This is a genomic window from Candidatus Cryosericum septentrionale (genome assembly GCF_003570995.1).
Classification (GTDB): Bacteria; Caldisericota; Caldisericia; order Cryosericales; family Cryosericaceae; genus Cryosericum; species Cryosericum septentrionale.
In genome coordinates this window covers 1-57,671 of sequence record NZ_QXIY01000008.1, presented here as the reverse complement: position 1 = coordinate 57,671, position 57,671 = coordinate 1, and the positions used below count along the sequence as shown (strand labels likewise).

Below are 57,671 nucleotides of genomic sequence, written 5' to 3'. Positions count from 1 at the left end.
AGGGCTTCCTGCGGGAGCCGTTTCAGTTGGATGTTGCTCGGTTGACGATCGTGTCTCCGTGGTTGCCGGCCGGCTTCGACGGCCTGAAGATCGTGCAGTTGTCGGACCTGCATCTCCACCACATTTCGCGGGCTTATCGCAGGGCAATCGACGTTGTCAGGAGAGAGCACCCCTCGCTTGTTGTCATCACGGGTGACCTGGTGGACCGCCCAGAACAGGCAGCGGCATGCCTCGCATTCCTGAGCCAGCTACGGGGCGCCGCTGGAGTTCCGGTGGTTGTCGTACCCGGGAACTGGGACCATCGGGCTTTTCCGACAAAACAGAGCATTGCGGCGTGGCACAAGCGCATCCAGGCGGAGATCGGTGTTCGAGTCCTCGCAAATCAAAATGTTGTACTGCATCGGCATGGTGACCGCATGTGGCTTGTCGGCACGGACGACCCGTACTTTGGGCATGCCGATCTGGATGCCAGCTTCAAGGGAGTCCCGGACACCGCATTCGCGCTGGTGCTGACACATGCTCCTGAGGCGTTCGAGGAGCTGGCACAGCGTCCTGCCGCCCGACTGGTGCTGGCTGGCCACACCCATGGAGGTCAGGTCCGTCTTCCATTTATCGGTGCTGTGCGTGTTCCTTCGCGATACGGCACGCGTTTCGCGCGCGGGTTGTTCAAGTTGGGCAATACGCTCTTCTATGTCAACGCCGGGATGGGTATGAGCCATCTTCCTATACGGTTCCTGTGCCAGCCAGAACTGACATTCATCACGCTCACGTCATGCAGGCTGGACGAATCGACTGCTGGGTGACCGCTCACGTGCGCAGGCGCAGGCGACTGCTTTGGACCCTGGTTCTGGTTGCCGCCCTGTTTCTGGAGACTGCAGTCGTCGAGCCGCATATCCTTCTTGTACGTCGGATCGACGTGAGGGTTGCCGGGTTGCCAGAAGAGTGGACCGGGGGAACCGTCATCCAGCTGAGCGACCCCCACCTGGGCTACCCGTCGCCGGCCGCATGGCGCGCCATCGATACCATTCGCACGGAACGTCCGGACCTCGTTGTCGTTACTGGAGACGTCGCCGACAGACGTTCCAGCATCCCTGTGGTCCTTGCGTGGGCCAAGCAGCTCTGTGAGGCGGCGGGCGTTCCGGTCGTCTACGTTCCGGGGAATCATGAACACTGGCGCTTCGGTGATGGGGAGGCCATGGCGCAGTTCCTGGAGCAGCTGCGTGGAGCAGGCTTTGTTGTCCTGGAGAACGAGTTGACGCGGATTAGCCGACGGTCAGGTGGGAGTCCACTCGTTATCGTAGGTCTAGATGATTCGTACAGCCACCACATGGATGTCGAGGCGGGGTTCTCCGGGCTGGCAGCGGGCGAGCGGGCGATCGTGCTGGAACACTGTCCAGACGACGTGACCAGCATTGTGGTATCGGGGCATGCCTCGCTGGTCCTGACCGGTCATACGCATGGGGGCCAGGTGAGACTTCCTGTGTGGGGTGACCGCCTGACCGCCGCCCTGGAGGGGTCTCCGTTCGTGCGCGGCCTGTACCAGGTCGACGGCGTCCCTCTCTATGTCAGTCAGGGACTTGGCATGAGCGTCCTGCCCGTCCGGTTCTTCTGTCCTCCCGAGGTCACGGTCTTCACGCTCAGCAGACCGTAGGAGAACCAGCTTCAACGCTGAATGCAAGAGTACCCAGGCCACTTGCCCGTTCGCTGTCACTCTTCCCAGTACTGAGTGCCCTTGGTGTCGATGTAACCCAGAGTGTCGTAGTCGTCACCTGGAGGACCGGAGTAAACCAATCGATAGACAGGCGCAATACCGTGTTCAAAATCCTCCACCTTGTCATAGGTCAGGTCTATGACTGCCTTTCCATTCTTGTCAACGAAGCCGTACTTCCCATTGAGGCCGACAGCAAGAAGACCATCTCGAAAATCGCTCATCGAAGTGTAGACGGGTTCTACTACCCTTTTCCCATTCTTTCCTATGAAACCCCATTTATGGTTAACCAGAATTGCCGCGAAGCCTTCGCTAAAGGGTCGTGCATACTCTTCAAGATGAAACCAGCGCGCATAATCATATTCATAAGTTAATGGTATCACAACGTTTCCATTCTTGTCGATATAACCAAACTTACCGCTGAGTCCAACTGCTGCAAAACCTTCGTGAAAGTCTTCTGCTTCATCATAAAGAGGTTGTATTACCGTGTTTCCTTTTGTATCAACAAAACCCCAGTTATTGTTGACCTTGACAGCTGCAAAGCCTTCATGAAAGTCTCTTGCATCTTCATAAGTCATTGGTACTACGATTTTCCCTTTTGTATTTTCGAAACCATATTTGGATCCAACATAAAAACTTGCAAGACCTTCGTGGAAAGTTCTCACATAATCATAAATAGGTTGGACTACGATACTTGCATTTTTGTCGATCAAGAAAGATTTACCATTAAGTTCAACAGAGGCAAGGTCTTCACTAAACTCCGATGCCCCGTCATAAATTGCCTGTATCACCATCTTTCCTTTTGTATCGACAAAACCCCACCTATTATTGAATTTGACAGCTGCAAAGTTCTCGTTGAAATCCTGTACATCGTCATAAATTGCCTGTATCACCATCTTTCCTTTTGTATCGACAAAACCCCATCTCTTACTGATCCTAACAGCTACAAGGTCTTCATGAAAGTCGTTCGCATATTCATAGATGGGTTGTATTACCATATTCCCTTTTTTATCGATGAAACCACTTTTACCTCGAATACGAACCTGCGCGAGACCTTCGTGAAAACTCCTTGCAAAAACATAAGCAGCCTTTATCGCTACATTTCCTTTCTTGTCGATATAGCCAACCTTACCGTTGAGTCCAACTGCTGCAAGACCCTCGCTGAAATTTCCTGGACCAAAGACGGGGTATATTACCATATTGCCCTTAGTATCGATATAGCCCCACTCTCCGTTTTGCTCTACGGACACAAGTCCATCGCTAAAGCCCCGTAAGGCTGGATTATCTTGACTGATATCATCATAGAGAGATTTTATTACCAGATTTCCCTTTGTATCAACAAAGCCCCATTTATTATTAACTTTGACCGCTGCAAGTCCCTCCTGAAAATCTAGTGCATCTTCATAGACGGGTTGAATTGCCATAGTCCCTTCAGCGTCGATAAAGCCATACTTACCGTCGAGGCAAACAGCTGCAAGGCTTTCGCTAAAATCTCTTACAAGATCATAAACAGCTGGGATCACTATCTTCCCTTTTGCGTCAATAAAGCCAGACTTAGAACGAGTCTCCACCCGTACAAAACCTTCACTAACTTCTCTACTCAAACCAGGATAAGCCATTGTTATTACTATATTCCCTTGTGTGTCTATGAAACTATCGGTGTTGCCAACCATAACATTGGCAAGTCCCCCTTTAAAGTCTTTCGCAAGATCATAAACAGGTTTTATTACAATGCTTCCATTTTTATCTATGAAGCCGTATTTACTGTTGATTGCGAACCATGCAACGTTTTCGATAAAATCTCCCGCAAGATCATAGGCAGGTTGCACTACTACATTTCCATTTGCATTAACGAAGCCATATTTCCCATTGACCATAACCCGCGCAAGGCCTTCACTAAAAGGATATGTTTCATCATAAATGATCGGTATTGCGATGTCTCTATTTCTGTCGCAGAATCCCCATTTGTTGCCTTTTCTGTAAGGGATAAGCGTTGCAACCTTCTGGTCCATGCCGGCATGTGCCCTGATCACTTGATACACGGCAAGAGATGCGGCCAGCAGCACCAGGACAAGGACGACCGGCAGGATGATTCTGAGCTTGGGTCTGCGTTCCTTCTTCCCGCCTGCCAGCTTCGCCCCACATGCAGGACAGAAGGTAGAATCGTCAGGGATTTCCTTTCCACACGTTGGACAGTACATTGAACGCCTCCTTCGACGCCAGCCATTGAAGCGATGACGCCGCTGCTCTTGAATACTAGTGTAGCATCATCAACGAATATGTAGTCATGGGAAGAGGCCAAACAAGAGAAGCGAAGACGGCGTGACACCTGAGAGCATTTCTGATCGAGTGTGCCGCCATTACGGCAGACGCCGATGCAATCCGCTATGGAGCGAAACACTAGAACTCTCTTGTACCAAGTACCAGCACTCTCTTGTACCAAGTACCAGCACTCTTTTGTCTCGTTCCAGCTGTTCTCGGTCAACTCTTGACAGCTCTACATATTGTACTATCGTAATAGTACAATAAGAGGTGATGATGGAATTCTACGTGAACCCGTATGATGGTGTGCCCGTGTACCTCCAGATCATCCAGCTGGTCAGGAATGGTGTAGCTCTCGGCACTCTGCACCCGGGCGACCAGCTGCCGACAGTACGCGAACTTGCCGTCAAGCTGGCTGTCAACCCGAACACAGTCGCCAAGGCATACAGGGACCTGGAGCGCGAGGGTATGGTCGAGACCGTCAGCGGCAAGGGAACGTTTGTGCAGGAAGGCAGGATCGGCGTGGAGACAGAACGCTTGGAACACATGGTGGAAATGCTGGTCATCGAGGCTCGCAACGCTGGCCTCACGATCGATGACCTCATTAAACGACTGGAGAAACGCAAACAACGTTCTACGAAAGAGCGTGATCAAGGAGGGAGTTCATGAATGCAATAGAAATGGTTGACGTCAGCAAGTCGTATGGACAGGTACAGGCGCTGGAGGACATGTGCCTGACCGTGCCGACGGGCAGCATCTTCGGCCTGATGGGACCAAATGGCGCGGGAAAGACGACCAGCATCAAGCTGATGCTCGGCCTGATGGAGCCTACGGCTGGGTCACTCACGGTTCTTGGTGCCATCCCGTCAGGAGATGGAACGGTCCTCCGGCGGCGTATCGGATTCGTACCCGAGGACTTCTCGCTCTATCCACACATGACGGGCTTTGAGATTCTGGAGTTCAACGCGCGACTGTACGGCTGCTCCGTAGACGAGAATGTGCGGAGACTGCAGACTATCTTCGAACTGCCGCTCGCACGCAAGATTGCTACGTATTCCAAGGGCATGCGCAAGCTGCTTGGGCTCTATATCGCCCTCTCGACGGAACCGGAGTTGCTCATCCTCGACGAGCCCACCGATGGTCTGGACCCCGTGGTTCGGTCGCATTTCCTGGGCGTGCTGGCAGACGAGACGGCCCGGCGCAATCTGACGGTCTTCTTCTCATCGCACATTCTGAGCGAGGTCGAGAAGATCTGTGATACGGTGGCGTTCATGCGCCACGGTCACACGGTCCTCCAGGACGAGGTGGAATCCATCAAGACACGGTATCGGGTCTACACAGTCCGGTTTATGGTGGGGCACAGCCCGCGCGACGTGAAGAGCATTGCTGTTCAACGGGAACGGGATCTCGGCCAGGATGCCTGGGACATCGAGGTGCTCGCCGACCAGGAACAAGCCCGCACAGCGTTTGTCGATGCTGGGGGCACTGTACTGAATGTGCAATCTTTGCCATTCGACGAGATATTCATGCGGTTTGTGGAGGCGTGACGTGAAAGCATTGATGTGGAAAGAGTTGCGGGAAAACCGCATGAAGATGATCATAGGATGCGTGCTGCTATCTGTGATAGGAGCCGCCGTGTCCATTGCGTATCGTTTCCTCGAGGGGGGCATTCCCGGCATGGGACAGATTCCACCGGAGTATGCGGATCTGATCAAGAAGCTGTTGCCGGACTTCAGTAATGTGAATGCGTATCTGTATTCCCAGTGGTTCAGCAAGAACCTGCAACAGGTGGGGGCCATCCTCGCAGTCGTGCTGCTGGGTAGTGCGGTCGCCGGTGAGCGGGAACTGCACACTGCCATCTTCCTATTCTCGCGGCCTGTCAGCCGGGGCATGATCCTGGCAGCCAAGGTTATCGTCCTGTTTGGAGGACTTGTGCTGGCAGTGCTGGTTTCTACAGGAGGAGCAGTCTTGGGCGCTCTCATCGTCGGCAAGGCGCCCCAGCTTGCATTCGTGCTGGCTGCGACGCTGCACAGCGTTGTCGCGCTTATCGCATTTGCGTCACTTGCGACACTTCTCTCAGTGCTCGTGCCGGACCGCGTGAAAGCAATGCTCTTCTCAGGGGGTATCCTTATCGTTCTGTCAGTAGCGGGCCAGTTCAAGCCTCTTCATTGGCTCAACCCGCTGGCGTTGTTCGGAAGCCCAAACCTCATCGTACGCCCCGTACCACAGCTCGTGCCCATTGTCGTCGGCATGGTTCTGAGTGGGTGCATGCTATGGATCTCGTACCGCATGCTGCAGCGGCAGGAGTTCTAGCTCGGCTCTGATTCGTGTCCAGGAGGCCCCGGTGCTGCGTGCCGGGGCTTTTTTCGGTTTCCGCTATACCTGAACTTCGTTTTGCCTACAATGGACATGGAACCACGGGGCTGGAACGGGTGCGCATGCACCCCCGCCACTGACACGGAAACGATGGAGGAAATCATGACACAACCAAAGCAATCACTGCGTTCCATCACGGCGCAGGATCTCTATGCGCTTCAGCTTCTCACGGATGCCCGCCTCTCGCCGGATGGCAGGCAAGTCGTCTATGGCGTTCAGCGGCTGGACAAGAAGACACAGAAGAAGTACGCGAATCTGTGGATGGCACCCACAGACGGTTCTGGCGAACGCCAGTTCACGCAGGGAGACCAGACAGATGCATCGCCAAGGTGGTCGCCCGACGGACGGAGCCTTGCATTCCTGTCGTCGCGCAAGGAAGGGGAGAGCGCGCAGGTTTATGTCATCAATGCTGACGGCGGGGAGGCGCGTCGCCTTACGGATCTCAAGGGCGACATCGCCAACCTGACATGGTCGCCTGATGGCAGGAGCCTCCTGTTGGAGTTCACACAGAAGGATCAGGAAGTCATAGATCGCGAGGCGGACGAGAAGAAGAAGAAGCTGGGCGTCGTATCGCGTCACTACACGCGCCTGTTCTACCGCGGAGACGGCCAGGGCTGGCTCGGCCATGAACGGACTCACCTGTGGGTCGTCGATATTGCCAAAGGCCGGATGAAGCAGCTCACCTCGGGCAGTGTGTACGACGAATACGGCGCATCCTGGTCTCCGGACGGCAGGTCGATCGTTTTCTGCAGCAATCGTAGGGAAAACCCCGACCTCGAGCCCGACCTGATCGACCTCTACGTCATGCCGGCCGCAGGAGGAGAGATGAAGCTGGTCAAGACCCCTCGAGGCCCCAAGGGCACACCGGTGTTCTCTCCTGACAGGAGCCGGATTTGCTACGTTGGGGCAAGAGATCCCAACGAATGGTGGCAGAACGTCGAACTGTGGGTCGTTCCCGCCGACGGGAAGGGAATCGCACACAGCGTGACCCGACCGTATGACATCTCACTCACATGCTCGACCTTGGACGACGTAGGGGCAGGGTTCCAGATGCCTCCCGTGTGGTCCGCTGATGGGAAGGTTTTGTATTTTCAGATCTCGGAACGCGGAAGCGAGAAGTTGATGGCGATCGCGGTTGACGAGGGGACACTTTACACCGTCATCGACCCTGCTGGCTGCGTCGGCACATTCACTGTGGACGACCGGCAGACGATGATGGCCTATTTCCTGGGCACCATGACTGACCCCGGGCAGGTCTGGGTGCGCGACATGGAGATGGGCAACGTCCGGCAGCTGACACATCTGAACCAGGCGCTCCTCACCCGGCTCGATCTTGGCAAGGTTGAAGAGGTGTGGTTCAAAGCACGCGATGGACACGACCTGCAGGGATGGATCATGACGCCTCCGGGGTTCGACCCCAAGCAGAAGTATCCATCGATTCTCGAAATCCACGGTGGTCCGCAGGACCAGTATGGCAATCTGTTCATGCATGAGTTCTACTTCCTCGCGGCTGGTGGCTATGTCGTCTTCTTCAGCAATCCGCGGGGCGGAACCGGATATGGCGAGGAGCACGAAAAGGCTATCTGGGGCCGGTGGGGCACGGTCGACTATGATGACCTCATGGACTGGACTGACCTTGTAGCGAAGAAGCCGTATATCGACCGCAGGCGCATGGGTGTTACGGGTGGCAGCTATGGCGGCTACATGACCAACTGGATCATCGGCCATACGCACCGCTTCGCAGCTGCGGCGACGCAGCGCAGCGTCAGCAATCTCATCAGCATGTGGGGCACTAGTGACCTCAACTGGGTCTTCCAACTGCCTCACGGTGGAAAATCTCCACAGGAGAGCATCGACGTGCTCTGGGACAGGTCGCCGGTGAAGTACCTGGGCTCGGCGACCACGCCCACGATGGTCCTTCACAGCGAAATGGACTTCCGGTGTCCGCTGGAGCAGGGTCAGCAGGTGTTCACGGCACTCAAGGTGAATCGTGTTCCCAGTGAATTCGTGATCTTCCCGGAGGAACCACACGGGTTGTCGCGCATCGGACGCACGGACCGGCGCATCGATCGCCTGAACAGCATCCGTCGGTGGATGGACACCTATCTGAAACCGGTCTCCACCAAGCCGGCGAAAGGCACTGAGGCTCTAAAGCAATTGAAGTAGTCCACGCTGTTCTGTCTCGAAACGCCCCGGTTGGATCCACCGGGGCGTTTTCCTATTGTCCCTACGAAGAGTTAGAGGATAATGAGTCGTAGTTTATTGGAATATGGTGACTGGAGATAGATTATTATGTATAGAGTTAGCAAATTGGGGAAGTCCTATAGGAAGAAAGCCGATTTAGTGTTGAAGGGTCTATCCTTTGATGTGCATAGGGGGGAGATTCTTGGCATACTCGGCGTTAATGGAGCAGGCAAAACGACCTTAATAAAGTTGTTGCTGCGAGCATTAGAGGCTTCTAGTGGAAAGATTGAATTTGTTGGCGATGACTTGTCAAAGATTCCTTTGCGCAAGTACTATAAAGACGTCTCGGCTGTCCTTGAAGGAAATAGAAATGTCTATTGGTACTTAACTGGCTTTCAGAATATAGAATATTTTGGAAGACTAAAGCAATTGGATGACATTAAAATAGCGGAGAAGGCCGATAAGTTGCTTAAAACATTTGATCTTTATGATGCAAGAAATCAAATTGCGGGTAACTATTCAAGAGGAATGCTGCAAAAACTGTCGATTATCATAGCGATGCTTGATGATCCAGAAGTACTATTTCTTGATGAGCCAACCTTGGGCCTGGATATTATGACCAAGAAGGCTGTGATGAACGATTTGAAACATCTGGCAGAAGAGAAGAAGACCACAATCGTCATCACATCTCATCAGTTAGACGTCATTGATGCGATAACTGATAGGGTCCTGGTATTGGAAAACGGAGGTATTGCATATATCGGAAAGACTTCCGATTTCAAGCAAATGTACAGTGAGAACAAGTACACATTGGCGGTGAACGGAACTGTCGACAGAAGAGACATTGCATTCGACAACTATACCATAGAAGAAAGGGAAACAACGACAGATATCACTCTTAACGATATTTCACGCCGCGATATCAATCTTGTACTTGCACACATGCTCGAGAGAGACTATGAAATTGTAGCTTTTTCGAAAGATAGCAGCCGTTTAGAAGATATTATGGAAGTTTTCGTTCAGCGAGATAGGAGTAAGGATGCTCAAACTTTTCAGAGCGGAATTAGATAAATATCTGTTAGAGGTAAAGACATATTACCCTGATCAGATCGTAGATATGGTCGTAAAGTACATCTTGTTCGCCACGTTTTTTTATGGCTTTGTCTATAATGTACGGAATTCAACTGCCTATTGTGTGGCCTATATGTATTGGATTATTGCGTCTAGCATCATCTCGGAATTGTCAATGAGCATATCCTTTGAAAAGCAAGTAGGCACCATAGAACAGCTCATAATCAAGCCTTACCCATTTTGGCTGATTCTGACTGTCAAAACTTACGTTGTGCTCTTGATTACCGCACTTAAGGGTGCGTTACTGTTCGCTATCATCAGGATCACTCTGCCTATCAGCCTGGTATTCAATATCAATCTGGTCTGGATACTGCTCGTTTCTGTAATTGGTTTCACAGGCGTAGGTCTCGCCTTATCTGGTTTGACGATGAAATTCGCGAAGACCGCATCATTTGAATCTATCATTTCATACGGCTTATTGTTCTTCTCGGGAACCATAATTCCTTTTGACAAGATGCCCATGACGGTACAACGAGTACTCAATGTCATCCCCTTCACAGCTGGGATTAATGCATCTCAGAAACTGCTTGATGGCAACTCTCAGGTATTGTATGTCCTATTGTGGCTGCTACTCATCAACCTTGCATGTTTCGTGATCGGGTATTTCGTCTTCAATGCGTTCTTCAGGAATGTGAAGACGAACGGAGTACTGAACAACTACTGAGTCGGTTTGTGGCCGCTATCTGGCCGCATTGACCTGGCAGGGAGTCGGGCGGCGTGCTGTCTCTGAGATCGGAAAGTGCAACGCGTCATGCTTGGCAAGCCAGCGCGTCTGCTATACTGTTGCTGCTATGAAAATCAAAGCGATTTCCATATTTCCCCAGTTGTACGAACCGTTCACTCAGGTCGGCGTCATGAAGATGGCAATCGACAAGGGCATTCTGGACTTTGAGGCCGTCAACCTTCGTGACTACACCCATGACCGCCACCATACGACGGATGACATCCCATTCGGTGGAGGCGCAGGGATGATGTTCCTTCCCCGGCCGCTCATCGAGGCACTGGAGACAATTGACAATCCAGCAGGTTCCTGGGTCAAGATCGGGATTGCCCCTCAGGGCGACCGGTTTACCCAGAGGATGGCCGAGGACCTGGCGCACGAGGAACGTTTGCTGTTCGTGGCAGGGCGCTACGAAGGCATCGACGAGCGTGTCATGGAACGGCTCGACATGGCCATTTCGATCGGAGACATCGTCCTGTCGGGTGGCGAAGTGGCCAGCATCGAGATCATCGATGCCATTACCCGTCTGCTTCCAGGGGCAACCGGGAATGCCTCATCCACGGGCGAAGAGAGCTTCTCCTCCGGGCTCCTCGAGTATCCCCAATATACACGTCCACGAGAACTGGATGGCGGGGTCGTGCCTGAGGTTCTTGTTTCAGGCCATCACGCGAATATTGCCAGGTGGCGTCGCGAGGAAGCGCTCAGAAGAACCCTCATTCGAAGGCCCGATCTGCTGCGCGATTTCGACCTGACTGACCAGGACCGCAAGTATCTCAGCAAAGTACTGGCAGACCTGAGGGGGATCCTTGACTGACTTCAGGTTATATCTGGCAGTTGTGCACCATCCGGTCTACAACAAGCACCACGAGATTGTCACGACGTCCATCGTCATCCACGATATCCATGACATCTCGCGAGCCGGCAAGACATACGGAGCCACGGCCATGTACGAGGTCGAGCCCCTTCCCCAGGAACAACAGATTGCCCTGCGCATCGCTCATTTCTGGAATGAAGGATTCGGGCATGAGTACAACCCAAATCGCGCGGAGTCTTTGTCGCTGCTGCGGGTCGTGTCGCATTTCGAAGAAGCCGTTGCCGAGATTCAGCACGTGGAAGGTGAAAAGCCAGTCCTGATAGCGACGAGTGCGCGGACGTTCGCCAACTCCATCGACTATGTGGCAATGGGGGAGAAGATTCGTTCAGGAGATCCTCCATACTTGCTGGTGTTCGGGACTGGTTTTGGCCTGGCCGACGAGATCATGGCACAGATGGATTACGTTCTTGACCCGATATGGGGCCCAACGGACTTCAACCACCTGTCGGTACGCAGCGCAGCCGCAATCATTCTGGACCGCCTGCTGGGACGTTCCTGACATGAGCCTGAGAATAGCTGTCGCACGCATCAGGCGCGAAGTGCGTGTGTGGTCTCTTGTGCTGAAGGACCCACGGACCCCACGAGTGTCAAAATGGCTTCTTGGGGCAGCTCTCGTCTATCTGGCTTCTCCAGTAGACCTCATCCCCGATTTCATACCGGTATTGGGGCAGCTCGACGATCTGGTGATCGTGCGCGGCCTCGTCTGGCTCGCCATGCGTTTCATCCCGCATGGGGTCGTGGCAGACTGTAGGGAGAAGGCTTGCCGTCAGGAGAAGGGTCTACCACCGATTGGTGTGGACCCGTGAGGGATCAAAACGCTCGGCGGGTGGCTTCTTTTCTGCGGGATAGCCGAGTGCGACGATCGACAACGGAACAACGGAGGAGGGCAGTCTAAGCAGTTCGGCGAGCCCCTTGACCCTCTCGTCGTGTGGATAGACGCCGAGCCACACCCCTCCCAGACCTATCTCTTCTGCCTCGAGAAGAATATTCTCTGTTGCGGCCGAGCAGTCCTCAACCCAGAACCCGGGGTACTTCTCTCGCTCCAGATTTCCGCATACAACGACGGCGAGTGGTGCCTCTTTCAGCATCTGGGAGTACGGGTGTACTCTCGTGATGGCTTGCAGCACTTCGCGGTCCGTGATGACGATGAACTCCCATGGCTGTTCGTTGCCGGCCGACGGAGCCGACATGGCTGCCTCGAGCAGTCTGGTCACAAGCTCCTGAGGCACCAGCTGGGCGGTGTACTTCCGAATGCTTCTCCTGTTGCGAATTGTGTCCACGAGCGCCTCCTCGATGCTCTCTTTGCCACCTGTGCCGGGCGGCTTTCGATACACGAGAAGTATATACGATAGCAGGGCATTCGCCAAGAACTGTTTCTTGGCCTTGCGGTTGCTCGTATTCGCGGGCTTGCGGTCGTCCGGCAAACGTGTAGACTTCTTGCAGGCAGCGTCTGTCGCCTTGTCAACGTGCCGTGTGACGACACGTCGGCAAGTGTGCTGGACCTATGTGCTTCTTCTCGCCTTGATAAACGTGGGCGTTCTGCTAAACTATCTGTTCGTGAATGTCAGCCCGGTGAAAGGAGTTCTGAAATGAATGCTATTGACCTTGTAGAGAGCAGATATGTGAAGCCTGACATGCCCGTCCTTCTGGTCGGGGATACTGTCAAGGTTCACATCAACATTGTGGAAGGTGGCAAGAAGAGAATCCAGGTATTTGAGGGTCTCGTTATTGCCAAGAAGGGTGGCGGCAGCCGCGAGACGTTTACTGTTCGTAAGATCTCCTCTGGCGTTGGTGTAGAGAAGGTATTCCCGCTCTACTCTCCCATGATTGCCAGACTTGAGGTCGTGCGCCATGGCGATGTTCGTCGTGCGAAGCTGTACTATCTCAGAGACAGAGTCGGCACGGCTCGCAATGTCAAGGAGAAGAGAGAAGCGAAGTAGTCCTTGAATAAGGCCATTCGCGAAATACTTGACTGGGTTATCATCATTGCGATCGCGTTCGGCGCGTCGTATGCACTGCGCCACTGGGTGGTGCAGCCATACCGGATCCAGATGTCATCGATGGAGACGACCGTTTTTCCGAATGATCTCGTTATGGTAGATAAGCTTTCGTACCATTTTCACCAGCCGCGGCGAGGTGACGTCATCATTTTCTGGCCACCCGGCATTACCACTGGTGATCCATATATTAAGCGTGTCATTGGCCTTCCTGGCGAAACCGTGGAGGCAAAGGACGGCAAGATCTACGTGGATGGTAGGGTAGCCGATGAACCCTATTTGCACGGGTGCGTCACGCCGGATTTCTCGCCAACTCCAGTTCCCCAGGGGCAGCTGTTCCTGATGGGGGACAACCGGGCGGTGAGTCTCGACTCGCGTTCCTTTGGCACCGTTTCGACTAATTCGATCATCGGGCGCGCGATGTTTGCCTATTGGCCCCTCAAGCACTTTGTCGTGCTTCGAGCCCAGACAGGCTTGGCGCAATAGCAGCAGCGACCATCAGCCCTCCTCGTTTCGACGGGGAGGGTTTTTCCATCGGCGGACGGGGAGAACGATATGCGACATGAAGCTCTAGCGCTCTTTGAGCAAGGAATCAAGTCCCGGTATGAACTGGATGTCATCATCGGGATCGATGAGGCGGGCAGGGGGGCGCTAGCGGGGCCAGTCTATGCGGGGGCCTGTGCCATCACGGATCCGCGGGGCACTATGTTCATCAACGATTCGAAGCTGCTGAGTCAGCACCAGCGGGAGCAAGCGTTCGAGCTCCTGCCTGCGCACGCGCTGTTTGCGACAGGAAGTTCCACAGCAGCCGAGATCGATGTCGATGGAATTCTTGGGGCAACCTACCGGGCCATGGAGAAGGCTCTCCTCCTTCTCTTGCCGGCAGTCAGACAGCACTGGGGCATCGGTTCGCGGATTGGCGTTGTCGTCGACGGTCCGCTGCTTCCACCTTTCCTTGAGCGTGAGGAGCATCTGATCTCTATGGCGATCATCGATGCGGATGCGACCCTGCTATCAGTTGCGGGTGCCAGCATCGCTGCCAAGGTGTCACGAGATGCTGCCATGCGCGTCATGGCTCGACATGTTCACGGATATGGATTCGAGGGCAACGTCGGCTATGGCACGCGTGAGCACATCCAGGCCCTTCGGACGAGGGGGCCCTCTGGCGAACACCGGCGGACGTTTGTTGTCAAACAACTTGTAGAAACTGAGGAGTTGCCGCTTGGGCGGGCAGCACAACCGGGCGCTGGGAAACGCAGGTGAGGAACTTGCGGTTCGATGGTTGACTGACCACGGCTTCCGCGTCGTGGCTAGAAACCTTCGTACCAGTTATGGAGAGCTGGATGTCGTCGCCGAGAAGAACGGTCACGTCCATGTGGTTGAAGTCAAGACGAGGAGCGGGATAGGGTATGGAAGTCCTCTTGAGGCGATTGACCATCGCAAGCAGGAGCATTTGAGACGGTCGACAATGGCAGCCCTTGCGGCAGGCGTACCCGGTCTGACGCGGCCCACACGGGGTATTCACATTGATGCGATGAGCATCCTCATGAGTGATGGAGCCGCGCCGTGTATCGAGTTCCTGGAGGATGTTCTGGCATGACCGCACTCGCGCCGGTTGCCCTCAGTGGCTTGGCGGTTTGGGTCTGGGAGGGTTCCCTGGTCTGACGTTTCACGTCTGGTGTTCATACTCGGGGCCATATTACTATATTGTGGTACAATTCCATTAGTGAGACGCTGGACTTCGTGAGGAAAGGCGTGCATCGTTGTGAGGACATGCAAGGAGGTTTTCGGCATGGAACAGGCACTCGTCGTAGAGAACCTGAAGAAGAGTTACGGGAAATTCGAGGCCCTGCACGGCATTAGCTTCGAAGTGGCGCCCGGGGAGATCTTCGCGCTCATCGGACCCAACGGCGCCGGCAAGACCACGGCCTTGCGTATCGTGGCGACCATCTTGCAACCGACGTCGGGCACGGCTCACGTCTACGGGATGGATGTCCAGAAGGATGCAGCCCGGATACGCGAGATCATCAGCTACTTGCCCGAGGAGGCCGGCGCCTACAAGAACCTGACGGGTCTTGGGTACCTGAGCTTCATGGCAGAATTGTTCGCTTCCGATTCTGCGGTACAGCGCGAGTATGTCCAGAGAGCCTCGGACATCACCGGACTGGGCGAGCGGTTGCGTGACAGGATAGGCACGTACAGCAAGGGCATGACGCGCAAGCTGCTTCTGTCACGAGCCGTCATGACGTGCCCGAAACTGGCCATCATCGACGAGCCGACAGGCGGTCTCGACGTGGTTGCTGCCATCGACATTCGTCAGTTGATTCGCAGGACGACGGCTGAAGGCATGGCGGTGCTGCTTTCCAGTCACAACATGCTGGAGGTAGAGTACCTGTCGGATCGTGTGGCCATCATCGACAAGGGCACCATCCACGATGTGGGAACACCCCGGGGGCTCAAGGACAAATATGGCAAAGCAAACCTTGAAGAGGTCTTTGTCCAGGTGGTGAAGCAGTGAGGAGATTCTTCGTCGTTCTGAAGAAGGAACTGAAAGAGATGCTCACGTGGCACACGCTGGTCCCTATCCTGCTGATCATGGTGATCTACAGCTTCCTGGGCAGGACTATCAATCAGGAGGTGAAGAAGCAGGCCGCCCCCCAGCCCGTGACGGTTGTGGACCTCGACCGCAGCCAGACGTCACAGATGCTTGTCGACATCCTCACAAAGGTGAAGTTCAAGGTTACGACGGTCACCGAGGGTGTCGTCGACGATATCGTCCGCAAGGTCGCGGCAGAGAAGGGGACCGCCGTCCTGGTCATCCCTCAGGGACTCGAGGCCGGCATCCAGGCGCAGCACCCTCAGAAGGTACGCACGTACACGATCATGCGCAATTTCTCGATGATGGGAATACAGGGAACGTTCAGGTTCGACGCCGCACTGAGCGCCATGAACGAGTACATCGGTGACATGTACATCAAGACTGCGGCTCCTGGACTGGACCCGGCTATCGTCAGGCATGCCATCAGCGCACAGTCGTTTCTTACGGTCGGGGCGACATCGGCAGAAGCGAACCCCCAGGAGATTGTTGGCGTCGTCATGCAGCAAACCATGATCATTCCGATCGTCCTCTTCATGGTGATCATCATGGCTGCCCAGATGATTGCCGCCTCTATCGCGGGCGAGAAGGAGAACAAGACGCTCGAGACGCTTCTTTCCACGCCCGTCGCGCGTGGTGCCCTGGTCACGGCCAAGATGATGGCCTCGGGCATCGTTGCGCTGGTGTCAGCCGCAGCGTACATGGTCGGCATGAAAAGCTACATGGGCAGTCTCATCGGAAGCAGCAGTGGGACCTCCGGAACCACTGCTCAGGCAATCCAGAAGCTGGGCTTGGTCCTCAATCTGCGCGGCTACGTTCTCCTCGGTCTGAGCGTGTTCGCCGGCATCATGGTGGCTCTCTCCATCGCCCTCATTCTGGGGGCGTTCGCCGAAGACCTCAAGAGTGTTCAGATCATCATTATGCCGCTCATGATGGTGGTTATGCTGCCCTACCTCATTACCATGTTCATCGACATCAACACGACATCGCCCGTCCTGAAATGGCTTATCTATGCAATCCCGTTTTCGCACCCATTCCTGGCGGCCCAGTTCATCTTCGCCCACAACTTGACTATGGTCATCGCAGGCATTGTCTACCAGTTTGCGCTGTTTTTCGTTCTGGCCACGGTCGCGGCTCGCATCTTCTCGACCGACCGTATCCTGACCATGAAGCTCAATACGGCACGCCGCGGGTCCGATTTGGGCGGCTGGACTCTGCAGCGGGAAGGTATCAGGTTCCGCATACGGCGCAAGTAGCACTCATATTCTGCTCTGTCAAAACCTCCGGCCTCACGGTCGGAGGTTTTGACATGCCAGTCGGAGTGAGAAGAACGAAGCTCAGACCTGCTGTTTTCGTACCAGCGTGATGAATTGTTCGATGCCGACCGCAATTCTCTCGCGGTCATAGTCGATCGTGGCGCAGTGGTAGGAACGCTCCAGTGTGATGACGCTCTTGATGCGGCTGTTGACGTGGTCCAGAATGTACTCCGCGTTGCGCGGCGGGACGACGTGGTCCTGCATCGAGCGGAAGGAAAGGAGCGGCTGGGTGACCATGCCGAGGTCTTCACGCACGCCCCGCATGAGACGTTCGAACTGATAGATAGCTTCCAGGGAGTTGAATCCAAGATCTGGCAGCATAGCGTCCTGATCGGCGACATCCGGAGGTCCCTTGGGCTGATTCTTCCGGAAGTGTCGCAGTATCGGGATCATCCTCATCTTGGGGTCGTCTACGTAGACGGGCGCGTTGATGGTGATAAGCCCTGCGATTTCGGGATGGTGTTCTCCCAGGTACAAGGTGAGGGTTCCACCCATCGACAATCCAGCGACGAATACCGTCTTGCCCATCGTGCGTGCTTCATCGAGTCCCGCGAGGGCGTCATTTTGCCAGGACTCCGACGTCGCAAGCTCCAGTTCCTTCCACGTCTTGCCATGGCCCGTGAGAAGCGGGGCAACGACGGAAATGCCACGTGCAAACAAATAATCCGCGAGGAACCACAGGTCGCGAGCAGGTGCTCCGGTCAGGCCGTGGAGTAGGAGGCAGGCTGTGTCTGAGCCTGCCTGGCGGCGGATCGGGGCTGCCGAGGCCTTGTCAAACGGCAGGCTCATTGGCAGAAAGGGTCTGGCCGGACGAGACCGCCGGCTTGTCTTCAGGGTGCATGAAGAGCATGCAGACCGCCGCAAGCACGAAGAAAATACTTGCATACGGGAACGTGACCGACATTGAGCCGCCTGCGAGTTCGGCCGTGCTGGCGATGCCAAATGCCAGCAGCAGGGACCCAAATCCTCCCATGAAATTGATGACGCCGTTGGCCGGCGAGCGCTCTTCCGGTGGAACGAGGTCCGGCATCAGAGCGATGATGGGGACATGCGCTCCGTGGCTCTCCATAAGCGTGCGGAGCTCGCGGACATCGTCTGACGTGCGCACGAACGAGAGAGCCACATAGTCGACGCCCGCTCGCAGACCGGTGACAAGATCATGCCTGTCCTTTTCCGTGATTGACGGGACATGGAGGTCAGACTGAGGGAAGTTGACCCCCTTGTGGTCCGAGAGTACTCCTCCCTTGAGGACATCCGTCACAATGGTATCACCCTGGATTTCACGTACCTTGAGACAAATCAGGCCGTCGTCGATGAAGACAAGTTCCCCGGGGCGCACCTCAGTGATCAGAGGAGGGTAGTCCACGCTGGCTTGCTCGGCGTTTCCATCCGCCATGCGGGTTGTAAGACGAAAGGCGTCTCCGGTCGCGATCTCGCATGGTCCCTGGCTGAACACTCCCAGACGGATCTTTGGTGCCTGCAGGTCCTGGAGGATGGCCAGCGGCAGGTCGAGTTGGCTGCGGACCTTCTTCACGGCAGCAATCGTGGCAAGTCGTTCTTCGTCCGTACCGTGCGAGAAATTGATCCGAAAGACATCCACACCACGCTCGGCGAGCGCTTGGATCATCTCCTCGGAATTCGTGGCTGGTCCAAGTGTGGCGACGATCTTGGTACGTTTGACGTTCATGTTGTCAGGCATGTATTCCTCCATCATCGGGGCACAGACTGCCCTCTCCAATACATGATAGTCCAACGTTGTCTCGCACAAATGAAAAAGGGCCCTGGACGTCTGTCCGGGGCCCGAATCTGGCGTGATTGGAGCCTACTTGATCGCGATCTCCTCGCTGGTGGCTTCGGGCAGGGCCTTCTTGGGTAACTCCAGAGTGAGTACTCCGTTTTCATGCGTCGCGTTGATGTGCTCCTCGTCGACGTTCGAACCCAGCGGAATCTCGCGGTAGTAGCGTCATAGTAGCGCTCGGAGTAATAGCTGCCGGATTTCTTGTCGATACCGGGCAGGCTTGACACGGCCGTTCTTCAGGGCTATCTTCTCATATAGCGCAATGTGCGTTATGCACTATGCGTCATTCTAGATGCGTAACCGTGTGATGTTGGCAACCATGAGGGTTGGAGGCGAACGGTGGCGAGGAATCCATTCGTACTGGGACTAGTTGGCGGGGACGACCTGTGTGACCGGCGACGTGAACTGGGCGAGCTGGCTGGTCACGCCCGGAACCACCACAACGTCATCCTGGTGTCGCCGCGGCAATACGGCAAATCGTCGCTGGTCCTTGCGATGCAGGAACAGCTCCGAGCATCGGGGTTTGTTGGCATGTATGTCGATCTGTTGACCGTGGCGTCCGACGACGATGTGGTGCGTAAGCTGGCAGCCGCTGTCGTGGCAGGCGTCGGCAGAGGAGCGGACCCCGTTGGGCTGGGGGAGCGCATCAGCGGACTGTTTGCACGTATCGTGCCGACCATCGAGTTTGGACTCGACGGCCCTACCGTCACCGTCACAATCGCGCAGGGATCGGACCCGGCGCTGTTGCTGGCCGACGTGCTGGATAGCCTGCAGAAGTATGCGAAGCGGCACGGGCTGTCCGCTTGTGTGGTCCTGGACGAGGTTCAGGAGATTGGCCGGCTACCCGGTGCGCGTGCCATCGAAGCTATCCTGCGCACGCACCTTCAGGAGCACCGCGACATCCCCTTCTTCTTCGTCGGCAGCAGGCGCCAGGCCCTGACTGAGATGTTCGCGAATGCGCGGCCACTATATCAGGCTGGTTATCTCTATCCGCTGGAGCGTATCCCCCGTGTGGATTTCGTGCCTTACATCACTGGACGTTTTGCCGCCAGCGGCAAGAAGTGCTCGGAGGAAACTGCCGGCCACATCTACGACCGTGTGGAAGGATACCCCGCCTATGTCCAGCGGCTGGCGTCGTCAGTGTGGGACCTGACGAGCGTATTGTGCACGAAGGAGAAAGTGGACGAAGCCTACCGACGTTTGCTTGCGCTGGCAGGCGTCGAACACGGGGCAACATGGATGGGCCTGCCGCTGGGGCAGCGCGCCTTGTTGCAAGCGCTGGCCGGCGAGCCGACCGTACAGTTGACGTCTGCCGACTACCTGCGTCGGCACGGGCTGGTCGCCAGTTCGGTCCAGCGCGCCATCAAGCCGCTGCTGGAAATGGACCTGGTCGAGCACGCATCTGAAACGGGACGCTTCTTCGTCGTCGACCCGCTGCTGGCCGCATGGGTGCGGTGGTCACCGGTGGTGCAGCTGCAGAAAACAAGAGGAGGGAAGGCATGAACACTCTGTACTTTGGCGACAACCTTGAGGTCCTGCGGGACAGCATAGCAGAACAGTCCGTCGACCTTGTGTACCTTGATCCGCTGTTCAACAGCGGCGCTAACTACAACATCATCTTCCAGCCCGAGAAGGAGTCGGCTGCCAAGGCCACGGCCCAGATTCAAGCCTTTGAGGACACGTGGACGTGGAGTGTGCCGAGGCGGACGAGACCTACCGCCACTTCGTCATCGACCGCGACCTGACGCGCCAACCGCCGGGCGAACGCCTCATCAAGTTGATGACCTCGATGCGCGAGTATCTGGGCGAGACGTCGATGATGGCGTACCTGACCATGATGGCCCCGCGCCTGCTGGAGTTGCGCCGCGTGCTGAAGGACACGGGCAGCATCTACCTGCACTGCGATTCCACGGCCAGTCACTATCTGAAGATGCTGATGGACGGTGTGTTTGGAGGAGAGCACTTCGTCAATGAAATCGACTGGAGGCGGACTGGAACTCACAACTCAACGAGGTCTTTCGGCGCAATCCATGACGTCATACTGTTCTACTCCAAGTCCAGCAACCACACGTTTAACATCCTTCGCCGACCTTACATGAAGAGGCATGTGGAATCTCGATATGAGAAGACCTCTGATGGTCGGATGAGATTCACATCGGGCGGCAACGTACTCACTGGCGCTGGAGCCACTGCTGGCGACTCAGCGAAACCTTGGAGAGGATTCGACCCCGCGGCCAAAGGGCGTCATTGGGCTGTCCCCAGCTTCTACGAGTCACTGATGCCAGTTTCATATCGCGACCTGATCTCCACTCAAAAGCTCGAGGCCCTCTATCAGGCTCATCTCATCACAATCGACGGAACGAGCGTCTGGCCAACGATGGTGCGCTTTCTCGATGAACGAGATGGAACCCCGATCCAAGACATGTGGGCGTATCAACCATATACCGAGGGAGCGGTTTGGGGAACTGACAAGGGAATCGACTCAGATGTCGCATGGCTAGGACCACAGACCCGGATCGACTCGGGTATCCTACGCAGAAACCGCAAGGGCTTCTGGAGCGCATTGTCCAGGCGTCGTCCAATGAAGGCGACGTGGTCCTGGACCCCTTCTGCGGGTGTGGCACGGTGGTCGCTGCGGCGCAGAAGCTGGACCGGCAATGGGTGGGCATCGACATCACGTACCTGTCTATCGATGTCATCGCCAGCCGGCTGAGGAAGACTGGTCTCACGGAGGGCAAGGACTTTGTCATCAAGGGCGCGCCTGCCGACGTGCTGGGCACCGACCAACTTGCCGCCCGGGCGCCGTTCCAGTTTCAGTACTGGGCGCTCAGCCGCATCCCCGGCGCCATGCCCAGCGACCGCAAGACCGGCGACCACGGTGTGGACGGCGTGCTGCACTTCTGGGACCCGGCCAAGGCCAGCAAGGCGGGGAAGGGCATCATCTCGGTCAAGGGGACCATCGCGGTCAACCCCGGCATGGTGCGCGACCTGGCGGGCACGGTGGATCATCAAGACGCAGACTTCGGCATCCTCGTCACGCTGCAGGAGCCGACCGATGGCATGCGCACCGAGGCAGGTAAGGCGGGTGTTTACAAGTACAACAACCAGCGCGAAATCCCGCGCCTGCAACTGGTGTCGGCCGCAGACCTGTTCAAGGAGTTTCTGCCCCTGCAACTGCCGCCCGAAGAGGTCCGCAACGGCCGCAAGATGACCGTCATCGCCGAGCCGGGAGCCGACGAGGCGAAGGGTGGGCTGTTCGGCGAATAGACGGAAACTCTACCTTGTTTTGAGGCGTTCCTTGAGGTAGTCCAGCAGGACGAGCGCGCCGCTGTGGTCCGTGTCGCGGGCCGCGTACAGAAGCGTGAGCGGACCAGGGCGGGCTATTTGCAGCAGGGATTCGACCACGTCGGGTTGAGTGTCGAGCTGGGCGCTGTACCGCGTCACAAACTCCGGCCACTTCGCAGGGTCGTGCGCATACCATGTGCGCAGTATCGTGGTCGGCGCGATGTCGCGCAGCCACGTGTCGGCGTGCAGCCGCTCACGCGGCATGACGCGTGGCCACAGACGCTCCACAAGGACGCGTGTCCCGTCGTCGGGGCTGTATGGTTCGTACACACGCTTTGCACGGATCGATTCGGGCATGGATTCCTCCTGTCGCCGGGAAGGGTGTCTTCTTTTATTGTTCCCGGCAAACGAAAAAAATCAACTCCGCTGCGAACGCTAGCAAGCTGAGCACCAACCAGATCGTGCTGGCACGACTTATGCGGCTTCGGACCTGCTGTTCGTTCTTCCACGTCAGGACGCTGTATTCCTTGCCCTGGCCGGCGCGCGCGATCCAGAACCCGTTGACCGCCTCGACAGGGCCAACGAAGAAAGCCTAGCTGTTCAGGGCGAACGATGTCTCGACGGCGTGAAAATTCGGAGAAGGTTCGTGCAAGAGGCGGGAGCCATGCTGCGCCCCGCCTCGTCCTGATGATGGTGCTATGTCGGCGCTAGAACAGCGGTTTGATCCCTGCAATGAGGAGGGCAGCCATGCCGATGAGCTTCATGAAGATGAGCAGAGCAGGTCCCGCCACGTCCTTGAGCGGATCGCCGACGGTGTCCGCAGCAACTGCCGCCTGATGTTCGAAGGAGCCCTTGCGCCCACTGTCTTCGATGAGTTTCTTTGCGTTGTCGAAGGCTGTGCCTGTGTTGTTGAAGAATGGCCCCAGCAGGGCTGAGCTGAGTACTGCTCCGATGAGGAGCGCACCGAGCGCCCAGTGACCGAACACCAGTCCCACGAAAATCGGCACCGCGATGCTGATGACGCCCGGAAGGATCATCTCCTTGAGGGCGTTGCGCGTCGAGATATCTATGCAGGTTGCATAGTCGGGGTTTGCTTCGCCCTTCAGGATGCCAGGGATAGTTCTGAACTGGCGGCGGACCTCGTCGACCATAAGCATTGCCGTCTTGGCTGCCGAGCCAATGGTAAGCGAACTGATGAGGTATGGAAGGCAGATGCCGAGGAGGATAAATGCAATGGAGTAAGGCTCCATCACGTTCATCGTCTTGAGACCGACAATGGAGAAGTACGTCGAGAACAGGACGAATGACGTTACCGTTCCGGATGACATGGCATAGGCCTTGGTCGTCGCCTTCATGGTGTTACCGACTGAATCGAGCTGTGACAGCGAGTGCACTACCTGCTCGTGCGCCCCCGACATCTCTGCGATACCTGAGGCATTGTCGATGATCGGACCGAAGGCATCGGCTGTCATGATGTAGCCGATGAGCAAGTCGGTACCGATGTTGACAGCGACGATTGCCAGCAGCGATCCGCCCGAGATGAAGTATGCCGCTGCGACAGCAATGACAATCATCACGATGGATCCCAGTGGGCTCTGCAGACCAGCGGAGAGCCCTGTGATGACGTTGAGGGCCACGCCGCGCTTGGATGCATCGGCAATGTCGTGAACCGGTTTTCCCGAGGAACCCGCGTAGTACCGCGTGATGATCGAAGACACGAGAGTGGTTGCGACTCCCAGACAGGTGCCGATGAAAAGGGCCATGTCGTGAACCAGGAAATGGCTGACCAGGAAGGAGCCGAGCACGGCAAAGACGGTGGTCACCCCCATGCCGAAGTAGAAAGCGGTTTCGGGCTTGCTGCGGTCGAAGAGCCGTATGGACAGGACGCCAAGCATCGAAGCAGCAAGGCCGGCCGACTGGAGGAGCATGGGGAAGAAGAGCACTGCACCTCCATACTTGGGGACCAGCGTGAGAGCAACGACCATTCCGGTCACGATATCATCTGAGAACGTCTGGAACAGGTCTGCACCTCTGCCGGCACAGTCGCCTACGTTGTCACCCACCAGGTCTGCGACAACAGCCGGGTTGCGTGGGTCGTCCTCGGGAATATTCGCCTCGATCTTGCCGACGAGGTCCGCTCCGATGTCGGCCGCCTTCGTATAGATGCCTCCACCGATCTGGGCAAAGAGGGCCGCGAGACTGGCACCAAATCCAAAGCCGACAAGGGGGTTTGGATCCTTGAACAACAGATAGAGCACCGACAGCACGACAAGACTGAATCCCGTGATCGAGAAACCCATGATGGATCCACCGAAGACAGCCGTGTGGAATGCCGTGTTCACCGACCGGGTCGCGTCGTCGGCGGTCTTGACGTTTGCCCGGGTGGACGCGCTCATGCCCATGTATGCTGTGATCAGCGAGGTGAAGACGCCAAGCACGAATGTCACTGCGATCCAGATATTCAGAGTGAAGCCCAGAACGATTGCCACGATAGGAGTGACGAGCAGAATTGCCCGGAGTTGGCGAGAAAGGTACGCTCGCACCCCAATTGCTATGTAGCTGGCGATTTCGCTCATTTTCGGCGAGGAGATTTTGGCTGCCTTCAGCCTGAGGAACAGATAGAGTGCGGCTCCAATGCAGGTAAGGCCAGCCACGACAGGAATGATGAGTAGATTCATTTCGTGCCTCCGAAGGCTGGCTTCCGGGGAGAGCAAATATTCGACAAGCGACCTTGGAGACCCCGGCCGACCACACCAACACCTTGTCATTATACAAGTGCGCGCGCTCTGTCAACCTGCGACGATGGTAGACTCCGGGGGCGGAGCTCGAGACCGCAAGCGCTGCTGAGCGGTGCCGGGCAGGAAATCAGGTGGGCGCAAAGGCTGCGCTCTTCAGATCAGGTGAAGTCGGAGAGGAGTTCAGGAAACCTGTGCGAACTGGGTTCCGACGCTCTTGCTGCACTGATGACAAGACTGTACGCTTCTACTGGAGCGACACCTCGTCCGAGTCGTCGTCGAATGCCAGCAGGTTCCCGAAACGAGCCCAGTTGAAATGCCTCGGTGACCATGAGGAAGAACCATCCACCCGCCATGCTCATCATGCTGTTCCAGATGAGGCCGACGGCGCTGTAGAGCATCTCAATCTGAGTGAGACGTTGCCACCAGTTGAAGCGATAGATGGTGCTGGCCTCCTGGAGGTACTGTGGCACCGAGTTGAGAGAGTTGTAGAAACTGAAGGTCATGTTCCATGCCTGTCCCGTGAAGCTCATCAGTACTGCAGTAAGTTCCAGTCCAACGTTGCTCCCGGGGAAGATGGACACCAGTGCCAGCACGACGCCCGGCATGAACCCCAGGACGGGGATGCTCTGCAGGATGTCCAGAATGGGTACAAGAAGTCTCTCGGTTAGGCGGTCCTTGGCCGCCCAGTATCCATACACAATAGTGAAGAGGAAGGAGATGCAGTAGGCAGCCAATCCTCGGACCAGAGAGAAGAGTGTGTACCGCGGCAGCGCGCGGAACGAAAGGTCGGTCACCACCGTGGGCCACAGAACTCCCGTCCACTCGCGACCGACCTGAGTAATGCCGTAGAAAACGCCGAGGATCCCCAGAATAATCACGATGTCAGCCAACGCTCCGCTGTGGTAGAATGTCATGACGGCGCCTGACTGACCCCACGTCACCGGGGACGCAGCTCGCCTGGGGCGCGGACGATTTCCTCTCGGACTCGTCTTGATGAGCTGGTTTTCGACCGGTTCCTGCATGGTGTCTCCCCATGACGACAAATGAGCGTAGCTCATGGTAGCACTGTTGCAGTGGGCCCGCAACAACGCAAGAGCCTGCGGATGGGTTTCCTCTGGCAATGCGAAGAATCCCCATCTATGGAGTTTGGACACCTTGACGACGGCCGAGAGATGCCTATAATCAACAGTTTGTGATGAGTCCGTTCTAAGGATTCGCAAGGAGATGTCTGTCATGTATATCATTATCGTTGGTTGTGGGCGCCTTGGCGCTCAGCTTGCCACAAAGCTCTCGGAAGAAGGCCATGACGTGGCCGTGGTAGACCGCAATCCAAGCAACTTCAGTCGGCTCAGTGACGAGTTCAATGGAGCTACCGTCACCGGAGTTGGATTCGACATCGAGGTACTCAAGTCCGCAGGGATTGAGCATGCGGATGGTTTCGCTGCAGTGACTGACGGGGACAACATAAACATCATGGCCGCGCAGGTCGCTAAGACCATTTTCAAGGTTCCCATGGTGATCGCCCGTGTGTTCGATCCTGTCAAGGGGGAGACCTACAGGGCTCTCGGCCTCGAGACGGTTTGTCCAACGACGTCAGCCGCGAACATCATCTACAGCAAGTTCATGATCCGCAGCGAGAACAGTCACTTCATCCTGCCCGGTGGCGGTATTGAACTGGTCGAAGTCCCCTTCCACACCAGGATTCCGGCAACAACGATAGCCGAAATCGAGGCTCTGGACGACTTCAAGGTCATCTCGCTGACGCGCGATGGAACCACGACTTTTCCCAAAGGAACCGACGTTCTCGCCGACAATGATCAATTGCTGGTGGCACTGCACGTATCGGATCTCCCAAGGGTCAGCGCGATCTTCCATCTGAATGAGAGGTAGAACCATGTATATCATTATTGCAGGCGGAGGGAAGGTCGGGTCCTATCTTGCTCATTTGCTTGTTGGCAAGGGGCATGACGTTGCCGTTATCGAGCAGGATACGGAAGCTTGTGAGGCGTTGTCGGACTGGGGAAAGGCGCTTGTCATCAACGGGGACTGCTGTGATCTGGGCGCTCTCATCGACGCCGGCATCGAGAAGACCGACCGGTTTGCTGCGGTGACGGGAGACGATGCCGACAACCTGGTGGCGTGTCAGCTTGCCAAGGTGCGGTTCAATGTTCCGCTAACGACAGCTCGCATCAACGACCCCCGTAACGAGGACATCTTCCACAAGTTCGGTGTAGACTTTGCCCTTAACTCGACAAACATCCTTGCGACGGTCATTGAAGAAGGCATCATTGTCAATGACATGATTCCCCTCGTGTCACTGGGCAAGGGCAAGGCAACTCTTGTCGAACTGAAGATTTCCGGTGAATCTCCTGTGACAGGGAAGACCATCAGGGAGCTGACGTGGCCCACCGGGTGCGTCGTGGCGTCTATCATGCATGAGGGTGAGGTGATCTTCCCGCGGGGAGCCACTGTGCTGAATGCGGGTGACATCGTCGTTGGCCTCGTAGCTCCTGAGGCGGAAGAGCAGTTCAGACGAGTATTCCGGAAGGGGTGACCGTCATGAATGAAAGGACTCGAACGAAGCGTATGACATCTCTCCGTCGTGACCTCCTGGGGATGCTCACAGAGGTTGCATTTGCAGGTGGCCTCATCGGGGTCGCGTTTCTCATCTCCTGGCTGTTCTTCGTGGGGCGCTAGACTATGATTCGCAGGGTCTGGAGAGAGGACTTTCGTATCATAGGATACTATACTGGCCTTGTCACCATTGGCGTCGGTTTGCTGATGCTCATCCCGATGGTGACCAGTCTCGTTTTTCGTGAATGGGCCTCCGCTCTGGATTTTGCCATTTCCGCTGCACTGACACTGCTCGTCGGATATATTCTGGCGCTCATCTCTCGTACGAAGAACACCCCGGGACTTACCCATGCGATGGTCATCGCTGCGGGATCATGGCTGGTCGCCATGGTACTCTCTGGCGTTCCCTACATGCTAAGCGGACACGAGAAGTCGTTCCTCGATGCATGTTTCGACACGATGAGCGGGTACACGACGACGGGCCTGTTTCTCCTGCAGGACCTGGATCACATTTCCCAGGGACTGAACATGTGGCGCCATCTCCTGACGTACGTCGGCGGTCAAGGGATCGTCGTGCTGGCTCTGACGTTCCTGATCGGTTCCACGGGCGGTGCGTTCAAGATCATGGTCGGCGAAGGCAAGGAAGAGAAGCTCGAACCCAACGTGCGGCACATCGCGGTCCTCATCTGGCGCATTTCCCTCATTTACTTGGGCGTCGGTACTGTTGTCCTTGGACTCATCGCCATAGCGAACGGCATCAAGCCACACCTTGCATTCTTTCACGGCGCGTACATCTTCATGTCCGCTTGGAGCACCGGAGGTTTTGCCCCCTACAGCCAGAACATGCTGTACTATCACAGCAGTGCGATGGAGATCGCCAGCATGGTTTTTTTCATCTTGGGTTCATTCAACTTCGCCCTGCACTACGCCGTCTGGAGCGGCAACCGCAAGGAAATCCTTCGCAACGTTGAGATTGTCTCGTTTACTGTCACTGTGTTGACGACCTTCTCTCTCGTGTGTCTGGCACTGATGCAGCGAGGCGTATATCCAAATGCCGTGGCATTGTTTCGGCGTGGATTCTTTCAACTGGTATCGGGCCATACGACGACTGGCCAGTCCAACATCTATGCGCGGACGTTTGTGCGCGAATGGGGTCCTCTGGGCATGCTTGCGACGACCATCGCCATGGCTATCGGCGCGAGCGCCGCTTCGACTGGCGGTGGGTTCAAGGGACTGCGCATAGGCATCATCGTCAAGGGCATAGCAACCGACATCAGGAAGCTCCTGTCTCCCGAGCGTGCTGTCGTTACGGGGCACTATCATCACCTGCATGACAACGTGATCAGCGACGGCGTGGTCAAGAGCGCGGCAGTCATCGTCGTCCTGTATGTCCTCATCTATGTTGTTGGCGCCATCGTGGGCATGGCCTACGGATATCCCATGGTAGATGCGTTGTTCGAGTCCGTGTCGGCTGGCAGCAACACTGGATTATCGTGCGGAGTGACACAGGCCGGCATGCCCACGTTGCTGAAAATCGTGTACATTCTGGAGATGTGGATGGGACGTCTGGAGTTCCTGTCCGTATTCACCCTGTTTGGGTTCATCGCCACAAGCTTCCGGAGCATGAGACTCAGGAAGGCAGCCGTATGAAGAGACTCTGTGTCGTTCTGACAATCATGGCGCTCGGGGTTCTGATCGTCGCCCCTATTCCCGCAAGCGCTGGACAACCGCCCCTGCTGTCGACGACGGAACTTGTGGAAAACTCCTACAAGTGGGACGGGAAGACAGTGTCGTTCAAGGGAGAGGTACTGCAGGATCTGATGGTACGCGAGGACGGCACATGGATGAACCTGTCGGATGGCAACAACACTGCCATGGGGGTATTTGTCCCGGAGGGCGTGGCCATGCCTGCCCTTTCGCACGCGGAGGACTACCGTACAGTTGGAGACGTCGTGCTCATCACCGGTGTCTTCCACCGTGTGTGCGTCCAGCACGAGGGTGAGACCGACATCCACGCCGTGAGCGTGACGGTCCTGACGCCTGGTTCCACCAAGGCAAACCCCGTTCACCTCGACAGGGTCGTGTGGTTTGTCGTTCTTGCCGGGTTCCTGGGTCTGGTCATGTGGCTCTACTATCGCAAACCGACTCGTGGGACCGAACACTGAGTATCGCAATCGGAACGTCAGTGCAAAACAACGAGGCCCCGCGTAAGCGGGGCCTCCTGCTATACAAGCTCTCCCGTGCTCAGGCTTTGAATGCAAGGTCGCCTGCCACGATAGTGGCGAGGACTTGAGTCGACCGGACTGCCAGCGGTTCGTTGTCTCCCAAGATATCTCTCGACAGGACGACGATATCTGCGTCCTGCCCTTCTGCGAGATTGCCCCGCTGTCCGAAAAGGCCTACGGAGCTCTGAGGTGTCATGGTGTATGCGGTAAGTGCGTCCTGCACGCTGACGCACTGCTCGCTCTGATAGGGAAGTTCGCCCGCTCGTGTCCGGAATGCCGCGAACGCGATGCCCTTGAGTGCGTCCGGGTCTTCGACGGGTGCGTCGGATCCAAAGTCCAGCTCTACGCCGCTGTCGAGCAATGACCTGAAGGCATACGAACGAGGATGCGGCGTGGGGAAGACCGTCTTCAGCTTGCCGATATCGAGGTCGAGGTGCGAGGGCTGCACGGACGCTGTGATGCCGAGGTTGGCAAAGCGTTCCACATCCTCGGGGCGCAGGAACTGGGCGTGTTCTATGCGGTGGTGAGCATGCCCCTTGGAAGTGGCGACGCCGGCTTGTTCGAACGCATCCAGCGTCTCCTTGTTCGCCCTGTCGCCGATGGCGTGGATCCATACCCACAAGCCGTTCTCGTCCGCCTTGCGGAATCGGTCGGCAAGCCAGTTTACGGATTCGTAGGTGTGGTAGCCATGGTTGCCAGGCGCTCCTGGCCATGGCTCCTCCATGTACGCAGTCCGGGAACCCAGTGAACCGTCGGCGAAGACCTTGATGCCCCCGAGTCGGAGGAAGTCTGAGCCGAAACCGGACCGGAGTCCAAGCGAGACAGCCGCGTCGAGGTTGTCGAGGCCGACGGCCTGCCAGATCCGGATGCGAGGTTCGTCGCTCATGGCAGGAATGAGTGCCTGGAGTTCCGGGAGAATGTCATAATCCATGCTGCAGCATGAGGCAAATCCCATCGAGAGCAGCTTGCTGATGGCGCAATGGAGTGCAGCGAACCGTTCGTCGAGCTGGGGGGCAGGAATGCGGGAAAGTGCCCAGTCCTGAGCGGCGTCGCGGACGATACCGGTGGGGCCGTCTGTGTCGCATGGAACGAGGTCAGAGCCGAATGGGCGGGAATTCCACAGGTCAACCGCCTTGAGAGCGGCCGTGTTGAGCCAGAGTGAGTGGTAGTCCTTGCGGTTAAGAACCACTGGCGAATTCGGGTAGAGATCGTCGAGCTGGCGCCGATGTGGGCTGTCGGACCAGAGTTCGTCGTCCCAGCAATCGCCCTGGACCCAGGCTCCGTTGTCCGGTCTCCCAGCTAGGCGTATGCGCTCCAGGGCGCTGTCGAGTGAGGTCTCACCATTCAGGTTCACGTGCAGAAGAGAGAACCCGTACAGTTCAAGGTGCAGGTGAGAGTCCATGAATGCGGGATAGCACGTCGCTCCAGGTGTGCCGGCGAAGTCGAGGACCTGTGCGTTCCTGCTGGAGGCTATTGCCTGGACGTCGGCAGTACTTCCGATATGGTCGATGATTCCATTTCTCAAGTACAGGGCGTCGCCAGTCTGTTTCCACCGTCCGTCCAGCGACGACATGACCCTGACATGGAGCAGTGCTGTGTCTTCATGCCGCATAATCGTATTCCTCCCGTCCGCATGCGGACGCTCATTGTGGCAAAAAACCCCGGAATCCTGGGGTGGCACGTTCCAGAACTGACGGGATTATTGTAGTTCGGCAGGCGCAGGCTTCAACTCGCAGGGTCTGCCAGCAGCAGAAGCCCAGGCCAGGTTTCGATAAGGTAGGTGGGATTGAGCTCAAGCAGTGCATCGCGTCCGATGTAGCCGAATGTGCAGCCGCACGAAGCTACACCGGCGTTGCGAGCTACAAGGATGTCGTTCCGGGAGTCCCCAACCATGAGCGTTCGCTCCTTGCTGGTGCCAATGTCACGTACCAAGGACAAGAGATTGGATGGATCTGGCTTGCGCAGGTCGGTGTCGCTGGGCCCAACGACACGGTCGAAGTACTGCAGTATCCCGAGGTGCCGCAGGATCTCGAGCGAGAGATCCTGGGGTTTGTTCGTCAGCACTGACAGGTGGGCTCCCTGTTCCTGCAGCGATGTGAGTGTCTCCGAGCAACCTTCATAGACGTACGAGAAGTCAGTACAGTGGTCCTTGTAGTAGGAGCGGAATTCGTCCACCAGCTCATCGACGAACTCCCCTTCGTCAGTCTTAAAGGCTCGTGCCATCATGTCATCCAGTCCGTCTCCCACCCACGAGATGACAGTGGCGAGGTCGGCAACAGGCCGGGCGTGCAGCTGAAGGACATGGTTAACGGCCTCTGCAATGTCGCGACGTGTATCGACAAGCGTTCCATCGAGGTCAAACAGATAGAGATCGAACACAGGTATTCTCCTTTGCAGCGGTGTGGTGGGGTGATTCTCATGTATACTGTATTGATGCATAAGCGCGAGTCTACCCCCGTAACCGTGAAACCGCACTATGCCTGGGTTTTGACGTGCCGTGATTCTGATTGCGACTCGTTGTGACAGGAGAGGAACAACATTGATGGAAACAAGGCTCATCAAGGACAGCACGGGGTTCGCATCGCTGGAACCGTTCTGGAATCGGCTGGTTGCCGGAAGCGTCGCCAATACGTGCCATTCTACGTTTGAATGGTTGTTTACGTGGTGGAAACACTTCGGCGTGGACAGGCTACTACTGCTCATTGTAGCATACGAAGACAGCGTGCCCGTTGGCCTTGCTCCACTGTATGCCGATACCTTTGCAGCTGTTTCCAGGAACCTCCATTTCATTGGTCAGGGGCTCTCGGACTACGCTGACTTCATTACTCCCCGGGATCGCCCGGAGGTGACTGAGGCCCTTGTCTCAGCCCTGCTGGATCTTCGTTCGTCATGGGACGGGATGGATCTCGAGGAGATCCCGGCCCTGTCGCCGAACAAGGCGTTTCTGGACCGTGTGATCGAGGCAGGCCGTGTCCCTGCAGTGTGGCAAACGACGGTGCGATGCCCATACCTGCCAATCAAGGGCAGCTGGGAGGCATTCTACGCCACCATGGGCAAGGGATTCCGGCATGAGGTGCGGAACAAGCTGAACAGATGGAACAAGCTGAACAGTTGCCAAAGAAATGGGCTGGAACTGCGTTACGTCGATCGCAGAGAAGTTGACAGCGTGTTTGTGGACGAGGTTGTTGCACTGTCGGATGAGCGCCGGTCGGCCGACGACCATCGGAGCCCGTTCCTCGACCATCCGGACCAGGAGTTCCTTCGAGAAGTGCTTCCACTCATGGGCCGGCGAAACCAGTTGCGCGTGGGGGAGCTCCGGTGCGGAGACGCTCTGCTCGCATTCATGCTCGGGTACCAGTGGCAGGGAGTTGTGTCTACCTGGAATACTCAGTACGACCCCACGTACGCAGACTACTCGCTTGGGCGCATTGTGCTGGTATCGTTTGCAGAGCAGTCGTTTCGCGAGGGTTGCCACGAGCTGGATTTCATGCGAGGCGAGGAGCCATACAAGTTTCAGTGGACGACACTCTACAGGACGAACCTCGCTCTCCACTCGGAGCGGTCGGCCCAGCCTGCCTCGGACATGCAGGCGCGTGGAGCGGTCCAGGTCGTCCAGGGCGAAAAGAGTAGCTGACATGCGACAGAGAGTCATTGTGACCGGGCACAAGAATCCGGATACGGATTCCATCTGCTCTGCCCTTGGCTACGCGTTCTACAAGAATCGGACAGACCCTTCCCGCGTCTATACCGCTGTTCGTGGAGGAGACCTCAACGATGAGACCCGCTTCGTTCTGGAGCGCTTCGGGTTTTGCGTGCCGCCGCTGTTGAGATCGCTGATGCCACAGGTTCAGGACATTCCCCGGAAGTGCCTCGTGACAGTCGCTCCCTCCACCCGCGTCGGGAAGGCCGCCATTCTCATGAAGGACAACCATATTCATTCGCTCCCGGTCGTCGACGATGCACTGGTTGTACGAGGCGTTGTGGACGCCGTCGACATCGCCACCGCGTACGCCGACCAGCTTGAGCATGCCGACGTCCTCCCCTATGCCGTGGACCTCGACACCCTCGTACGACAACTGTCAGCCAGGATCGTCGTACATACCCGGGAATCCACGGAGCTAAGGGGACGATTACTTGTTGTCACCGGTTCGGTGGGGCGTCTTGCGCCGGGGTCCGAGGATGTCACGATTATCATCTCTGACGGGATACCCTCCGAGGACGTCCTGGCAGCGTGTTCGGCCGCTTCCACCCTGATTGTCACTGGCAGGGCCGCTACGGCGGAAACAGAGGCACAGTGGCCGTCCCATCTGAGCCTTGTTCTCGAGACGGATATGACGGTGACACAGGCGCTGCGCGCTCTCTGGTCGTCGATTCCGGTATCTGCATTTATGGAAGGCACCGTGCCCTTGCTGGGCATGACAGACACGCTGGAGAGAGCAAAGAAGGCGGTGCTCGACTCGTCTGCTCGCTGTGCTGTCGTCGTCGACGCAGCGCGCCACCCGGTGAACATCGTCACCCGCTCTGACCTCATCCCCTTCACGCGCAAGAAGGTTGTCCTCGTGGACCACAACGAGACGCTGCAGGCTGTCGACGGCGTGGAGGAGGCCGATATCCTCGAGATCATTGATCATCACCGTGTCGGCGATATCTCCACCTTCCGCCCCATCTACTTCCACAACGAGCCGGTCGGGAGCACGTGTACGATCGTCGCCGAACTGTGTACGGAGAATGGGGTGTTCATGCCGAAGTCGGTAGCCGGGCTCCTGATGTCGGGCATTCTCTCGGACACAATGAACCTCAACCTCTCGACAACTACGCCAAAGGACGTCCGCGCCGTGCGGCGACTGGCGGCGACCATTGGCATCGACGCGGAAGCATATGGCCTCGAGCTGCTTCAGAACGGTTCCGTGATGTTCAAGGGTCTTCCTGCGACAGAAGTTCTGATGCGGGACTTCAAGGAATTCGACCTCTTCGACACGCGCATCGGCGTCTCTCAGGCTGTCGTGTTCTCTTTTGACCGTATTCGGGAACGGGAGTCGGAATTCAAGCAGGCAATGCGGGATGTGCGGGCACGCATGGGGCTCGCCATGGTAGCATTTCTGGCCACGGATCCTCTAAGCAGGACGTCATATCTGGTCGTCGCCGGGCCTGCCGAGGCGTTTGAAGAGGCATTTGATGTGCACATGGAAGATGGACATGCCGTTCTCGATGGAGTACTCTCTCGAAAGAAGGACTTCATTCCACCGGTGGCCGAGGTCCTGTCGCGATATGCATAGTTCGCATAGTGGCCGCGGGTCCGCCGGACCCGGTTGGAGGGGAGGATTGCGATGGGAGACCGTCTCGTTTTGGCGATTGATTGTGGCACACAGAGCGTCCGAGGCTTGTTGTTTGATGACTGTGGTCATCTGGTCACCAAGCAGAAGGTAGAATTCGAGCCCTATTTCTCACCGGTACCTGGATATGCCGAGCACGAGGCCGAAGACTACTGGCGTGACACATGCACGGCGCTGCAGCGACTAAGGGGAGAGTCGCCTGAGCTGTGGAGCCGTATCGGAGCTGTCGCGGTGACCACGCAGCGTGATACGGTCGTTCCTATGGATGCCAACGGAGTCCCTGTGCGCCCTGCCATCATCTGGCTGGATCAGCGCATGGCTCGTTGTGACAAACCGATGCCTCTCGTGGACCGACTGCAGTTCAAAGTGACAGGCATGACAATGGCCGCCGAGATTACGCGACGTCAGGGTAAAGACAACTGGATGGTGGAGAACGAGCCCGAATTGTGGGCACGTACCAGCAAGTGGCTGTTGTTGTCGGGGTTCTTCTCCTTCCGACTGATGGGACGGTACGTCGATTCGGTGGCATCGCAGATAGGCCACACCCCGTTTGACTATGCTGCACGTAGCTGGCCCCGCAGTGACAACAGCTGGCGGTGGCACATGTTCAGCGCACGTCGGGATCAGATGCCCGAGCTTGTGGATGCCGGCGGGCAGATGGGCACAGTATCAGCGGAAGCGGCACGTGAGACAGGTATTCCTGAAGGAACACCTGTCATTGCCGCTGGCTCTGACAAAGGATGTGAGACACTGGGCGTCGGCTGTGTCGACGAGACGAGTATCAGCTTAAGCTTCGGGACGACTGCCACCGCCCAGACCACGTCACGGAGGTACTACGAGTCGATTCCGTTCATGCCGCCTTACCCAGCCAGTGTCAAAGGAAGCTTCAATCCCGAGGTCGCGATATTCCGTGGCTACTGGATGGTGACCTGGTTCAAGAAGGAATTCGCCGCTCGCGAAGCCGTGGAAGCACGAGAGCGAGGCGTCTCCCCCGAGGTTGTGCTGAACGAGCATCTGGAGGATGTACCGCCAGGATCGCAGGGACTGATGCTCCAGCCATACTGGGGTCCCGGACTGAAGATGCCCGAGGCCAAGGGATCCATGATCGGATTCGGCGATGTGCACACCAGATCGCATATCTATCGCGCCATCATCGAAGGCATCGGCTATGCCTTGCTCGAAGGGGTCGAGCGCATCGAGCGCAAAAGCGGGCGGAAGGTGAACCGGGTCATGGTGTCAGGAGGGGGTTCGCAGAGCGACGCCATCTGCCAGATCACCGCAGACTTGTTCGATCGACCGGTGGTGCGAAGCGAGACCTATGAGACGTCGGGTCTGGGCGCTGCCATCAACGGTTTCGTCGGGATCGGCGTCTATGCTACACATGAAGAGGCGGCGCAGCATATGGTTCACTGGGACAGTACCTTTCTTCCACGTCCCGAGGCGTCCCGCATCTACCATGAGCTCTACACGCGCGTCTACAAGTGCATCTATCCCTCGCTGCAGCCGCTTTATCGCGAAATTCAGGAGATAACTGGGTATCCCGACATCTGAAGAGGCGATATGACGGTCAAGTAGGCGGTGTTCGACTGCTGTCCTCGGCTCTACTCCCACTCGATCGTGGAGGGGGGTTTCGACGTGATATCGTAGACCACCCGGTTGACCTCAGGCAGTTCGCTGGTAATCGTGTGAGATATCTCCTCGAGCACATCCGCAGGAAGCCGTACCCAGTCGGCGGTCATGCCGTCGCTGCTCTCGACGACGCGCAGGGCAACTGTATGGACATACGTCCGTTCGTCACCCTTGACGCCGACAGTTCGAATGCCAGGAAGTACTGCGAACGACTGCCACACCTTCGTATACCATCCAGATGCTCTCATCACTCGTTCGACGACGGCGTCCGCACGCTGCAGGATGTCAACGTTCTCTGGTGTCACCTCGCCAAGGATACGGACGCCCAGACCAGGACCCGGGAAAGGCTGTCTGTCCACAAGTTCTTCTGGCAGTCCCAGAGCGCGGCCGAGGTCGCGCACTTCATCCTTGAACAGCAGCCGGAGTGGTTCGATGAGCGAGAATGAGAGATCTGCAGGAAGGCCACCGACGTTGTGGTGACTCTTGATGGTGCTGGCGACGGAGCTTCCGGATTCGATGACGTCTGGGTACAGTGTCCCCTGGACGAGAAACGGGATGCCCTGCATGGCGCGCGCCTGCTCGGCAAAGCAGTCGATGAAAGCCGCGCCTATCGCTTTGCGTTTCTTCTCGGGTTCCGTGACACCCTTCAGCGACGCGAAAAAACGTGTGGAGGCATCCATGCGCACAAGAGGTATATCGAAACGGCGATGGAAGACCGACTCGACACGGTCGCCCTCTCCGGCCCTGAGCAGCCCGGTATCCACAAACACGCACGTGAGGCGATCGTCGATGGCGCGGTGCACCAGCGTCGCTGCGACCGAGCTGTCGACACCGCCCGAGAGAGCACAGAGCGCACGCTCATGACCTACTCTCGAACGGATGTCCTGGATGGCATCGTCCACGAAACCGGACATCGTCCAGTCGCCTGAGCAGCCTGCCGCGTCGAAAAGGAAGTGTTGCAGGACGTCGCGGCCGACGGATGTATGAACCACCTCGGGGTGGAACTGTATGCCGTATTGCCGTCGGTCTGGATTCTCCATGGCGGCAATGGGACATGCCGGGGTCGATGCAGTGGTGCGGAACCCCGGGGGAATGATCCCAATGCGGTCAGTGTGGCTCATCCAGCAGGAGGTCTCGGCCGGAAGACCGCGAAACAGAGAGGAAGTCTCGTCCAGTTTGACAGTTGTCTTCCCATACTCGCCTGCTGGAGCGTGTTCAACTGACCCTCCAAGCAGTCTGGCCATCAACTGGGCTCCATAACAGATACTAAGGACTGGTACCCCGACTTCGAAAACGGCTGTGTCGCAGACAGGCGCAGAGGCGGCGTAAACGCTGGCGGGACCGCCGGAGAGGATGATCGCCTTCGGGTTTCTCCCGGTCAGCGTCTCGAGTAGTGTGTCGAACGGGATGATCTCGCAAAAAACGTGAAGTTCGCGGACTCGGCGTGCGATGAGCTGCGTGTACTGACCGCCGAAGTCCAGGATGAGAACAAGCTCGTGCTTCGCCGTGGAGTTCATTCTGGGCGGTAGTTGGGGCTCTCGTTCGTCATTTCGACGTCATGGGGATGAGACTCGCGAAGCCCCGCCTCTGTGATGCGGACAAAGCGGGATTCACTTCGCAGAAGGTCGATTGTTGGTGTGCCGCAATAGCCCATGCCCGCTCGCAGACCGCCCAGCAACTGATACAGGACGTCGTGGACCGATCCCCTCAGGGGAACGCGGCCTTCGATACCCTCAGGCACCAGCTTGAACCGGGTATCCTGAAAGTATCGGTCGCTGCTTCCCTGCTCCATTGCGCCAAGCGATCCCATGCCGCGATAGGTCTTATACTGTCTGTTCCCTACCGTGACGACGTCGCCGGGACTTTCGACTGTGGCGGCGAGAAGACCGCCGAGCATGACCGTGTTAGCTCCGACTGCAAGAGCTTTTGCTATGTCGCCGGAGTACCGGATGCCTCCATCGGCGACGATGGGAACGTCATGACGCTGGGCCTCCTGGGCGCACTCGTAGATGGCGGTTATCTGGGGCATGCCGACTCCCGCTATGATACGGGTCGTACAGATCGAACCCGGACCTATGCCAACCTTCACCGCATCAGCTCCGGCGATGACCAAGTCACGGACAGCTTCTGGTGTCGCCACGTTGCCCGCCAGGATGGGGACGATGGGAAATGCCTGTTTGAGGAGCGCTACGGCTCTGACGATGCCAAGAGAATGACCGTGAGCACTGTCGAGCACAAGCAGGTCTGTCCCTGCTTCGACGAGCGAGCGGGCTCGTGCGAGCAGGTCGGTTGCCACACCGACTGCAGCTCCCACAAGCAGTCTGCCCCTGTCGTCCGTCACAACCTCGGGAGATGCCAGCGTCCGCGTAATCTCGTCGATTGTTGCAAAACCGGCCAATTGCCCATCTGCATCGGCCAAGGCAAGTTCCCGTATGCCCCACTTTGCAAGATGTGCGGAGAGGCCGGGCACGTCCAGGCCTGGCGGGATTGCGATCTTCGAGCTCGCGTGGAGGAGCTGCGAGAGAAGGGTCGATGGCTCTTCAAAGGCAAGGTCTGAGGGAGTGACGAGGCCGACCAGACGGCGCCCTTCCATGAGTGGCAGCGCGAAAACGTTGAACCGGTCCAGCAGATCGTGCGCTTCGAGAACAGTCTGTCGCGGATCGAGGTGAGCTATGGAGCAAGGTGTATGTATGCAGATCGACTTGACCGTGGCGACTTCTGCAACCTGACGTTCGATGGGCATGTTCTTGTGGATGAAGCCAATGCCGCCTTCCAGTGCCATTGCTACTGCCATCGTGGATTCGGTGACGGTGTCCATGGCAGCGCTGACGATTGGGATGTTCAGGTGGATCGACCGCGTAAGCTGTGTGCCAAGATCGACGTCATGCGGCAGGACGTCCGATTTTCCGGGAATCAGCAGGACATCATCGAAGGTCAGACCCTCTCGTGCAAACTTGTCATCCATTGTTCCTCCCAGTGGCAGACGGTCTTGCTGGCTCGGATTCCGCAATACCCATATTATATAGCCTAGCTGGGGCTGGGCTAGTTGTCAACGAGGGACTGTGAGACAATCTCGTTGCTGGTGGAGGCGAATTTCGGCGCAACAGCCTCCAGTTTCGGTTCGCATGCATGCAGTGTTTTCTTGTTGACAGGGAGATGTACGAACTTATACTTCGAGCGTGTGCCCAAGCAAGGACACACGTCAGAGAGGATCAGACGAGGACAGTCGGGCAGTCACTGCAGCGGCATTGCCGCGGGACCTCCACACCGATATGATGCGAGAGGACATATGACAATGACAGGGCTGAGTGATGCTGAGCGTGCCCAGACAGGGGCGAGGATAACGTGGAGGGTGGCAGGGGCAAATCTGGGCCTGTCGCTTCTGAAGGTTCTGGCAGGCTACTTCGGCCACAGCCAGGCCGTTCTGGCAGACGGAGTACATTCGGCGTCAGACTTTGTAACCGACATCCTTCTCCTTATCAGCCTGCGTATCGCCGCCAAACCGCCGGACGCAGACCATCAGTATGGTCACAAGCGCGTCGAGACGCTTATGGCTGCAGCTTTTGGCCTGATATTGGTGGGAGTCGGCGCGAGTTTCATCCGATCGGGGGTCATCCGGATCGACCAAATCGTCAACCACGGCCTGAGATATGAAATCAGCTGGATTGCGATGGCTGGAGCTCTTGTCACCGCAGTGTGCAAGGAGTATCTCTATCACTACAACCTCCGATGGGGAAAGAGGCTGAACAACCAGGGCATTGTCGCAAACGCCTGGGAAAACCGTTCCGACTCGATGTCCTCGTTTGGCACGTTCGTGGGCATTACCGCTGTCGTCGCTGGTGGGCAGCGGTGGACGGTGCTCGACCCCATCATCACGGTCATCGTTGCTGTGCTGATCATCAGGTTCGCTCTTGGTATCCTCCTGCCGAACATCAATATCCTCATTGGTCGAAGTGCGGACCAGGGTGTGGTGGAGAGCATCAGGGCTGCGGCGGAGTCGATCCCGGGAGTCCAGGATGCGCATAGCATCCGCACCCGGTTCGAGGGCAGCGATCTCGCCGTCGACCTTCATCTCGACGTTCTGCCGACCATCTCCGTCGCGTCAGGACACGAGCTTGCCGAGCAAGTCGAGAAGTGTATCAAGGCGTCTGTCCCAACGGTCGAGGAGGTTGTCGTTCACGTGGAACCCGGCACACGCGACAAGGCGTAGCGCCGCGGCCTCCTAGTGGCTTCCGGGCAGTAGATTGTGGAGCCAGCCTCCCAGAGCCTGGACATTGATCGGAGGGAGTCTGGCAAACAGGGGTGTCATCAGGGGATAGATGCGGCTCTTGCTCACGAGACCGGCCGAGAGGGAAACGGGCAGAAGATGCGTCACTAGTCCCAACAGAAGTCCTGCGATAGCGATGTTGATGATCGACGAGAGGATAGTAGCGGGAACGGCAATCAGAACATAGAAGAGCAGGTAGGTTACGATGTAATAGGCGACAGTAGCAAGGCCTTGATTCGGGAGCCTGATGAAGCTGACGTAATACGGCGTAAGCGAGGCCGTCAGGAGTGCGGACAGGCCGATTGCCAGAAGGGATATGCCAATCTTACCCTGCTTGGCAAACAGGTTCCGGGCGATAATGATCGCTGCTGATATGACGAAGATCGTGTCGAACAGCACTTGGCACCTCCGATGCGCCTGCCCGTCCCTTTTTTAGTATGAGCCCAGCTTGCGGCGCGTCAACAAGGCGTGACGACCGGCAGCGGCGGTCACCGTTGGCTGGGGCCGGTTCCTCGGTATACTGAACCACGCCCTCTGTGGCAGGCACGTAGATGTCTGCCGAGCGTACTTTTTGATCGTCGCTGCATATGAAAAGGAGATAGACGTGGGATATTTCATCGATCTGCTGTTCCTGTTTGTGAGACGCCCCGCCGAGGGCATGCGCCGGATTCGTGAGCATCCGTCAGTACTCGCGGCCCTGATTGCCTTGCTGCTGACAGGTGTCATCGATGCGATGAGTTTCCGCCTCATGGATATCGTCGGCCTCCTGAAGTCTGTTGGTCTCACAAGCCAGATGACAGACGCCATTACCCAAGCACAACAAGCTCCGGGGACGTTCTGGACGTTTGTGACCGAGCCCTTTGTTCTCGTGATGTTGTCGGTGGTTATCATTGACGCCATAGCGCAACTTGTATGGAAGCGCACTGCGGCTCCGCACATGTATGTTGCCCTCAGCTTTTCCGGGCTGGTGGGAGCGGCTCTGCGTGTGGTCGGGATACTCATGGCCGGTGTGGCAAGCGGTATCTTTCTCGATGTCTTCGCCTATGGAGCTGTCCTGTATGTGCTCGTCATGGGAGTCCTGGCGGTCCGCTTCTTTTATGAGAAGAGCACAGCGAAGGCACTTGTTCTCTACCTCCTCCCGACGCTGCTCGGGCTTGGTGTCCTGGTGCTTTTGACGATGACTTTCGGCGGAGCCGCCTGATGCCTCTGGATTTCCAGGGAGACCTTAACCCACAGCAGCTCAGGGCTGTCGAGAAATGCAAGGGTCCCTGCCTCGTTCTTGCGGGAGCGGGCTCGGGCAAGACCAGAGTCATCACCTATAAGCTCGCATATCTCATCACCAAGCGTGGTATTGCCCCATCGCACATCATGGCCGTCACGTTCACCAACAAGGCAGCAGGCGAGATGCGCTCGCGCGTCGATGTGCTCATTGGGACCGACCTCTCCCGCAAGGGACTGTGGATCGGCACGTTTCACTCGCTGTGCGGCCGTATCCTGAGAGAGCAGATCGAGAAACTTGGGCTGGGCTACACGAACAGGTTCGTCATCATTGACGAAGATGACCGCACACGTCTTGTACGACAGGTCCTCAAAGAGCTGAACATGGACCCGAAGACCTACGAGCCACAGAAGATCGTTTATCGCATTTCCGATGCGAAGTCGAATCTAGTTGGTCCCGAAGAGCTCTCTGACTATGGTTACAGCTATATCGAGAAGGCGACGGCGACTGTCTATAAGCTCTATCAGAAGCGTCTCCAGCAAGGGAATCTGCTGGATTTCGACGATCTCATTGCGCTGGTCATCCGATTGTTCGACAAGTGTCCGGAGGTTGAGGAGTACTACGGCTCGAAGTTCGAACATGTTCTGGTGGACGAGTACCAGGATGTGAACAAAATGCAGTATGAACTGGTCAAGCGGCTTTCGAAGACGCATGGCAACGTCACGGTTGTCGGTGACGATGATCAGAGCATCTATGCGTTCCGTGGCGCTAACAGCAAGCTTATTCTCGGGTTCGAGAAGGACTATCCGGGTGCGATGGTCGTCAAGCTTGAGCAGAACTACCGGTCGACGCAGTCCATCCTCGACGCGGCGAATTCCCTGGTGGCACGCAACCGGACGCGTTTTGCGAAGAAGCTCTGGACGGACAACGGAACAGGTACTCCTGTGCATCTGTTCGAAGCTCTGACGCCGGAGGAAGAAGCTAGCTTCGTCGCCTCGAGCATCGATGCGCTGGTCCGGGGCGGTGCAGATCCTCGAGACATGGCGGTCATTTATCGGATGAATAGCCAGTCTCGTGTCATCGAGGAAGCGCTGCTCGCGTCGAATATCCCCTATCAGATTGTCGGTGGGTTGAAGTTCTACCAACGGCAGGAAGTGAAGGACGTTCTCGCATATCTCCGGCTTGGTTTCAACCCCAGCGACAATCTTGCGTTCGAGCGGGCAGTGAGCCGGCCTTCCCGGGGGTTCGGCGACAAGAGCCTCTCCGAACTGAAGCAGCTGGCGGCCGAGCATGGCACGTCGTGGTTCATGGCATTGCCCGAATGGGTCGGGCAGGCGAAGGCCGGCAAGACCAAGGACAAGTTGGAGGCATTTGTCGATCTCATTGTGCACATCGGCGCGGCGGGCGAGTCGGCGATCAGTGCGGCCAACCTCGTGTTTGCCTCGTCGGGACTTCTTGAACAATACAGCGACGAAGGTGAGGAAGGCGACTTCGAACGGCAGTCGAGACGCGAAAATCTCGGGGAGTTCATGCGCACTGTCGATGAGTTCGACAGGATGAGCGAGGACTGCTCGCTGGGGGCCTATCTGTCGCAGGTGGCGCTCATACAGGACCAGGACAGTATGAAGCCAGGCACGGGAACAGGGGTCTTGCTCATCACGGCGCACTCGGCCAAGGGTCTCGAGTTCAGCGACGTGTTCGTCGTCGGTGCTGAGGAAGGGGTCTTTCCCCACCGCCGGGCATTGGACAGCAGCGCCGACATCGAAGAAGAGCGACGGCTGTTCTACGTCGCATGCACACGCGCGCGCAAGGAACTCTCAATAACGTACTGCACGCAGCGCACCAGCTACTACGGCTCGGGATTCCAGGAGCCATCGCGTTTCATCAAGGAGATGGAACTGACCAGGGAGAAGGTTGCCGGAGTATCGTCTCGCGAGCGACCCGAGCTCATCGAGGGCGACACGGTCATGCACAATATCTTTGGTACCGGGAAAGTGCTGGAGGTGTTCTACGATGGCAACAATCAGTATGTGGTCATCGATTTCAAGAAGGTTGGCATCAAGAAGCTGGCCACACAGTATGCCCAGCTGAAGAAAGTGTAGCATGCGTCGCGGATCCGCTCGCGCGATTGCCCCGCTTTCCTCTTGAACTGCGTACGCATGATACTAGAATGACAGCAGTACTACGCGACGAAGGGGTTTCCGTTACGGGGAGGTGTTCATGATTGGTTTTTGGATAACGATGGCAGTCGTCTGTGCCGTGGTAGATGCCTTCCTTCCATACTACCTGCTGGTTTGGTTTTCGGGTGGGGCCGTCGCTGCGCTCCTGTTTTGCTGGGCCGGGTTCAACACGTCAGTGCAGTTTCTTATGTTCTTCCTGGTATCGTTTGCGCTCATGGCACTCGTTGGGCGTTACATCAATTCGCGTTTGTTGAGAGGTGGTTCCAAGATGCGAACGAATACTGAAGAGATGCTAGGGAAGACGGCCAGCGTCGTCATGGCTATCCCAGCTGACGGTGCAGGACGCGTGGCGCTCAAGGGCACGACGTGGAGAGCCATTCTCAATGATGAGACAGCCGTAGCTGCCATTGGCGACAAGGTTGTCGTAGTCTCGATCGAAGGCGTCACCCTGACTGTGAGAAAGGAATAGGAGGTACTCATGCCATTAACGTTCAACTGGTCCATTGTCTGGTGGGTGGTTGGTATTGTGGTTGTTCTCATCTTCGCTCTGCGGTACATCATCATCGTGCGTCAGAGCACCGCTGTCATCATCGAGCGCCTCGGGAAATTCAGCCGGGACCTGAAGCCCGGCCTGCATTTCCTGATCCCTATCCTCGATAGCGTGAGGGCGGTCGTCGACTTGCGGGAACAGGCGTGGGACTATCCACCCCAGGCCGTCATCACAAAGGACAACGTTCCTACGAGCATCGACATCGTTTTGTACTACTATCTCACGGACCCTGTGAAGTCGGTCTATGAGGTGCGCAATCTCAACGAGGCCATCCTCAAGCTCACGATGACGTCTATTCGCAACATCTCGGGCAGTTTGAACCTTGATGAGCTTCTGGTCTCGCGCGAGAATGTCAACAACGAGCTGACTCAGATCGTCGACGTTGCGACGGACCCGTGGGGCGTCAAGGTCACGCGTGCGGAAATCAAGGCGGTGAACCCACCGGCCGAGATCCTCGAGGCCATGACGCGGCAGATGAAGGCGGAGCGTAGCAAACGTGCCGTTATTCTCGAGGCCGAAGGATTCAAGGAAGCCGAGATCAACAAGGCCGAAGGAGAGAAGCAGGCTGCGATTCTTCGTGCCGAGGGCGATCGGCAGCAGAGGATCCTCAGTGCTGAGGGTGAGGGGCAGGCGTTGATCACAGTCGCCAACGCTCGCAAGCAAGCGACGATTGCGTATTTTCAGGGCATCCACGAGGGTGGCGCCTCCCAGGACGTTTTGGCGCTGAAGTACATGGAGACGCTCGAAGCTATCAGCGCAAACCCATCCAACAAGGTGTTCCTGCCGTATGAAAGCAGCGCCCTCATGGGAAGTCTCGGCACCATCAAAGAGCTCTTCAAGGACGCTTCTTCAGAGGCTACTCCGCCGGTTCGAACTGCGAAGGGCAAGTAGCTGGAACCGGCTGTGTGCAGAAGCGCCGGTCACGAAGAACGGCACTTCTGTATACTGTAGTGTTAACCGAGAGAAGGATTGGGACTTTTGGTCTCGCCCCATTGTATTTTGTCCGCCAGCTGATAACATTAGAAATAGTCGCGTGAGCGACAAATCCTGTTGGGAAAGGGGAGGCTATTCAATGAGGAAAGCACTGTCACTTGTCTTGATACTGGTTGTTGTGGTCTCATTCTTTGGTGGTCTATCTGTTGTACCGTCAGCAAAGGCAGTTGCTCAGGAGGTAACGTACAACCTGGCGACTGAGCCCGCGACGATCGATCCAGCCCTTTCACAGGGCATTCCGGAAGCCAACATCATACTGCAGGTCTTTGACGGATTGACGCGTATCGACAACAAGAATATGCCACAGCCAGCGATTGCGAAGAGCTGGACGATCTCCAAGGACCTGAAGACATATGTGTTTACGCTTCGCGATGCGTACTGGACGAACGGAACGCCAGTCACAGCGTATGACTTCGAATATGCCTGGAAGCGCGCTCTCACCCCGGAACTGGCTGCTGCGTACGCCTACCAGCTCTACTATGTGTATGGCGGTGAAGCTTTCAACACGTCCATCAAGGTCGGCAGCAAGTACTATGTCCAGGCTGTCGACGCCAAAGGCAATCCTCTTACGAAGAAAGTAGGGGGCAAGGACGTCCCCGTTCCGGACATGGCGAAAGAGATCGACCCCAGCAAGAACATCGGCGTCAGGGCACTGAATGCCAAGACGCTCAAGGTCTATCTCCAGTCGCCCACCGTCTACTTCCTCAACTTGACGGCGTTCCCTACGCTGATGCCAGTCTGCAAGGCTGTTGTCAGCAAGAATGACAAGTGGGCCTCCGATGTCACAAACTTCGTCACCGATGGACCGTTCAAGGTCACGCAGTGGTCGCACAATGAGAAGATGGTCTTCGTCAATAACCCGACGTACTGGGACAAGAGCAAGGTCAAGCTCACGAAAATCACCTACTACATGGTCGAGGATGAGTCAACTGCGCTTTCGATGTTCCAGAGCGGTCAGTTGGATGCGTCGGCCACCGTACCCATCTCAGAGTTGCCCAAGCTGGTCGCCTCAGGCGATGCACAAATCCTTCCGTACCTGGGGACATACTACTATATGTTCAATGTCACCAAGAAGCCGTTCAACGACGTCCGCGTGCGTAAGGCTTTGACGCTTGCGATCAACCGCAAGGGCATCACGCAGTCCATCACTCAGGGCGGACAGGTCCCCGCGCTGGCGTATGTTCCCTACGGTATTGCAGACGCGCTTCCTGGCAGCGATTTCCGCAAGGCTTCCCAGGTGAGTTTCTACAAGGACAACGATATCGCGACTGCAAAGGCATTGCTTGCTCAGGCCGGTTATCCCAATGGCAAGGGGTTCCCAGCCTTCACACTGCTCTACAACACCTCCCAGGCACACAAATCCATTGCCGAGGCGATCCAGCAGATGTGGAAGAAGAACCTTGGTATTACCTGCACCCTCAAGAACGAGGAGTGGGGCGTCTACCTGGATGACCGGACAAACCTCAACTACACTGTTGCGCGTGCGGGCTGGATTGGTGACTACATGGACCCCAACACGTTCCTGGACATGTTTGTAACGAATGGCGGAAACAACGGCACCGGCTGGAGCAACAAGTCTTACGATGCTCTCATCGCAAAGGCCAAGGCGACTACCGACCCGAAGGCGCGCATGGCGACACTGCATGCCGCAGAGAAGATCCTCATGACAGATATGCCCATTCTTCCAATCTACTACTACACGAACACGGTGCTCCTGAAGAAGAGCATCAAGAACTTCTACCAGTCGACGCTGGGATTTGTCGACTGGAAGAACGCCTACATGGGATAGCTGTCAGAAACATCTTGACGGCGGCACACACGATCTAGACAGGAAAAGAAGCGGGGCGGCTCTACTCTGGAAGGTGGAGAGCCGCCCCCAGTTTTATCTATGGAGGTCCTATGCTCAAGTTTATTCTGCAACGTGTGCTCTCGATGATTCTTGTCGTCCTCATTGTCGCATCCGCTACCTTCTTCATGATGCGCCTGCTTCCATCGGGGCCCTTCTCCCGCGAAAAGAAGCTGCCAGCTCAGATCATCAAGAACCTCGAGGCCCGCTATCACTTGGACGACCCGCTCTGGAAGCAGTATGTCGACTACATGAAGAACCTTCTGCGGGGTGACCTCGGTCCCAGTTTCAAGTACACGGACCGTACCGTCAACAACATCATCAACGATGGATTTCCTGTGTCGGCTGCATTGGGAGTGGTGGCGGTGATTCTTGCCGTCGGCATCGGCATCCCGCTGGGCATCTGGGGTGCACTCAAGCAGAACGGCTGGCAGGACAATCTTGTGATGTTCGTCGCGCTCCTGGGCGTATCCGTTCCCAACTTCATCATGGCGGTATTGCTCATGTTCATCTTTGCCTTGGGACTACACCTCGTGCCTGCCGCTGGCTGGGGTTCCATAAAACAGATTATCCTTCCCGCCTTTACGCTGGCAGGGTATCCGATAGCATTCCTAGCACGTCTTGTGCGCTCGTCCATGCTCGAGGTCCTGCGCCAGGAGTACATCACGACGGCACGGGCAAAAGGACTCTCTGAGCGCCTTGTCATTTTCCGGCACGCACTTCGCAACATCCTCATCCCGGTCGTTACGGTGTTGGGGCCGCTTATCGCGGCGGTGTTCACGGGAAGTTTTGTTGTCGAGAAGATCTTCGCAATCCCGGGTCTGGGCCGTTACTACGTCACCAGTATCAATGACCGCGACTACACGACCATCCTGGGCGTGACCATCTTTTACAGCGCCCTGCTGGTGTTCCTGAACTTCATGGTAGACCTCACGTATGCCTGGCTCGACCCACGTATCCGCTACGTCGAAAGGAAGGTGTCGTGATGGCTGCGCAGACTGCATGGCAATTCAAGGAAGGCGTTGCGCCTGATGCAGGTTCATTCGTTCCTGCCCCCAAGGATTCTGGCGAGCTGCAGCAGATTGCTGGACGGTCGACTACGTACTGGAGCGACGCCATACGCCGGATTCGCCGCAACAAGCTGGCCGTCGTAGGGTTCTGGATCATTATCGCCCTGTTCGTCGTCGCCATCGTCGGACCGATGGTGTCACCATACAGCTACGAAGATCAGGACCTGGACAATACGTTTCAGTCCCCCACGCTGCGACATCCCTTCGGAACGGATCAGCTGGGACGCGATCAGATGACACGTGTCATGTACGGTTCGCGCATCTCGCTTGCCGTGGGCATTGTTTGCGCGGCTCTCAACTTTCTCATCGGGGTGACCTATGGCGGAATCTCCGCTTACTTTGGAGGGCGGGTCGACGACATCATGATGCGTATCGTCGATATCCTGTACGGTATACCCACGCTGATCATCGTTATCCTGCTGACGGTGCTGTTCAAGGACAAAGGCGTCAATCCTCTGGTGAATGTGTTTATTGCCATCGGGCTTACCTACTGGCTACCTATGGCGCGCATTGTCCGAGGCGAGATTCTGTCGCTCAAAGAACGTGAGTTCGCGCTGGCCGCGAAGACCATCGGCGCCCCGAACAACCGTATCCTCTTCAGGCACTTGATCCCCAATGCCATGGGTCCCATCATTGTCACAGTGACGCTGGAGATTCCAGCCGCGATCTTCACCGAGGCTTTTCTCAGCTACATAGGGCTGGGCGTCAGCGCGCCGGTGGCCAGCTGGGGCGTTCTTGCCTCAGACGGTACCGAAGCTATCCGTTCATTCCCCTACCTTGTGCTGTTTCCAGCACTCGCGATCAGTCTGACGATGTTTGCATTCAACTTCCTGGGCGACGGCCTGCGCGATGCGCTGGACCCACGCCTGAGGCAGTAGGGGGTGCGCAATGGATGAAAACAATGTTCTGATGCGCATCCAGGGTCTTACGACCAATTTCCACACCTATGCGGGCGTTGTCCATGCGGTGGACGACATGACCCTGACCATTCCAAAGGACTCTGTCGTCGGTATTGTGGGCGAGTCCGGTTCTGGCAAGTCAGTGACGATGATGTCCGTCATGCGCCTCATCCCGAGCCCTCCTGGCCGGATTGAGGGCGGGCACGTGTGGTTTGATGGTACAGCGCTGAGAATGCCGGACCGGATGGAGAAGGATGGTCCCAACAAGGGGATGGTCGATCTGCTGAGTCTTTCTGCCGAGGCCATGATGAAAGTGCGAGGCCGCCATATCGCCATGATTTTCCAGGATCCGATGGTCTCTCTTAATCCGGTGCTGACCATTGGCCTGCAGATGACGGAGTCCATGGTGGTGCACGGCCTTGCGACAAACAAAGAGGCCTGGAAGAGGGCCGTCGACATGCTCGCCCTGGTGGGCATTCCCAATCCCGAAGAACGCATGCGTGACTATCCTCACCAGTACTCGGGCGGTATGCGGCAGCGCGTTATGATTGCCATGGCGCTTTCGTGCAATCCGGAACTAGTCATTGCCGACGAACCAACGACATCTCTGGACGTTACGGTTCAGGCACAGATCCTGGAACTGATGAAGGAGTTGAAAGTGAAACTCAAATCCAGCATTATCATCATCAGTCATGACCTTTCCATCGTAGCCGGCATGGCCGACAAGGTGGTTGTCATGTATGCAGGACGCGTGCTCGAAGAAGCGAACGTCTACGATCTCTACGAGAAGCCCGGGCATCCGTATACCATGGGACTCATGAAGTCCGTCCCGCGCCTTGACGCCGAGGACCGGGAACGTCTGGTCCCTATCGAAGGGAGTCCCCCAGACCTGCTGGCGCCTCCCATTGGGTGCAAGTTCGCTCCACGCTGCAAGTACGCCATGAACATCTGCCGTGAGCAGGAACCGCAACTCGTCACAGTCGGAGAAGGGCACCGTGCTCGGTGTTTTCTCCACCATCCGACTGCGCCGGCAGTTCCTGGATTTGTAAAGGTGGGATAACGATGGATACCATACTCAAGGTCGAACATCTCAAGAAGTACTTTGCAGTCAATGTCGGCGGACCGTTTGCGCGACACATGGCCAGTCTGAAGGCTGTCGACGATGTTTCGTTTGAGGTCGGTCGGGGCGAAACGGTAGGACTGGTCGGTGAGACGGGTTGCGGTAAGACGACTGTCGGCAGAACCATCGTGGGTCTGTATGCGCCGACAGCGGGCACCATTACCTATTGTGACGAAAACCTGTGCGCTCTGACGCGGGAAGCCATGCGCAAGGTTCGCAGCAAACTGCAGATGATCTTTCAGGATCCCTATGCGTCGCTCAATCCACGGATGACGGTAGGAAACATCGTCGAAGAACCGATGGACATCTTCAGTATTGGAACCATGGCCGAGCGCCGGGAGCGTGTTCAGGAACTGTTGCGCACGGTTGGACTCAACCCGGAACACATCAACCGGTTTCCACACGAGTTCTCTGGGGGACAGCGTCAGCGCATCGGCATAGCTCGAGCTCTGGCCATGAATCCGGAGTTCATCGTTGCGGACGAACCCATTTCGGCCCTTGATGTCAGTATTCAGGCCCAGATTGTGAATATGCTCGAAGATCTACAGCAGAACCTGGGACTGACATATCTGTTCATCGCTCATGACCTCGCGATGGTCAAGCATATCAGTGACCGTGTGATCGTGCTGTACCTGGGCAAGATTGTCGAAGTGGATGAAAGCAAGGATATTTACAAACATCCATTGCATCCGTATACAAAGGCTCTGCTGTCGGCAGTGCCTATCCCTGATCCGCGGATTGAGATGCAACGCCAGCGTATTGTACTCAAGGGAGACCTTCCCAGTCCGGTGAATCCGCCGAGCGGGTGCCATTTCCGAACGCGGTGCCCCATTGCACAACCGATATGCGCTGAGCAGGAGCCCGAGCTGCGTGACATGGGTTCTGGTCACATGGTCTCCTGTCACTTCGCGAGTTAGGGATCTTTCTGGCAAGTCTCACGGGGCCGGCCGAAAGGCCGGCCCCTGTCTGTTCCGGATCCAGCCAGGGCTCGATGAGGTTGGAAAACCCGAAAATTCGCATATAACTCAAGAGAAGCGGTTTCTGACAACCTGCAAGCCACCTGCGTGTGCCGTTGGAGGCTCAGTGTAGCGTGGTTGCGCAGGTTGCTGACGGCAATCATGGAACATGGGAGGAACAATGGAAGAATTTGAGAAGACCCTGAGCCGGCAGCAGGCAGCCATCGAGGCCGAGCGCTGTCTCTACTGTTACGATGCGCCATGCCAGGCGAAGTGCCCGGCGCACGTTCCGGTGCCCGAGTTCATACAATCGATTCGCAGCGGGAACTTGCACGGGGCCCGGACCCTTCTACAGACGTCTCATCCATTCATCGAGACGTGTGGCCGTATTTGTCCCGAAGAAGCGTTTTGTCAGTCTGTATGTACGCGGTCGAAGATAGATGCCCCTCTGCGCATTCGGGAGCTGCATCGTTTCGTCACAGACTCGACCGATCCATCTGATCGCATGGAGCTGCCTGAAACCACCTTGGGCAGGGTTGCCATCATCGGGGCTGGCCCTGCGGGACTAGCCTGTGCCCGCGAGCTGAGGGTCAGGGGATTCTCCTGTGACGTGTTCGAGGCTCGGCAGGTGGGTGGCGTGCCCAGTCAGGAAGTGTCCACGCATCGGTATCCGCGCGAGGTTGACGAACGGGAAGTCCACTTCCTGACATCCACATTCGCTGCGCATGTCTGTACAGAGCGCGTGGCAGACCTGAAACCTCTGGCTGCTGATTATGACGCCGTCTTTGTCGCAACAGGACTACCCTTCGAGAGTGACATGAACGTCGAAGGCACTCAGCTGGTGGGTGTGCATCAGGCCCGCGAACTCCTGCGCAAGATGAAATCTGGCGCAATCAGCGGTGCAGGAAACCGCGTAGGTGTTATCGGTGGCGGCAATGTTGCAATCGAGGTAGCCTCCATGCTCCGTGAGGAAGACCCGACACGAGATGTCACTGTGGTTTACCGTCGTAGCATCAAGGAGCTGAAGGCATTCAAGAAGGAGATCGAAGAAGCCACGGCGCTTGGGGTGACCTACCAGTTCCTGGCAATCCCGGACAAGGTTGTTGGCAGCCATCGCGTGGAGGGGCTGCAGGTCACGCAGGCTCATCTGTGCGAAGAGGATGAATCCGGCCGATGCAGGTCTGAACCCCTGCCAGGGTCGAGCTTCACCATACCACTCGACACGGTGGTTGTCGCTATCGGACAGCGCATCGACCAGGGTGTGTTTCCTGGTCTTGCTCGCAGCGACTCAGGACTCATCAGCGTAGGGGAGAACATGCAGACCAGCATGCCGGGCGTCTATGCCGGTGGTGACGCCGTTCATGGTGCTCAGACTGTTGTGGAGGCTGTGCGTGACGGCAAGAAAGCGGCGGAGCAGATTGCCGCGTTTGTGGCGGGAGGCAAGTGATGTATCGAGAACATGACCTTTCCTACGATTTCTTGGGCATACATCTTGAGAACCCCTTCATTTTGTCTGCGGCTCCGCCCACGGATGAACTGGATATGGCGATTGACGGACTGAAGGCAGGATGGGCCGGAGTCGTCCTCAAGACTACGTCTGTCGAGAGCAATCCCGTCAACCTGAAGTACCCGATGATGTCGTCGTTTGGCACAGCTGCGCACAAACTATGGGGATTGGGCAATATCGACCTCATTTCGCAATATCACATCGACGAGATCTGTGAGCGGGTCGCAGCACTGAAGCGCATGTTCCCCACGAAGATGATTGCAGCTTCTATCATGGGGTCAAGAAAGGAAGACTGGCAGTCTCTGGTCTGGCAGCTCAAGAAGGCCGGCGTCGACCTTGTCGAGTGCAGTTTCAGCTGTCCACAGGGAAGCATGGGTGAAGCCCCCGGCCGGATGCTTGCTCAGAGTGTCGAGGCGACGGAGAAGGTTGCACGCTGGGTGAAAGAAGTTGCCGGAGACACCCCTGTCCTCATCAAGATCACGCCTCAGGTCACGGACATTGTCGAGATTGCCAGGGCACTGAAGCGAGCCGGCGTCGACGGCGTCACGGCAAGCAACTCGGTGCCCGCGCTGATCGGAGTCGATGTGGAGACGCTTGAACCACGCCCTTCTCTCTTTGGCGAGGGGGCATATTCAGGGATGACGGGCATGGCGATCAAGCCCCTCACTCTCCGCACCATTGCAGAGATTGCCCGCAACGTGGACATCACTATCAGTGGGAACGGCGGGGCCTACTCATGGAGCGATGCGGTGGAACTGATGGCTGTTGGAGCTTCCAACGTGCAGTTCTGTACGCTCCCGATGCACCATGGGTTTGGCACGATACGAGATCTCAAGAGCGGTCTTGCAGACTATCTGGACCGCAAGGGATATGCATCGCCCCTGGACATCGTCGGCAAGGCGCTCAAGAGCATCAAGGGCCAGGAAGAGCTGGTCACGCCTCGCTCTCGTTCGGACATCGACCTTGACAAGTGCATCGGTTGCGGTAACTGCTTCCGTGCCTGCAGCGATGGAGCTCACAGAGCGATTCTGTGGGATGCCGAGAAGAGGCAGCCCTCTGTGGATGCCGAGAAGTGTCCTGGGTGCGGCCAGTGCATGCAGGTCTGCCCGGTGAACGCTATTCGGATGAAAGAAGAACTGGACGGCAAGGTCCACTACTTCGAATTCAAGGGAACTCACTAAGCCTGGTTCAAGACTCTCCGTCCCCTGTGGCGCTTGTCGCAGGGGACATTCGCATGTGCCGCCGGTTGAGTGCTGTCGTGAACCCGGTATACTTACGAAGAGTATTTGTCACGTTTATTTGCCAACCGAAATCTTGAGGAGGTAGCATGAGCAATGATGAGCAGTTCTCGACCTTGCGGTCGAAAAGAGAGCAGATCATTGCAGGTGGAGGGCCCGGTCGTGTCAAGAAACAGCACGAAGCTGGCAAGCTGACTGCACGCGAGCGCATCGAGCTTCTGCTGGACTCGGGTTCTTTCCAGGAAGAAAACGTTTTCGTGAGCCACCGGAATCCCGGGTTCGGACTGGACAAGCAGGAATTGCCTGGCGATGGCGTGGTCACAGGCCACGGGTACGTCGATGGTCGCCTGGTCTTCGTCTACTCTCAGGATTTCACGGTCGCAGGGGGTTCACTCGGCGAGATGCACGCAGCCAAGATCGCTCATGTTCAGGACCTTGCCGTGAAGTATGGAGCTCCCATTGTCAGCATCAGCGATTCCGGTGGAGCTCGCATCCAGGAGGGAATCGATTCGCTGAAGGGCTACGCCAGCATCTTCTACCGAAATACGATCAGCTCAGGAGTCATTCCCCAGATTTCCATGATCGCGGGTCCGTGTGCCGGTGGCGCTGTGTACTCACCGGGCATCATGGATTTTGTCGTCATGACCGACCAGGCTCGCATGTTCATCACCGGTCCCAAGGTCATCCAGAGCGTCACGGGCGAAGAAGTCACAGACGAGGAGCTCGGAGGTCTCACCGTGCACGCCGAGAAGAGCGGCAACGTTCACCTGGCGGCAGCCAATGATGAGGAGGCCATCCAGCTGATCCGAGAGCTCCTGTCGTATCTGCCCGCGAACAACAGCGAAGACGCTCCTGCGGCACAGAGCAACGACCCCGTCGATCGAAGCACGGCGGAAATCGGGGACATCATCCCTGCGGAAGCGAACAAGCCGTACGACGTGCGCAAGGTCATAGGGAGTCTGGCGGACGAAGGCAAGTTCTTTGAGATAGCTGAGGGTTTCGCGAAGTCAATCTGCGTTGGCTTCGCGCACATGGGCGGGCAAGTCGTCGGAGTGGTCGCCAATCAGTCCAGGTCGATGGCAGGAGTCCTGAACATTGACAGTTCAGACAAGGCTGCTCGCTTCGTTCGTTTCTGCGACGCGTTCAACATTCCGCTGCTCACCCTGGTGGATGTCGGTGGATACCTTCCGGGCGTCGACCAGGAGTACGGGGGCATTATCCGGCACGGAGCCAAGCTTCTCTACGCCTTCTCGGAGTGCACCGTGCCCAAGGTAACCGTTATTCTTCGCAAGGCATATGGTGGAGCGTACATCGCGATGTCGTGCCGAGATCTTGGCGCAGATTTCGTGTTTGCGCTTCCATCGGCTGAGATCGCTGTGATGGGGGCAGATGGCGCTGCCCAGATCATCTTCTCGAAGGAGATCCGCGAGGCTTCAGATTCGGAGGCCACGCGTCAGAAGCTCATTGCCGACTACAAGGACAAGCTCTACAACCCCTACGTGGCCGCAGAACGAGGTCTCGTTGATGACATCCTGGAGCCATCCCAGCTTAGAAGTCGCATCATTCGCTCCTTCAGAGCCGCCGCAAACAAGCGCGAGGACCGACCGACGCGCAAACACGGGAACATCCCGCTCTAGGAAGGGCTATCATGATTCGCATGGATTTGCACGAACAGGACGTGACCGACGAGGAGTTGGCTGTCGTTGCAGGAGCTGCATTGGCTGCGGCCAAAGGGAACGAGAGCCCTGCTTTCCTGTCCGATTTGTCCACTCTTGACGACGCCTCTGCAGCGGCAGCCCTGGCCGCGATGGTTGCTGCCGGAGTGTCGTTCCAGCAGTTAGAACCGCCTCTGCCCGCTGCCAACGCGGCATGGAGACGACCACCATATGAACAATCAGTCAGGCCGCGCTGGCGCTGACGGGAGGATAGGCCATGAAAAAGTACAGGATCACCGTTAATGGCAAGACGTTTGACGTCGACGTAGAAGAAGTAGGCGCGCAGAAACCCGGGCATTCGCCAGTATCAGCTCCGGCGGCCGTTGCTCCTGTTCCGGTTGTTGCCCCCGCTCCTGCGCCTGTTCCTGCACGCAGGGCAGTGACTGGTCAGGCACCTGCCGCGGCGAGCCCGGCGACCCCAATACCCGCTGCTCCGGCAGGCGGTGCGACAGCCATGAAGTCGCCGCTGCCCGGCAAGATTCTGAAGGTCATGGCGACGCCCAGAAGTTCCTGGAAGAAAGGCGACACGCTGCTTATCATTGAGGCCATGAAGATGGAAAACGAGATTCTTGCTCCCCGTGATTGCACGGTCGAGGAAGTCGCCGTCGAGTCCAACCAGACTGTTAAGACTGGGGATCTTCTGCTGAAGCTTGCATGACAGGTAGCAACTTGCCCGGTCGGAACACTCCTCGGAGGCATTGGCTCACGAGGAGTGTTCCGCATTCTTGGAGAACTCGTCCGGTCTTGTACAATGACTCCAGGAAGCACACTTCAAAAAAAAAGTGGGGTAGCGTATGACAGACTTGCTGCGTGGTATTGTCGGTATGTCAGACTGGCGTGTATGGGCGATGTTCGGCGTCGGTCTGGCGCTTATTTGGCTCGCAGTGAAGAAGGAGTATGAGCCGAACCTCCTGTTGCCCATGGGATTTGGCTGTCTGCTGGCCAACATCCCGTTTTCGTCGGCGGTCGGCGGCGGCTTCCTGGACGTCTTGTTCAAGGGCGGTATCACGAATGAGCTGTTCCCCATCCTCATCTTCATCGGCGTGGGAGCAATGATCGATTTCGGTCCACTCCTGCAGGATCCCGAGATGTTGTTCTTTGGGGCGGCAGCGCAATTCGGAATCTTCTTTACGATGATGCTGGCTCTGCTGGTCGGACGTATCCCCGGCGTCACGGGCATTCCAGGTCTCAGAGAGGCTGCTGCGATTGGAATCATCGGGGCAGCTGACGGACCGACGGCGATCTATGTCGCTACGCGGTTTGCTCCAGGATTGCTGGCCCCGATCACCGTGGCCGCCTATTCATATATGTCGCTTGTCCCGATTATTCAACCACCGGTCATTCGGGCGCTCACGACCCGCGAA

57 protein-coding genes and 2 pseudogenes (1 of these 59 running past the window's edge) are annotated in these 57,671 nt (G+C 56.9%); 46 read left to right on the top strand and 13 right to left on the bottom strand.

Translation table 11 applies throughout. The annotated features are described in order from the left end of the window. Together SMC1_RS02380 and SMC1_RS02375 are read left to right on the top strand one after the other, a co-directional pair. Positions 1-803, top strand: partial view of a metallophosphoesterase gene (locus tag SMC1_RS02380; RefSeq protein WP_165849150.1) — the 3' portion only. It extends 70 nt beyond the left edge of the window; the window shows 803 of its 873 coding nt (coding positions 71-873); the start codon falls outside the window, past its left edge; its stop codon occupies positions 801-803. Beyond that, positions 773-1,651 carry a metallophosphoesterase gene (locus SMC1_RS02375; protein ID WP_119085210.1) on the top strand — a complete coding sequence of 293 codons (879 nt, stop codon included), beginning with the start codon at positions 773-775 and terminating at the stop codon, positions 1,649-1,651. Before SMC1_RS02380 ends, SMC1_RS02375 begins: the two co-directional genes overlap by 31 nt. A 56-nt stretch (positions 1,652-1,707) precedes the next feature. Here SMC1_RS02375 and SMC1_RS02370 read toward each other — a convergent pair whose 3' ends face one another. Beyond that, positions 1,708-3,909 (bottom strand): WG repeat-containing protein, encoded by a 2,202-nt coding sequence (locus SMC1_RS02370; protein ID WP_119085209.1) that lies wholly within the window; start codon positions 3,907-3,909, stop codon positions 1,708-1,710. Positions 3,910-4,243: 334 nt separating this feature from the next. On the opposite strand from SMC1_RS02370, the gene SMC1_RS02365 reads away from it, so the two are divergent. The 9 genes from SMC1_RS02365 (at position 4,244) to SMC1_RS02325 (ending at position 12,062) form a co-directional block, all read left to right on the top strand. Next, positions 4,244-4,639 carry a GntR family transcriptional regulator gene (locus tag SMC1_RS02365; RefSeq protein ID WP_119085208.1) on the top strand — a complete coding sequence of 132 codons (396 nt, stop codon included), beginning with the start codon at positions 4,244-4,246 and terminating at the stop codon, positions 4,637-4,639. Then, positions 4,636-5,517 carry an ABC transporter ATP-binding protein gene (locus tag SMC1_RS02360; RefSeq protein ID WP_119085207.1) on the top strand — a complete coding sequence of 294 codons (882 nt, stop codon included), beginning with the start codon at positions 4,636-4,638 and terminating at the stop codon, positions 5,515-5,517. Before SMC1_RS02365 ends, SMC1_RS02360 begins: the two co-directional genes overlap by 4 nt. A 1-nt stretch (position 5,518) precedes the next feature. Next, positions 5,519-6,283: an ABC transporter permease subunit gene (locus SMC1_RS02355; RefSeq protein ID WP_165849149.1), complete on the top strand. Its 765-nt coding sequence runs from the start codon at positions 5,519-5,521 to the stop codon at positions 6,281-6,283. A 165-nt stretch (positions 6,284-6,448) separates the two neighbouring features. Then, positions 6,449-8,512, top strand: a complete 2,064-nt coding sequence (locus SMC1_RS02350) for a S9 family peptidase (protein ID WP_165849148.1) — start codon at positions 6,449-6,451, stop codon at positions 8,510-8,512. 126 nt (positions 8,513-8,638) lie between these two features. After that, the gene (locus SMC1_RS02345) at positions 8,639-9,601 is read left to right on the top strand and encodes an ABC transporter ATP-binding protein (RefSeq protein WP_119085204.1); all 963 of its coding nucleotides are present in this window, start codon (positions 8,639-8,641) and stop codon (positions 9,599-9,601) included. Further along, positions 9,570-10,325, top strand: coding sequence for an ABC transporter permease (locus SMC1_RS02340; protein WP_119085203.1), 756 nt, complete (start codon positions 9,570-9,572; stop codon positions 10,323-10,325). The genes SMC1_RS02345 and SMC1_RS02340 overlap by 32 nt, the downstream gene beginning before the upstream one ends. A gap of 127 nt (positions 10,326-10,452) precedes the next feature. Next, complete coding sequence (gene trmD / locus SMC1_RS02335; protein ID WP_119085202.1) at positions 10,453-11,196, top strand: tRNA (guanosine(37)-N1)-methyltransferase TrmD; 744 nt, start codon at positions 10,453-10,455, stop codon at positions 11,194-11,196. Further along, the gene (locus SMC1_RS02330) at positions 11,189-11,755 is read left to right on the top strand and encodes an RNA methyltransferase (protein WP_119085201.1); all 567 of its coding nucleotides are present in this window, start codon (positions 11,189-11,191) and stop codon (positions 11,753-11,755) included. Before trmD ends, SMC1_RS02330 begins: the two co-directional genes overlap by 8 nt. Before the next feature lies 1 nt (position 11,756). After that, entirely contained in the window at positions 11,757-12,062 is a 306-nt protein-coding gene (locus SMC1_RS02325; RefSeq protein ID WP_119085200.1) for a YkvA family protein, read from the top strand. Here the strand turns inward: SMC1_RS02325 and SMC1_RS02320 are convergent. Then, a complete protein-coding gene (locus SMC1_RS02320; protein WP_119085240.1) occupies positions 12,036-12,536 on the bottom strand; it encodes a nitroreductase family protein in 501 nt (166 codons plus the stop codon). The genes SMC1_RS02325 and SMC1_RS02320 overlap by 27 nt on opposite strands. 309 nt (positions 12,537-12,845) lie before the next feature. Here SMC1_RS02320 and rplS point away from each other — a divergent pair, with 309 nt between their 5' ends. The 6 genes from rplS (at position 12,846) to SMC1_RS02290 (ending at position 17,105) form a co-directional block, all read left to right on the top strand. Next, a complete protein-coding gene (gene rplS, locus SMC1_RS02315; protein ID WP_119085199.1) occupies positions 12,846-13,196 on the top strand; it encodes a 50S ribosomal protein L19 in 351 nt (116 codons plus the stop codon). A gap of 3 nt (positions 13,197-13,199) precedes the next feature. Continuing rightward, complete coding sequence (gene lepB / locus SMC1_RS02310) at positions 13,200-13,739, top strand: signal peptidase I (RefSeq protein WP_119085198.1); 540 nt, start codon at positions 13,200-13,202, stop codon at positions 13,737-13,739. Positions 13,740-13,808: 69 nt separating this feature from the next. Next, the gene (locus tag SMC1_RS02305) at positions 13,809-14,516 is read left to right on the top strand and encodes a ribonuclease HII (protein WP_119085197.1); all 708 of its coding nucleotides are present in this window, start codon (positions 13,809-13,811) and stop codon (positions 14,514-14,516) included. Beyond that, positions 14,476-14,853, top strand: a complete 378-nt coding sequence (locus tag SMC1_RS02300; protein WP_165849147.1) for a YraN family protein — start codon at positions 14,476-14,478, stop codon at positions 14,851-14,853. Before SMC1_RS02305 ends, SMC1_RS02300 begins: the two co-directional genes overlap by 41 nt. A 192-nt stretch (positions 14,854-15,045) precedes the next feature. Further along, entirely contained in the window at positions 15,046-15,771 is a 726-nt protein-coding gene (locus SMC1_RS02295; protein ID WP_119085195.1) for an ABC transporter ATP-binding protein, read from the top strand. Then, on the top strand, positions 15,768-17,105 hold the full coding sequence (locus SMC1_RS02290; RefSeq protein WP_119085194.1) for an ABC transporter permease: 1,338 nt from the start codon (positions 15,768-15,770) through the stop codon (positions 17,103-17,105). The genes SMC1_RS02295 and SMC1_RS02290 overlap by 4 nt, the downstream gene beginning before the upstream one ends. Before the next feature lie 81 nt (positions 17,106-17,186). On the opposite strand, the gene SMC1_RS02285 is transcribed toward SMC1_RS02290, so the two are convergent. The 3 genes from SMC1_RS02285 to SMC1_RS11195 all read right to left on the bottom strand — a co-directional run bounded on the left by SMC1_RS02285 (position 17,187) and on the right by SMC1_RS11195 (position 19,113). Beyond that, a complete protein-coding gene (locus tag SMC1_RS02285; protein ID WP_165849146.1) occupies positions 17,187-17,954 on the bottom strand; it encodes an alpha/beta hydrolase in 768 nt (255 codons plus the stop codon). Further along, positions 17,938-18,864, bottom strand: coding sequence for a pyruvate kinase (locus SMC1_RS02280; protein ID WP_165849145.1), 927 nt, complete (start codon positions 18,862-18,864; stop codon positions 17,938-17,940). The genes SMC1_RS02285 and SMC1_RS02280 overlap by 17 nt, the downstream gene beginning before the upstream one ends. A gap of 123 nt (positions 18,865-18,987) precedes the next feature. Beyond that, positions 18,988-19,113, bottom strand: coding sequence for an Hsp20 family protein (locus tag SMC1_RS11195; protein WP_119085239.1), 126 nt, complete (start codon positions 19,111-19,113; stop codon positions 18,988-18,990). Positions 19,114-19,302: 189 nt separating this feature from the next. On the opposite strand from SMC1_RS11195, the gene SMC1_RS02270 reads away from it, so the two are divergent. The 5 genes and pseudogenes from SMC1_RS02270 to SMC1_RS02255 all read left to right on the top strand — a co-directional run bounded on the left by SMC1_RS02270 (position 19,303) and on the right by SMC1_RS02255 (position 22,230). After that, positions 19,303-20,466 (top strand): AAA family ATPase, encoded by a 1,164-nt coding sequence (locus SMC1_RS02270; RefSeq protein ID WP_119085191.1) that lies wholly within the window; start codon positions 19,303-19,305, stop codon positions 20,464-20,466. After that, on the top strand, positions 20,463-20,708 hold the full coding sequence (locus tag SMC1_RS02265; protein WP_119085190.1) for a modification methylase: 246 nt from the start codon (positions 20,463-20,465) through the stop codon (positions 20,706-20,708). The genes SMC1_RS02270 and SMC1_RS02265 overlap by 4 nt, the downstream gene beginning before the upstream one ends. 35 nt (positions 20,709-20,743) lie before the next feature. Then, a pseudogene (locus tag SMC1_RS11190) lies at positions 20,744-21,076 on the top strand (DNA methyltransferase); the annotation flags it as partial. Positions 21,077-21,456: 380 nt separating this feature from the next. Further along, a pseudogene (locus SMC1_RS11185) lies at positions 21,457-21,582 on the top strand (DNA methyltransferase); the annotation flags it as partial. 42 nt (positions 21,583-21,624) lie between these two features. Next, positions 21,625-22,230 (top strand): restriction endonuclease, encoded by a 606-nt coding sequence (locus SMC1_RS02255; protein WP_243626451.1) that lies wholly within the window; start codon positions 21,625-21,627, stop codon positions 22,228-22,230. Positions 22,231-22,239: 9 nt separating this feature from the next. Here SMC1_RS02255 and SMC1_RS02250 read toward each other — a convergent pair whose 3' ends face one another. The 3 genes from SMC1_RS02250 to SMC1_RS02240 all read right to left on the bottom strand — a co-directional run bounded on the left by SMC1_RS02250 (position 22,240) and on the right by SMC1_RS02240 (position 26,008). Continuing rightward, positions 22,240-22,605: a DUF488 domain-containing protein gene (locus tag SMC1_RS02250; RefSeq protein WP_119085187.1), complete on the bottom strand. Its 366-nt coding sequence runs from the start codon at positions 22,603-22,605 to the stop codon at positions 22,240-22,242. 350 nt (positions 22,606-22,955) lie between these two features. Further along, positions 22,956-24,926: a sodium-translocating pyrophosphatase gene (locus SMC1_RS02245; protein ID WP_165849144.1), complete on the bottom strand. Its 1,971-nt coding sequence runs from the start codon at positions 24,924-24,926 to the stop codon at positions 22,956-22,958. 218 nt (positions 24,927-25,144) lie between these two features. Next, positions 25,145-26,008 carry an ABC transporter permease subunit gene (locus SMC1_RS02240; RefSeq protein ID WP_207799270.1) on the bottom strand — a complete coding sequence of 288 codons (864 nt, stop codon included), beginning with the start codon at positions 26,006-26,008 and terminating at the stop codon, positions 25,145-25,147. 211 nt (positions 26,009-26,219) lie between these two features. On the opposite strand from SMC1_RS02240, the gene SMC1_RS02235 reads away from it, so the two are divergent. Genes SMC1_RS02235 through SMC1_RS02220 form a run of 5 tightly spaced genes read left to right on the top strand, consistent with a single transcriptional unit; the run spans position 26,220 to position 29,725 of the window. Further along, on the top strand, positions 26,220-26,876 hold the full coding sequence (locus SMC1_RS02235) for a potassium channel family protein (protein WP_165849143.1): 657 nt from the start codon (positions 26,220-26,222) through the stop codon (positions 26,874-26,876). Positions 26,877-26,880: 4 nt separating this feature from the next. After that, entirely contained in the window at positions 26,881-27,540 is a 660-nt protein-coding gene (locus tag SMC1_RS02230; RefSeq protein ID WP_165849142.1) for a potassium channel family protein, read from the top strand. A 5-nt stretch (positions 27,541-27,545) separates the two neighbouring features. After that, positions 27,546-27,683, top strand: a complete 138-nt coding sequence (locus SMC1_RS10450) for a hypothetical protein (RefSeq protein WP_165849141.1) — start codon at positions 27,546-27,548, stop codon at positions 27,681-27,683. 3 nt (positions 27,684-27,686) lie between these two features. Next, positions 27,687-29,210: a TrkH family potassium uptake protein gene (locus SMC1_RS02225; RefSeq protein WP_119085183.1), complete on the top strand. Its 1,524-nt coding sequence runs from the start codon at positions 27,687-27,689 to the stop codon at positions 29,208-29,210. After that, complete coding sequence (locus SMC1_RS02220) at positions 29,207-29,725, top strand: hypothetical protein (protein WP_119085182.1); 519 nt, start codon at positions 29,207-29,209, stop codon at positions 29,723-29,725. Before SMC1_RS02225 ends, SMC1_RS02220 begins: the two co-directional genes overlap by 4 nt. A 79-nt stretch (positions 29,726-29,804) precedes the next feature. Here SMC1_RS02220 and SMC1_RS02215 read toward each other — a convergent pair whose 3' ends face one another. Then, positions 29,805-31,397, bottom strand: a complete 1,593-nt coding sequence (locus tag SMC1_RS02215; RefSeq protein ID WP_119085181.1) for an amidohydrolase — start codon at positions 31,395-31,397, stop codon at positions 29,805-29,807. A gap of 113 nt (positions 31,398-31,510) precedes the next feature. Then, a complete protein-coding gene (locus SMC1_RS10445) occupies positions 31,511-32,164 on the bottom strand; it encodes an HAD family hydrolase (RefSeq protein WP_165849140.1) in 654 nt (217 codons plus the stop codon). A 163-nt stretch (positions 32,165-32,327) separates the two neighbouring features. On the opposite strand from SMC1_RS10445, the gene SMC1_RS02205 reads away from it, so the two are divergent. The 3 genes from SMC1_RS02205 to SMC1_RS02195 are packed head-to-tail and all read left to right on the top strand — an operon-like array spanning position 32,328 to position 36,669. Continuing rightward, a complete protein-coding gene (locus tag SMC1_RS02205) occupies positions 32,328-33,419 on the top strand; it encodes a GNAT family N-acetyltransferase (protein WP_119085180.1) in 1,092 nt (363 codons plus the stop codon). A gap of 1 nt (position 33,420) precedes the next feature. Next, positions 33,421-35,061 (top strand): putative manganese-dependent inorganic diphosphatase, encoded by a 1,641-nt coding sequence (locus SMC1_RS02200; protein ID WP_119085179.1) that lies wholly within the window; start codon positions 33,421-33,423, stop codon positions 35,059-35,061. 51 nt (positions 35,062-35,112) lie between these two features. Then, on the top strand, positions 35,113-36,669 hold the full coding sequence (locus tag SMC1_RS02195) for an FGGY-family carbohydrate kinase (protein WP_119085178.1): 1,557 nt from the start codon (positions 35,113-35,115) through the stop codon (positions 36,667-36,669). A gap of 50 nt (positions 36,670-36,719) precedes the next feature. Here SMC1_RS02195 and guaA read toward each other — a convergent pair whose 3' ends face one another. Continuing rightward, the gene (gene guaA, locus SMC1_RS02190) at positions 36,720-38,264 is read right to left on the bottom strand and encodes a glutamine-hydrolyzing GMP synthase (protein ID WP_119085177.1); all 1,545 of its coding nucleotides are present in this window, start codon (positions 38,262-38,264) and stop codon (positions 36,720-36,722) included. Beyond that, the gene (gene guaB / locus SMC1_RS02185) at positions 38,261-39,712 is read right to left on the bottom strand and encodes an IMP dehydrogenase (RefSeq protein ID WP_119085176.1); all 1,452 of its coding nucleotides are present in this window, start codon (positions 39,710-39,712) and stop codon (positions 38,261-38,263) included. The genes guaA and guaB overlap by 4 nt, the downstream gene beginning before the upstream one ends. A gap of 324 nt (positions 39,713-40,036) precedes the next feature. Here guaB and SMC1_RS02180 point away from each other — a divergent pair, with 324 nt between their 5' ends. Continuing rightward, complete coding sequence (locus SMC1_RS02180) at positions 40,037-40,957, top strand: cation diffusion facilitator family transporter (protein ID WP_119085175.1); 921 nt, start codon at positions 40,037-40,039, stop codon at positions 40,955-40,957. Between the two features lie 12 nt (positions 40,958-40,969). Here the strand turns inward: SMC1_RS02180 and SMC1_RS02175 are convergent, their stop codons facing one another. After that, a complete protein-coding gene (locus tag SMC1_RS02175; RefSeq protein ID WP_119085174.1) occupies positions 40,970-41,413 on the bottom strand; it encodes a hypothetical protein in 444 nt (147 codons plus the stop codon). Between the two features lie 205 nt (positions 41,414-41,618). On the opposite strand from SMC1_RS02175, the gene SMC1_RS02170 reads away from it, so the two are divergent. The 15 genes from SMC1_RS02170 to SMC1_RS02100 form a co-directional block, all read left to right on the top strand. Then, positions 41,619-42,215, top strand: coding sequence for a hypothetical protein (locus SMC1_RS02170; protein WP_119085173.1), 597 nt, complete (start codon positions 41,619-41,621; stop codon positions 42,213-42,215). Continuing rightward, positions 42,215-44,335: an ATP-dependent helicase gene (locus tag SMC1_RS02165; RefSeq protein ID WP_119085172.1), complete on the top strand. Its 2,121-nt coding sequence runs from the start codon at positions 42,215-42,217 to the stop codon at positions 44,333-44,335. Before SMC1_RS02170 ends, SMC1_RS02165 begins: the two co-directional genes overlap by 1 nt. A 118-nt stretch (positions 44,336-44,453) precedes the next feature. After that, positions 44,454-44,882, top strand: a complete 429-nt coding sequence (locus SMC1_RS02160) for an NfeD family protein (protein WP_119085171.1) — start codon at positions 44,454-44,456, stop codon at positions 44,880-44,882. A 9-nt stretch (positions 44,883-44,891) separates the two neighbouring features. Then, positions 44,892-45,854: an SPFH domain-containing protein gene (locus SMC1_RS02155; protein ID WP_119085170.1), complete on the top strand. Its 963-nt coding sequence runs from the start codon at positions 44,892-44,894 to the stop codon at positions 45,852-45,854. 181 nt (positions 45,855-46,035) lie between these two features. Continuing rightward, positions 46,036-47,745, top strand: coding sequence for a peptide ABC transporter substrate-binding protein (locus SMC1_RS02150; RefSeq protein WP_119085169.1), 1,710 nt, complete (start codon positions 46,036-46,038; stop codon positions 47,743-47,745). A gap of 110 nt (positions 47,746-47,855) precedes the next feature. After that, positions 47,856-48,788, top strand: coding sequence for an ABC transporter permease (locus SMC1_RS02145; protein WP_119085168.1), 933 nt, complete (start codon positions 47,856-47,858; stop codon positions 48,786-48,788). Further along, entirely contained in the window at positions 48,788-49,750 is a 963-nt protein-coding gene (locus tag SMC1_RS02140) for an ABC transporter permease (RefSeq protein ID WP_119085167.1), read from the top strand. The genes SMC1_RS02145 and SMC1_RS02140 overlap by 1 nt, the downstream gene beginning before the upstream one ends. Positions 49,751-49,760: 10 nt before the next feature. After that, positions 49,761-50,831: an ABC transporter ATP-binding protein gene (locus tag SMC1_RS02135; protein ID WP_119085166.1), complete on the top strand. Its 1,071-nt coding sequence runs from the start codon at positions 49,761-49,763 to the stop codon at positions 50,829-50,831. A 2-nt stretch (positions 50,832-50,833) separates the two neighbouring features. Further along, positions 50,834-51,808: an ABC transporter ATP-binding protein gene (locus tag SMC1_RS02130; RefSeq protein ID WP_119085165.1), complete on the top strand. Its 975-nt coding sequence runs from the start codon at positions 50,834-50,836 to the stop codon at positions 51,806-51,808. Between the two features lie 220 nt (positions 51,809-52,028). Continuing rightward, positions 52,029-53,294 (top strand): FAD-dependent oxidoreductase, encoded by a 1,266-nt coding sequence (locus SMC1_RS02125; RefSeq protein WP_165849138.1) that lies wholly within the window; start codon positions 52,029-52,031, stop codon positions 53,292-53,294. Next, entirely contained in the window at positions 53,294-54,535 is a 1,242-nt protein-coding gene (gene preA / locus SMC1_RS02120; protein WP_119085163.1) for an NAD-dependent dihydropyrimidine dehydrogenase subunit PreA, read from the top strand. Before SMC1_RS02125 ends, preA begins: the two co-directional genes overlap by 1 nt. A gap of 146 nt (positions 54,536-54,681) precedes the next feature. After that, entirely contained in the window at positions 54,682-56,229 is a 1,548-nt protein-coding gene (locus tag SMC1_RS02115) for an acyl-CoA carboxylase subunit beta (RefSeq protein WP_119085162.1), read from the top strand. A gap of 11 nt (positions 56,230-56,240) precedes the next feature. Further along, on the top strand, positions 56,241-56,510 hold the full coding sequence (locus SMC1_RS02110) for a hypothetical protein (RefSeq protein ID WP_119085161.1): 270 nt from the start codon (positions 56,241-56,243) through the stop codon (positions 56,508-56,510). Positions 56,511-56,524: 14 nt separating this feature from the next. After that, a complete protein-coding gene (locus tag SMC1_RS02105; RefSeq protein WP_119085160.1) occupies positions 56,525-56,965 on the top strand; it encodes a biotin/lipoyl-containing protein in 441 nt (146 codons plus the stop codon). Positions 56,966-57,101: 136 nt separating this feature from the next. Further along, on the top strand, positions 57,102-57,671 hold a 570-nt coding region (locus SMC1_RS02100), incomplete at its 3' end, for a sodium ion-translocating decarboxylase subunit beta (protein ID WP_119085159.1).

Coding starts and splice junctions, on each gene's coding strand:
- SMC1_RS02235 (WP_165849143.1), top strand. CDS start 26,220: ATGTATATCATTATCGTTGGTTGTGGGCGCCTTGGCGCTCAGCTTGCC.
- SMC1_RS02280 (WP_165849145.1), bottom strand. CDS start 18,864: ATGCCTGACAACATGAACGTCAAACGTACCAAGATCGTCGCCACACTT.
- SMC1_RS02115 (WP_119085162.1), top strand. CDS start 54,682: ATGAGCAATGATGAGCAGTTCTCGACCTTGCGGTCGAAAAGAGAGCAG.
- SMC1_RS02295 (WP_119085195.1), top strand. CDS start 15,046: ATGGAACAGGCACTCGTCGTAGAGAACCTGAAGAAGAGTTACGGGAAA.
- guaB (WP_119085176.1), bottom strand. CDS start 39,712: ATGGATGACAAGTTTGCACGAGAGGGTCTGACCTTCGATGATGTCCTG.
- SMC1_RS02305 (WP_119085197.1), top strand. CDS start 13,809: ATGCGACATGAAGCTCTAGCGCTCTTTGAGCAAGGAATCAAGTCCCGG.
- SMC1_RS02150 (WP_119085169.1), top strand. CDS start 46,036: ATGAGGAAAGCACTGTCACTTGTCTTGATACTGGTTGTTGTGGTCTCA.
- SMC1_RS02285 (WP_165849146.1), bottom strand. CDS start 17,954: ATGAGCCTGCCGTTTGACAAGGCCTCGGCAGCCCCGATCCGCCGCCAG.
- SMC1_RS02360 (WP_119085207.1), top strand. CDS start 4,636: ATGAATGCAATAGAAATGGTTGACGTCAGCAAGTCGTATGGACAGGTA.
- SMC1_RS02220 (WP_119085182.1), top strand. CDS start 29,207: ATGAAGAGACTCTGTGTCGTTCTGACAATCATGGCGCTCGGGGTTCTG.
- SMC1_RS02340 (WP_119085203.1), top strand. CDS start 9,570: ATGCTCAAACTTTTCAGAGCGGAATTAGATAAATATCTGTTAGAGGTA.
- SMC1_RS02135 (WP_119085166.1), top strand. CDS start 49,761: ATGGATGAAAACAATGTTCTGATGCGCATCCAGGGTCTTACGACCAAT.
- SMC1_RS02370 (WP_119085209.1), bottom strand. CDS start 3,909: ATGTACTGTCCAACGTGTGGAAAGGAAATCCCTGACGATTCTACCTTC.
- guaA (WP_119085177.1), bottom strand. CDS start 38,264: ATGAACTCCACGGCGAAGCACGAGCTTGTTCTCATCCTGGACTTCGGC.
- SMC1_RS02245 (WP_165849144.1), bottom strand. CDS start 24,926: ATGAATCTACTCATCATTCCTGTCGTGGCTGGCCTTACCTGCATTGGA.
- SMC1_RS02345 (WP_119085204.1), top strand. CDS start 8,639: ATGTATAGAGTTAGCAAATTGGGGAAGTCCTATAGGAAGAAAGCCGAT.
- rplS (WP_119085199.1), top strand. CDS start 12,846: ATGAATGCTATTGACCTTGTAGAGAGCAGATATGTGAAGCCTGACATG.
- SMC1_RS02155 (WP_119085170.1), top strand. CDS start 44,892: ATGCCATTAACGTTCAACTGGTCCATTGTCTGGTGGGTGGTTGGTATT.
- SMC1_RS02240 (WP_207799270.1), bottom strand. CDS start 26,008: ATGCAGGAACCGGTCGAAAACCAGCTCATCAAGACGAGTCCGAGAGGA.
- SMC1_RS02130 (WP_119085165.1), top strand. CDS start 50,834: ATGGATACCATACTCAAGGTCGAACATCTCAAGAAGTACTTTGCAGTC.
- SMC1_RS02230 (WP_165849142.1), top strand. CDS start 26,881: ATGTATATCATTATTGCAGGCGGAGGGAAGGTCGGGTCCTATCTTGCT.
- SMC1_RS02225 (WP_119085183.1), top strand. CDS start 27,687: ATGATTCGCAGGGTCTGGAGAGAGGACTTTCGTATCATAGGATACTAT.
- SMC1_RS02145 (WP_119085168.1), top strand. CDS start 47,856: ATGCTCAAGTTTATTCTGCAACGTGTGCTCTCGATGATTCTTGTCGTC.
- trmD (WP_119085202.1), top strand. CDS start 10,453: ATGAAAATCAAAGCGATTTCCATATTTCCCCAGTTGTACGAACCGTTC.
- SMC1_RS02250 (WP_119085187.1), bottom strand. CDS start 22,605: ATGCCCGAATCGATCCGTGCAAAGCGTGTGTACGAACCATACAGCCCC.
- SMC1_RS02110 (WP_119085161.1), top strand. CDS start 56,241: ATGATTCGCATGGATTTGCACGAACAGGACGTGACCGACGAGGAGTTG.
- SMC1_RS02205 (WP_119085180.1), top strand. CDS start 32,328: ATGGAAACAAGGCTCATCAAGGACAGCACGGGGTTCGCATCGCTGGAA.
- SMC1_RS02350 (WP_165849148.1), top strand. CDS start 6,449: ATGACACAACCAAAGCAATCACTGCGTTCCATCACGGCGCAGGATCTC.
- SMC1_RS02140 (WP_119085167.1), top strand. CDS start 48,788: ATGGCTGCGCAGACTGCATGGCAATTCAAGGAAGGCGTTGCGCCTGAT.
- SMC1_RS02165 (WP_119085172.1), top strand. CDS start 42,215: ATGCCTCTGGATTTCCAGGGAGACCTTAACCCACAGCAGCTCAGGGCT.
- SMC1_RS02195 (WP_119085178.1), top strand. CDS start 35,113: ATGGGAGACCGTCTCGTTTTGGCGATTGATTGTGGCACACAGAGCGTC.
- SMC1_RS02180 (WP_119085175.1), top strand. CDS start 40,037: ATGACAATGACAGGGCTGAGTGATGCTGAGCGTGCCCAGACAGGGGCG.
- SMC1_RS10450 (WP_165849141.1), top strand. CDS start 27,546: ATGAATGAAAGGACTCGAACGAAGCGTATGACATCTCTCCGTCGTGAC.
- SMC1_RS02325 (WP_119085200.1), top strand. CDS start 11,757: ATGAGCCTGAGAATAGCTGTCGCACGCATCAGGCGCGAAGTGCGTGTG.
- SMC1_RS02105 (WP_119085160.1), top strand. CDS start 56,525: ATGAAAAAGTACAGGATCACCGTTAATGGCAAGACGTTTGACGTCGAC.
- SMC1_RS02365 (WP_119085208.1), top strand. CDS start 4,244: ATGATGGAATTCTACGTGAACCCGTATGATGGTGTGCCCGTGTACCTC.
- SMC1_RS02125 (WP_165849138.1), top strand. CDS start 52,029: ATGGAAGAATTTGAGAAGACCCTGAGCCGGCAGCAGGCAGCCATCGAG.
- SMC1_RS02375 (WP_119085210.1), top strand. CDS start 773: ATGCAGGCTGGACGAATCGACTGCTGGGTGACCGCTCACGTGCGCAGG.
- preA (WP_119085163.1), top strand. CDS start 53,294: ATGTATCGAGAACATGACCTTTCCTACGATTTCTTGGGCATACATCTT.
- SMC1_RS02200 (WP_119085179.1), top strand. CDS start 33,421: ATGCGACAGAGAGTCATTGTGACCGGGCACAAGAATCCGGATACGGAT.
- SMC1_RS02265 (WP_119085190.1), top strand. CDS start 20,463: ATGAACACTCTGTACTTTGGCGACAACCTTGAGGTCCTGCGGGACAGC.
- SMC1_RS02215 (WP_119085181.1), bottom strand. CDS start 31,397: ATGCGGCATGAAGACACAGCACTGCTCCATGTCAGGGTCATGTCGTCG.
- SMC1_RS02160 (WP_119085171.1), top strand. CDS start 44,454: ATGATTGGTTTTTGGATAACGATGGCAGTCGTCTGTGCCGTGGTAGAT.